The sequence below is a fragment of the Faecalicatena contorta genome (assembly GCF_003149105.1).
In the GTDB taxonomy this organism is placed as follows: Bacteria; Bacillota; Clostridia; order Lachnospirales; family Lachnospiraceae; genus Muricomes; species Muricomes contortus_C.
This window is the reverse complement of sequence record NZ_QGDS01000021.1, coordinates 1-50,663: the sequence shown is the minus strand read 5'-3', so window position 1 is coordinate 50,663 and position 50,663 is coordinate 1. Positions and strand designations below refer to the sequence as shown.

The window sequence follows — 50,663 nt, the reverse complement described above, 5'->3', positions numbered from 1 at the left end:
ACAGGAGCGACGGGAGCAGACGGAGCCACTGGCCCAACAGGAGCAACAGGAGCAGACGGAGCCACTGGTCCAACAGGAGCCACGGGAGCAGACGGAGCCACGGGCCCAACAGGAGCAACAGGGGCAGATGGAGCCACGGGCCCAACAGGAGCTACCGGGACATTTATATTAGGAAAGTAAACTGACTGGAACAAAAGTCTAATTTGCTTACTCTCGCAGCTAAATACTTCGCAGCACAGTTGCCCACCGTTTGTCAGGAGTTTTTTTATTTTATAGAAGCAATACATTTATACTTCAATTTAACAAGGTCTTTCCTATAGAATAACAGTACGACTCCCCTGAACCGCATCTGAAAAGATGTTGACTTCTACATACTCCGCTGCCCGGGGGGGACTCATTGGCAAATTTCAAACTAACGCTGACATTCCCGTTTTGTATATCCTTATTATATCAACAAGTTCAATCAAAGTATTCCCAGTCAATTTGTCGATGTTTTCATACTTCTAAAGAATTTCCCAAAATGAGTTTTCCGTATCAAGTCTATTTTCAAGTTCTACCTTTTCCTGGTACAGGTTGTGTATAACCTCATTTATGGCTTTAATCTGCCGCTCGTAATCTTCTTGCATATTACGTAGCCTTTGTAAAAAATCTTATCATCTTTTCAATCCTGATAAATACTTTGTTTGCAGTATGTAATTTTGGAAAGATCTTTTTTTTGATGCGATCAATTCAGTAAGCCGTATGGACAGGTTTTTCTTTCCGGCGCTGTCCGGGTATCTCTTCTCAAAAGTTCCTACATCTACTATTTCTATGTTTACGCTTATAAAATCCTCCCCTATTTAAATGTAATCAGCAGCATATACCTTCTATTTTTGCATAGTTTAATATATACTTCTTGAACTACTAATGTTCAAGAAGGTGTGGGTTTCTGTGTACCTTATGAGAAAATGTAAATTTCCAGGCTGATACTGCTGAGATAATTGTCTTTTTTGCGTAATAAAACTCCTTTCAAATTTTGTTTTGATTGAATATAGACCTGTGAACTGCTATAATCTATTTATCTCTAAAAATTGAAGTTAACAGATAAATAGATATTTTTTGTAAAAATTTAAGAAATTGGAGGGAAATATTATGAGTAAACAGAACATTGGAATTATCGGGTTGGCTGTTATGGGAAAAAATCTCGCCTTAAATATAGCAGATCATGGTTACACCGTGTCGGTTTTTAATCGAAGCGGAGAGAAAACGGAAGAACTTCTTGCGGAGTGCGGTACTAAAAATTTAAAGGGGTATTTTACCATCGAAGAATTTGTACAATCGCTGGAGCTGCCTAGAAAAATCATTTTGATGGTGAAGGCAGGAAATGCGGTTGATGATACCATCAGACAACTGAAACCACATCTGGTGCAGGGAGATATAATCATTGATGGCGGTAATTCTTATTTTGCCCAAACTATTGGTAGAAGCAAGGAGCTTGAAGCTGACGGATTTTATTATTTTGGTGTCGGTATTTCCGGCGGAGAGGAGGGGGCACGCACGGGACCGGCGATTATGCCAGGCGGCGATGAAAAGGTATATGAATTAATCAAGCCGATTCTAACGGATATTTCTGCAAAGGTAGACGGAGAGCTTTGCTGTCATTATATTGGCAGGGATGGAGCTGGACATTTTATAAAAATGGTTCATAATGGAATCGAATATGCAGATATGCAGCTCATTTGTGAAGCATACCTGATTCTGAAAAGTGTACTGAATATGAGTGCACCCGATCTGCACGAAGTATTCAAAGAATGGAATCAGGGGGAGCTAAATAGTTACCTGATTGGCATCACATCTGATATCTTCGCCAAAAAGGATATAGATTCGAATAATTACCTCGTGGATATGATTTTGGATGTCGCGGGTCAGAAGGGAACAGGTAAATGGACCAGTCAGGTTGCACTCGACTTAGGTGTTTCCATTCCTACGATTACTGGAGCGGTTTTTGAACGTTATCTTTCTTCCGATAAGGATATCCGGGTGGCAGCCAGCCAATTGTATGGTAATGGCGTGAAACCAGAGCAAAAATCGACCGACTTTGTCGAGTCGGTGAGAAAGGCACTTTATGCCAGCAAGATTTGTGCGTATGCGCAGGGATTCAGTCTGATGCTGGAAGCGTCCAGGCATTATGGATGGACGCTAGATCTTTCCAGTATCGCGAAGATATTCCGTGGAGGATGTATTATAAGGGCCCAATTTTTAAACAAAATAGCTGAGGCATATCAGGATGAGCCGGAACTTGCAAATCTGCTTATGAACAGCTATTTTAAAGATGCGATCGAGCAATATGGGCAGGCTTGGAGGGATGTTGTCTCCACTGCAATTATCACTGGTATTTCGGTTCCAGGTTTCTCAAGTGCAATTGCCTATTTTGACAGTTTCAGGACACAGACCCTGCCCATGAATTTATTGCAGGCGCAACGTGACTACTTCGGTTCCCATACCTATCAAAGGATAGATAAAGAGGGCACATATCATACCCAGTGGTAACAAAATATAAGAACGGAGTGTGATAACTTTGAATATGAATATAGAGCATCAAGTGACAGGCTATATGTCGGCGCTTATGGTGATTTTCGGCGGGACAGGTGATCTGACGAGCAGAAAGCTGATTCCCGCATTATATAATCTGATTTACGACCAGCGGTTACCTAAGCACTTTGCAATCGTTGCTGTCGGAAGAAAAGATATGGATCATGAACAATACCGAAAAGAGATTTTTGAACAATTAAAAAAGCATTCGAGAAATAAAATTGATGAAGCGCTCTGGGAAAAGTTGAGCTGTCTTATCTACTATTTTAAATTAAACTTTACGGAACAGGCCGGCTATGAAGAACTTGGTGTATTTCTCCGAGAGTTGGACGACACCTATCAAACACGGGGGAACAGGTTATTTTATCTTGCGGTGTCACCCGAATTTTTTGAAACTATCGTGACGTATCTACGCAAAAGCGGAATGACAGCCGGAACGAAGAATTCATGGAAACGGCTTGTTATTGAGAAACCCTTTGGAAAGGACCTGAAAACCGCCCGGCTTTTAAACGGAAAGCTCCGGGAAGTATTTCAGGAAGATGATATTTACAGGATTGACCATTATCTTGGAAAAGAAATGATTCAAAACATCATGGTGCTAAGGTTCTGCAACTTGGTCTTTGAGTCATTGTGGAGTAATAAGTTTATTGATAATATTCAGATATCGCTTGCAGAAAAGCACGGGGTCGGTACCAGAGGTGGTTATTATGAACATTCGGGGGCTATGCGTGACATGGTTCAGAGCCATCTGCTCCAGATTGTTTCCCTGATTGCAATGGAAGCACCAATCAATTTAACTCCTGATGCGATTAAGATGGAGAAACTGAAGGTGCTCAATTCAATTGAGAGCTTTTCACCTAAATCGTTGAAGAATAACATTGTCTTTGGTCAGTACGGAAAGGGGGTCATTGATGGTCACCCCGTACCCGGTTACCAGGAAGAGGTTTCTGACAATTCCAATACGGAAACCTTCATTGCGATGAAGTTTCATATCAATAATTTCAGGTGGGCCGGGACTCCTTTCTATGTTAGAACCGGAAAGCGCATGGGTGTACACGCGGCTGAAATCGTCATCCAATTTAAATCGCTGCCGGATATATTGTATTTCAGCAATGATACTGAACAGGAGCCAAACTTGCTTGTCATCAAGATCCAACCGAATGTTGGCGTGTTTTTTCAATTTAACACAAGGGATTTTAATACAGATAGGGAGATTATGTCTGCAAATATGGATACTAGCCATACCAGCCATGCACAGGGAAATACGCCAGAAGCCTATGAAAAACTTATTCTGGATGTAATCAAAGGAGAATCAACCCTGTTTGCGAGCTGGGATGAGGTGGAAGCATCATGGATGATAGCCGACAGAATCATTGAATACGGGAGACGGAAAAAAATCAAGCTCCCCAATTATGATGCCGGCTCGATGGGTCCGATTCAGTCCTTCGAGCTTCTGGCACGAGATTGTAGAAAGTGGTGGAATATATGAAAATACTTGATATTTCTATGCCAATTACAGAGAATATGAACGTCTATAAGGACGATCCGGCAAAAAGACCGGTCATTACGGTGGTCAGCGACTTTTCAAACGGTTCGGCGCATGAAACGAAGATTGAGATGAATGTACACACGGGTACGCATATCGATATGCCGCTTCATATGCTGGAAAACGGTCAGACAATAGAAAATATTAATTTAGAAAAGGTATTCACAAAATGCAAGGTATTCGATTTTGTGCATGCAGAGGAGAAGATTTCTGAGGAGCACCTGTCCGGAAAAACGATTTCAGAAGGGGACTTCATTCTATTGAAGACAAAAAACTCATTGGTAGAAAATCCGGGTAAAGATTTTATTTATCTCGACAAATCGGGTGCAGAATATCTTGCCGGTAAAAAGGTGTGCGGAGTAGGGATTGACAGTCTCGGCATAGAGCGGAACCAGCCTGGTCATGAAACCCATAAAATTCTGCTATCTTCAGAGATTGTGATTTTGGAAGGTCTCCTTCTGAAGAATATCGAAGAGGGTGAATACTTCCTTAGTGCGCTGCCGATTAATGTGCCGGGGGCAGACGGTGCTCCAGTGAGAGCAGTACTGTTTGCTTAAAGATTTACTAGTTTTGCAGTTTCCTATTATTAATGTCCCCACCGGAGCAACAGGGCCAACAGGTCCGACTGGCGCCACGGGAGAAGTCGTTTTGGCTTATGGATCATTAAGAGGAGCTAACAACGAAACACCTGGAGCAACATTCACACCCGTCACATTTAGTATTGTTGGACCTTTATCGGGTACAGTCACAGTTAGTGGATCAGGCAATGAATTAGTGGTGGGAGAAAGTGGAATCTATCAAATAACGATATCGATTAATGCTGAAGCTACTACTGATCCAGATCCGGATCAACCATATCTAAATGCTATTATTACTGTAAATGGCGGACCGGTTTTTGGCGATACCACTACTTTTTTCAAGATATCTAACAGAAGCAGTTCAACCTTTGTCGCTCAAGCCGCCCTGACAGCAGGAGATGAGGTAGGAGTAAGTATTAGTACAGATTTTCCAGCTCTAGGTTATGTGAATCGCTCTTTGACTATTGTTCAATTAAGTGATTGACAAATTTTAAATATACAGTGAGATTAATGATTGAATAAGATGCCGCTATTTGCCGAACGCTGCTGGATATTACAGCAGCGTTCAGCTCTTTTGTTTCTGGATTTAATTATCCGAATAGAATAGTCTGCAGTAATTTGAGATTCAAATTGAAAATAACTGTAAAAGGAACGGATATGCGTAATATTCTATAAAATGTCATAGAAATCATGATATTGTGCGAAAAAAAGGCGTCTCTCAATGGGCGTACCTTATCTACATGATAGCACAGAGAAAATAAAAAGTCTATTATTCTTTTGATTTTCTTCTATACTTAGGGTATATTCAAGTAAGAAGAGGAGAGGTAAGAGATTATGGTCAATCCCAAGGAAACAGATGAAAGAAAGTATTTGGATGAAGTTCAGGAGATGTTAGAAACTGCGCTGAACGAAACAAACCGGAAAATAAATAATTATTCAAAAGATATATTAGAGATTAAACGGTATATGTATGAAAATTTGGCTCAGTTTGATGTGGCTGAAAAAGCGGCAAACAGAATTGAAGTTTCTGATAATATTATGTTTGGAGAAAGCGCTATTAAAGTGCGGGAGCAGCTTCAGAAGTTAATTCAGTCCCCGTATTTCGGAAGAATTGACTTTGCCGAGACAAAAGAAGAAGGCGGTGTATTTTATATTGGTGTACATTCTTTTGTTGATCCGGTAACTTCCCGGCACATAATTTTCGACTGGCGTGCTCCTATTTCAAGTATTTTTTATGATTTTGAAATCGGTTCAGCTTTTTATGTGGCTCCTGCCGGAAAAATTGGCGGGTCACTAACGCTAAAGCGTCAATACAAAATTAGACAGGCTCAAATGGAGTATATGATTGAGAGTTCTCTGAATATCGGTGATGAAATTTTGCAAAAGGAATTGAGTCAGAATTCCGATGACAAGATGAAAAACATTGTAGCAACAATTCAAAGAGAACAAAACGCTATTATCAGAAATGAGGATGCGAAAGTACTGATTATACAAGGAGCTGCGGGTTCGGGAAAAACATCAATTGCGCTGCACCGGGTTGCGTTCTTACTGTATCGTTATAAAGAAACGTTAATGTCAAAGAATGTTTTGATTATTTCTCCTAACAAAGTATTCGGCAACTACATTTCAAATGTCCTGCCGGAATTGGGAGAAGAGAATATATCAGAAACGGATTTTGATGATATTGCAACAGATATAATTGGAAAGAAGTATCAATATCAAACATTTTCTGAACAGGTGGAAAGGTTATTGGAGAATGAGGATGCTGAAATGATTGCCAGAATAAAGTTTAAGGCAGCTGCTCTTTTCACAGAACAGCTCCAGACCTATTTAGAATATGCTGATGAAACTTATTTCACTCCAATAGCTTTAAACTTTGGGGACTTCTTTGTATCCCGTCAAGAATTACTTTCCAGCTACCGCACGTTTAAGGGGATGCCAATTAAGATGCGGTTACGGAAAATAGCAGATAATCTGATAGCAAAATATAAAAGAAGTACAAATAAAAAATTAGATGCTCCATCATCAGGACAAATCAGAAACAGTATAAAAAAAATGTTCCGGTTTTCAGATGCACTTTCACTGTATCAAGATTTTTACCGCCATATAAATCAGGATGATATGTTCTGTTTTGCAAGAAAAAATACATTTGAATTCTGTGATGTTTACCCTTTTATTTATACAAAAATGTATTTTGAAGGTGGAAAAAGAGATTACAAAGGGATACAGCATTTGCTGGTTGATGAAATGCAAGATTATACCCCCATACAATATGCAGTCTTAGCTAAGCTTTTTTCCTGTAAAATGACTATTTTGGGCGATAGCCATCAAAGTGTTAACCCTTACAGCTCCTCTACTATGAAAAAAATTCAACCATATTTTATTGGATGTGAATGTATGGAATTGAATAGAAGTTACCGTTCAACCATTGAAATTACCGAATTTGCGCAAAGAATTTTAGAAAACACAAAACTAATTCCTATTGAACGGCATGGTGACGTTCCAACAATAACAATACATCAGACGTCTAAGGAGCAAATTGATAAAATACAGCATTTGATAGAGGAATTCAAGCAATCTGAATATATTTCGTTGGGCATTATATGTAAATCACAGAAACAGGCAAGATTAATATTTGAACAACTTCATGCTATTTATGATAATATGGTTTTATTGGATTTCGAAAGTAAGGAGTTTCGGGATGGTATTGTTATTACCTCTGTTCATATGGCTAAGGGACTTGAGTTTGACCAGGTAATTGTTCCGGAAGTTTCGGAGGAACTTTATAAAACCCAATTAGACAGAAATCTTTTATATATTGCCTGCACAAGAGCTATGCACAGATTGGATTTAACCTGCTGCGGCAGTAAAACGAAGTTTTTGGATTAAAATAAGGAGAGCAAAGATGAAGTATGAACCAAAAGTTGAAAAAGAAATCATGTGCCCTATTGAATACGGGCTTGATATATTCGGAGGTAAATGGAAGTCAAGAATTATTTGTGTCTTATCATCTGCAGAGGTAATGAGGTACAACGAAATTCGAAAAGAACTGGGGAATATTACGGATGCAGTCCTTTCTGCAATGCTGAAGGAATTAATAGCAGGTGAACTTATCAGCCGTACACAATATAATGAAATTCCTCCTAAGGTGGAGGACTCACTTACACAAAAGGGAACGTCGGTACTTCCAATTCTTCAAAGCATTTGTCAGTGGTCCAGAACTCATACATTGGATAATTTAGATAAAAAGCTGCCTCCATGCAGAACTTGTGAACAGCTTCAGTCTTAAGCTATGAAATTTATTAGTAACTTATAAATTTCTTAATATCTTTACTCTGACAAGTCTCTTTGTTATAGTTTGAATACGGTTAAAGTAAATGAATAACAGACAGATTAAATGGAGGTATGGAATATGAATGTAAAAGCTTATCTTGACAGTGACATGTTTAAGAATGACGTTGCTGTTGGTTTAAGTCCTTTATGGAGTGCAGATCCTGATGTAAGAATCTATACGGTTGCTTAGTATTGGCATGATGGGAATACAGGCACTCTCAAGTTTTATCATTTATGCTATTATAAATGCTTTCACTCCCGGACCCGGCAACTTACTTGCGCTAAATACAAGTGTACGTGTAGGATGGAAAAAAGGCAAAAATTTATTATGGGGTATTTTCGCGGGATATTATGCCGTACAGATTTTATGTGCCATATTGATATATGGAATGGATAGATATTTAAATCCCATTATGGAAATTATGAAATATGTTGGGGCCATTTACATCTTATGGCTGGCAATCCATATTGCAAGAAGTGAGCCGGATTCGGGTGAAAATAATCAAAAGCCATCTTTTTGTACTGGGTTTATTCTGCAATTTGTTAATGTAAAAATTTATTTGTTTGGTATTACAGCTTTAACAGGATATATATCAGGCATTTCCGAGTTATTAATCTTATACTTGCAGCAGCATTGCTGGAATGTGTTGTAAGTTTACTGATGATTTAACCCAGAGCAGCTCAACCGGAAAGGGCTAAAGATTTGAAGAATTTGTGAGCGGATAATCCGCTCATTTTTTTGTTGTCATCAGCAATATTCTATGCACTAAAAAATTAAATAAGCTCTATATTGACTGTATAAGATGGGCATAGTATAATCCTTTTCAAAAGAAGGTTAATCTGATAGAAATATAGTTTGTTTTCTGAAACTTAAAGTGACAATAGAAGAAGGGGGATTTAATGAAATATCTGATTATCAATGGAAGTCCACGTAAAGGAAATACATGGAGATTGGTGGAACTGGTCCGCCAGCAGATTATGAGTGCTTCTCCAGCTTCTGAGTTTCAGGAGATCCATCTTGCAAAAGCAAATCTGCCCTTTTGTGTTGGCTGCAGTGCCTGTTTTAGAAAGGGAAATGAACATTGTCCCCACCGCTCTGTTATGGATGAAATTATCGCAGGAATGAATTGGGCAGACGGTATTATTTTCTCAAGCCCAACCTTTAATAGAGCACCTACGGCACTAGTAAAAAATCTATTTGACCATTTGTGCTATATGTTACATAGGCCGCACTTTTTTACCAAGAAGGCCCTGGTTATAACAACAACTGGAGGTGTTGGTGCAAAAGCAGCTGCCAAAAGTCTTGCGGCAGATTTAAAGGGCATTGGTTTTAATCGTGTGTATTTGCTTCCGGTCATCACGCATAGCTGGAATGACTATTCCATAGATGATAAAGCAAAACGGCAGAGCAGTAAGGTTTTCCGGGAGTTTCTCATGGATGTTGAATCTGGGAAAATGCATCCTCCCTCTGCCCTGCTGATGATTCCTTATAACCTGTTTCGCGGCATGTGCTTATCTAATGGGCCGGGTACAGAGTATCCCACTTATGATGGTATATACTGGATGGATCCGGTGCGGGCAAAAAAGTATTATGATTCTGCCATCCCTGTACCTTTTTACAAAAAGCCTGTTGGAGCATTTTTTTATCAGGTCGGCAAATTGGGGGGCAGGATGGTCCCTGTTTCTTACAAAAAGAACAAGTAGCATCTTTGCCGTGCCGCATAACCAATGAGCCGGGCTGTATAGTCTGTTATAATTGAAAACTTTAATATTTTTCCGGGGGAGATACTTTTTCCGCATCTTCCTTCCAGGCTTGCAGCTTAAACCGGTCCACAATGTCATTCAGCCTGGCGCTTTGTGCACTTAACTCCTCCGCGGAGGCGGCGCTTTCCTGTGCTGTAGCACTGTTTGTTTGAACCACCTCTGTAATTTCCACAATACTTTGAGTAATTTCGGCAATCTCAAGATGCTGCTGTTCGGAGGCTGTGCAGATTTTCTGCATGATTACCCCATCTCCTTCGGTGATGGCTCCGGCTGTTTCAATCTCTTTCACTGCCCTTCTGGCTACTTCAACTCCACAGGATACCCCTTGGATACTATTTTCAATTAACTGGGCTGTTTCCCGTGCTGCTTCGGCACTTTTTTCTGCCAGACTGCGTACTTCGTCTGCGACAACGGCGAAGCCTTTGCCTTGTTGTCCTGCACGGGCGGCTTCTACCGCCGCATTCAGTGCAAGAAGGTTCGTTTGAAATGCAATATCATCAATTACCATGATTACTTTGGCAATCTGTTTACTGCTTGCTTCAATATCGGTCATAGCTTTAGCAGTGCTCTGCATGGATATCATACTTTCTTTTACCAGCCTGCCTGCATTATTTACATCATTCATAGCATCAGTGGCCAGCTTTGTATTGGAGTCTGCATGTGCATTGATTTCATTTATGGTTATAGACAAATTTTCCATAGAAGCTGATTGCTGAGAGCTTCCTGAAGCTAGAAGCTGAGCACCTCCGGCCACCTGGGAAGCACCGAAGGATACTTGTTCCGCTACTGTACGCAACTCTCCCATCAACTGGTTATAGTTTTTAACCAGTTGGTTGATTTCTCGGTTTACAATGTCCTTGCTGCCCCGGATAGGAAGAGAGACGGTATAATCTCCCTGGGCAATACAATTGATGGCCCCGGCTTGTTCCCGGACATTTTGAATCATCTTATGAAAGGCTTCCGCCAGAATTCCAGTTTCATCCTGTGACTTTATGAGAATGTTAACATCCACATCTCCCTGGGCAAGGCTATTTGCCGCATCTGCAAGCTGCACAATGGGGCGGGAAATTGACTTGGACAAGAGTGTGCCGGCTATAATGCTAAGTACAGTTACAATACCAAGAACGATAAGGCCATTTATTTTAATTGCATTCACCGTTTGGTATGCTTCATTTTTAGGCTGCGTAACAGCGATAGACCAGGAAGTACCTTCAACGGGCATGTAATGAATCAGTTCCCGTATTTTATGATATACATGTTCACCTTTACCTGACAGTCCCTGGATCATCTTTTTTTCAGACTCTACCAGGCCCTTAAGAGAGGAGTCATTTTTTACTTCGTTAAAATCATTTAGCTGGCTTTGTACCATATCCAGGTCGGTGGAAACGACAGTCGTCCCGTCATTTGTAATGGCAAATACTTCAATATTTTCACCCAGACTCTGTACTGAAAAATTGTGGCTTAAATAAAGAGCATCTGTATCAAGAGTAATGACACCCGCAAAGTTGCCCCCGTTATCATAATAAGGCACAGCATAAACAATCAGTAAATTACCGGTAGCTCTTGAAATAAAAGGGTCTGAGACTATCTTTTTTCCCTGTGCCGCTTCCTGGTAATAGGAGTCGGCTGAAACATCCAGCTCTACACCGGAAGATAGAACTGCCCTCCCTGTGGTATCGGTAATAGCGCAGGCCTGATAACCTTTATCTTCATTTGCCTCCACAAAAGAAGACAGGCCTGCAGCACGTTCTTCGAGGGATAATGATGTATCTTTAATCATAGGCATATTAGAAATTGCTTCCAGTGCCGAAAAATTTTCTTTTAACTTGATTTGAATCTGCTCATGTGCATTCAGCAGGCTGGTTTCCATTGTGGATGGGACCAGCTTAGAGAATGAACGTTGAAGCAGAAGCAGGTTAGCAGTTTGAATTAAAAGAACGCTGGTTAATGCAACAAGAATAATATTTGCAATGAATTTTATACGGATGGATTTAAAATGCATCATCCTTACCTCCTACATTTTTCTCTGATGTAATCATATATTTACCTACAATAAACAGAGTAAAATACTGGGAATTATTTATGGCAGTATACGTTGTGAATTGGCCTTTGTACGTAATTAATATACAATGGAAACACAAAAAGTAAATATTGAAAGACTAAGTTTGAATCTTTCAATATTTTGTTCGGGCTTGACCTTTCTACTTCTTGACATTATGATAGAACCATAAATTTCAGATGATGAAGAGAAAGGGCGAGACGGAATATGCTGAAAATAGCCTTATGTGATGACAATTCAAGAGCAATCAAGCAATATGCAGAGTTAATCTCTCAAATTTCCAAAAAGCATCAAATAAATATGGAGATTTCCTGTTTTGATAACGGAGAAATTTTACTTTTTCATTATTCTGATGTACTAAAGGAAACAGATATTATTTACTTAGATATCATGATGGGAAAGATAGACGGGATGGAAACTGCCCGAAGGCTGCGGGAATGTGGCTGTAAGGCCCAGATCGTCTTTTTAACCAGTTATGAGGATTATGTATATGAGGCATTTGATGTGAATGCTGTTCAGTATTTGTTAAAAGAGAATACAAGTACTGAAAGGTTTGAAGAAGTTTTCCTTAAGGTGGTAGAACTGGCATCGAAAAAAGAAGAGGAACTTTTTACTTTTGAGTTTGATGGAAAAACAAGTGTAATTCCGATTCATCAGATTTCTCATTTTGAAATTTGGCAGAGAATTGTAACGGTTTATTATGATAATGGTAAGTCGGCAAAGTTTTATAGCAGCATGACACAACTGGGAGATAAGCTTTTAGGAAAAGACTTTGTACGGGTGCACCGTTCATATCTGGTACATCTGCCCTATATTGTAACTTTCCGGCAGCAGAATATATTATTAAAAACCGGGCAGTCCATTCCTATTGGGGTCACTCATGCACAGTCCCTTAAAAAAGCATTTTCGGAGTATATTTCCCGTTTTCATGTCTATTATACCAGGAATGTAGATAAGAAAGGAGAGATGTCATGATATATCTTGTCATCTCAGTGGTCATCCTGTATTTTTTCTCCTTCCTATTTTATTACAAAAGGCTTTTTCCTATACAGAAAAGAAGTGTGCTTCCGTTCTTACTGCTCTTGGTAATTATTACTGTATCATACTTATTTATGAATGATTTGACGATACGCTGGTTAAAAATGATAATTATTATGAGCACTATGGTTTTTTGTATTCGTTTTTCTACCAGAATGGACTGGCTGCAGGCATTTTACGGGGGGGCTTGCAGTGTGCTTATCGCTTATTGTTTTCGTGGGATATTTACAGTAATTAGTGTTTTTATTTTGCATAAACGTGATTTTTCCAACGTAAATTCTTATTTAACAAATACAGTCTTAATCCTTCCTTTTGTACTTTTGTTTTGTTTGTTTTTACGCAAAACAATTCTGCCGGATAATAAGCTTAAGCTTTTTTTGTACAACTACAATCAGCTTAAGTTTGTTGTAATTTATGAAATTGCAGCTGTCCTGAATTTAACAGTCATGAATTCGGGATTGTATATATTTTCATATGATGTGTGGTTTTCTGAGAATGGGCTGTCTTCGTGGGGAATATGGTTTGTAATCATGGGCCTGGGGAATTGTTTGCTTTCTCTTGGTATGCTTATCTATGCGATTTACCAGTCAATCCAGGGCACCGAGCTCATAGAATACCAATGGAGGGCGCAAATGCTGGAAGAGCAATATGAACGGCAGATGCGGCACTATAAGTCATATCAGAAATATACGGAGAGCTTTCGTGCGTTCAAGCACGATTATCAATCTATGATGGCATCTTTGAAGTTATTAATCAGGGAGAGTGATAACGAAAAGGCGCTTGAGCTGATTGATGACATGTTTAATGAAATGCAGAAAAAGGTACAGATTCACAAAAGATATTCTGACAGTGTGGTTCTGGATGGTATGATGCAGGACCTTGCAAATATTTGCGAGGAACAGGGGATTCGTTTGTCTTCAAACATTGCTGTCCCCCGGGATACAAAGATGACGATGCTGGATATGATCCGTATTTTTTCGAATTTTACAAATAATGCTGTTGAAGCATGCCAAAACGTTCCCGTGTCAGACAGATTTATTGAGATTATCAGTACTAACCGGCAGCAGTGGGCTACTCTCCAGGTGGTCAACTGCTATGATGGTAATATACATATGAAAAACGGAGAACTTCTTACTACGAAAATGGAAAAGCAAAACCACGGGCTGGGTCTGCTGATTGTAAAGGAAATTGCAGAGAACCTGGGAGGGTTTGTAATATATGAAACGGATAGCGAGAATAAAACTTTCTTAATCCGAATTCATATCCCCCGGACTAAATGATGTGTGGACTGGCTTATTGGGAGGAAAATTATGAATTTATATGAAATGTTAAAGGAGTATAATAATACAGATTATTATGGTTTTCATATGCCCGGGCATAAAAGGAATCAGACCTTGACAGGATTTGATCTTCCTTATACCATAGATATTACGGAAATTGAGGAATTTGATGATCTTCATCATGCTGGGGGAATTCTTAAAGAGGCTGAAAACAGGGCATCCGTATTATATGGTGGGCAGGAAACCTGCTATTTAATAAATGGAAGCACTTCTGGTATTTTAAGTGCAGTTATGGGGTGTACATCCCGCGGTGATAAAATTTTGGTTTCCAGAAATTGCCATAAGTCTGTGTATCATGCTATATATATGAATGGACTGAAGCCGGTCTATATTTACCCCAGGTTTTATGATGAAATAGAACTGAACGGACCTGTGGAGGTGTCTGATATAGAAGCACTTTTGCAGGAGCATTTGGACATTAAAGCTGTTGTGATTACATCACCTACATATGATGGAGTTGTGTCCGATGTGGAAGCAATTGTGAATGCGCTGCATCAGAAGAATATTCCTTTGATTGTAGATGAGGCACATGGAGCTCATTTTGGTTTTCATCCATATTTTCCGGAAAATTCGAATGCATATGGAGCGGATGTAGTAATACACAGTCTTCATAAAACACTTCCCTCATTGACACAGACGGCTTTGATACATATGAACGGCAACTTAGTGAATAGAAATAAAATAAGGCGGTATCTTCACATGCTGCAGACGAGCAGCCCTTCTTATGTTCTCATGGCAGGTATGGATGCCTGTATCGAATTGCTTTCAAAACGGGGGCAGGAGCTTTTTGGAAGTTATGCGGCCATGTTAGAGGAAGCAAGGAGGCAGTTAAAAGGGTTCAGGCATTTAAACCTGCTGGAAACGGAAGTATATGATAAATCTAAGCTTGTTATTTCTGTAAAGGATGCAAATATAAACAGCCGCCAGCTTTATGAGAAATTGCTGAATCAATATCATCTTCAGATGGAGATGACGGCAGGCTCCTACGTGCTTGCCATGACCTCAATCGGGGATACCAGGGAGGGCATAGAACGCCTGACAAATGCGCTGCTGGAAATAGATTCTCAACTGGGTCCGGGAGATGCAGCGAGCCTTCAGCGGGGAATTGAAAATGGGAAAGAATCTCAGATAAACTTTTCACTCCCAAGGTTAAAACAAAAATATACCAGTGCAGAGGTGGATAGCTTATTAAATAATGATTTAAACAATAAAACTGTGAGTGTATCCTGGCAAGAGGCGGTGGGACAAGTTTCTGCAGAATATGCTTACGTATACCCCCCGGGAATTCCTTTGATTGTGCCGGGAGAGGAGATTTCCCAGGAGGCCGCCGGGTTAATGCGAAAATATAAATCTATGGGATTTTCTGTAGAAGGGCCGGAAAAAGAAGGAAGAATTGAGGTTTTAGTAAATGGGTAGGATTTGTTATATTATGGGGAAAAGTTCCTCCGGGAAAGACACAATATTTAAAAAACTTAAAGAAAAAATGCCGGAGCTGAGAATAATTATTCCATATACCACAAGGCCGGTCCGCGCCGAAGAGACGGATGGGGTTGAATATTATTTTGTAGATGAAGAAAAGCTGAAGGCAATGGAAAAAGAGGGCCATGTTATCGAAGTAAGGGAGTATGATACAAAACATGGCATATGGAAGTATTTTACGGCCGATGACGGACAAATTGACTTGGACAGACATAGTTATCTTGTAATCGGGACACTGGAGTCTTATGAGGCCATGTGCCGTTATTTTGGAAAAGACAAGCTGATTCCTGTTTATATTGAAGTGGAGAATGGATTGCGCCTTGAGAGGGCATTGCAGAGGGAACGTGGGCAGAGTGAGCCCAGGTATTCAGAAATGTGCAGACGTTTTCTTGCAGATGAGGCTGATTTTTCAGAAGAAAACCTGAAAAAGGCAGGAATCGGAAGGAGTTTTAGGAATCATAAAATGGAAGACTGTCTGGAAGAGATTCATACTTATTTAAAAGAAAAGTTGAAGTAAGTTAAAAATTATAAATGTGCTAAATGCAGAAGGAGAAGCAGATTACTCTGCTTCTCCTTCTGCAACTATATCCTCAAGTACATGAATTAAGTCATGGATGCTCTTTAACTGAACATTTCTCTCAAGAATACAATTTTTCAAATTGATCGGTAAAGATTCAAATTTATCCCGAAGTTCGGGAGCTATATAAGATGCCATAAAATCACCTCGGTATAGAATGTCCATATTTAGTAAAAAATATGAGCAAAAATCCGAAATTTATAGTCTGTATCTTCATAAAAATTTATGATATACTTAATGAGTAGTTTACAACTTTGTAAGATAGCTGTAGTACAATAGACAAAAAGCAACTTACAGAGGAAAGTGGAGAGGCAGCAGGTGATGTTATGAGCGGTTTTAAAGATGTAGTCGGACACAAGGATATAATACAATATATAGAAAATGCAGTGAAGATGGATAAGGTTTCACATGCATATATACTGAATGGGGAAAAAGGATCCGGTAAGAAGCTGCTTGCCAATTTATTTGCAATGAGTCTGCAATGTCACGAGAGAGAAGAGGACGGGGACGCCTGCGGGAAGTGCAAATCCTGCAAGCAGGCTATAAATTCTAACCAGCCCGATATTATAAAGGTAACCCATGAAAAGCCTAGTACAATAAGTATTGACGATATCAGGGAGCAGGTAAATGGGGATATCGGTATTAAGCCATACAGCAGCAAATATAAGATTTATATTATTGCTGATGCAGATATGATGACGGTGCAGGCACAGAACGCCATACTAAAGACGATTGAGGAGCCGCCGGAATATGCAGTCATTATGCTTCTGACAGAGAATGCGGAAACACTTCTTCCTACCATCCGTTCCAGATGTGTGATGCTGAAGCTCCGCAATACCAGAGATCAGCTTGTGAAGAAGTATCTGATGGAGCAGATGCAGATACCGGATTATAAAGCAGATATTTGTGTAGCATTTGCCCAGGGAAATGTGGGAAGAGCAATCATGCTGGCGTCTTCTGAGCATTTCAATGAGATTAAAGAAGAGGCTGTTCACTTATTAAGAAATATTAATGAGATGGAGCTGAGTGACCTGGCAGAGGCTGTAAAGAGGTGTGCATCTTATAAGCTGGAAATTACTGATTATCTGGATGTGTTAGCAATCTGGTACCGGGATGTTTTGATTTATAAGGCTACTATGAATGTGGACAGGGTTGTTTTTTCAGATCAGTTAAAATATATCAAGACACGTGCAAGCAAGAGTTCCTATGAGGGGATTGAGATTATTTTGGATGCGCTTGAAAAGGCGAAGTCCCGTCTCAAAGCGAATGTAAACTTTGAACTGACAATGGAATTACTTTTATTGACAATAAAGGAGAACTAATAGAATGACAAGGGTAATAGGTGTGAGGTTCCGTACGGCGGGAAAGATTTATTTTTTCGCACCTGGGAAGTTTAACATCAAACAAGGTGATAGTGTAATTGTAGAAACCGCAAGAGGCGTTGAATTTGGACGTGTTGTAAGCGGCCCCAAGGAAGTGAAAGAAGAAGAGGTTGTACAGCCTCTGAAGCCGGTAATCAGAATTGCAACGGAACAGGATAGCCGGGTGGAAGAAAAGAACCGGGAGAAGGAAAAAGAGGCATTTAAGATATGCCTTGAGAAGATACGCAAACACGGCCTGGATATGAAATTGATTGATGCGGAATATACATTTGACAATAACAAGGTTCTGTTTTACTTTACTGCAGACGGAAGGATAGATTTCAGGGAGCTGGTAAAAGATTTGGCAGCAGTTTTCCGCACCAGAATTGAACTTCGCCAGATTGGTGTGCGGGATGAGACGAAGATACGCGGAGGAATCGGAATATGCGGGAGAACTCTGTGTTGTAATACTTATCTTTCAGAGTTTGCAGCAGTATCTATTAAGATGGCAAAGGAACAGAATCTGTCCCTGAATCCTACCAAGATATCAGGGGTGTGCGGCCGCCTGATGTGCTGTCTGACGAATGAAGAAGAGACATATGAGGAATTGAACAGCCATCTGCCATCAGTGGGAGATACGGTAACAACGTCTGAAGGGCTTATGGGAACTGTACATTCATTAAGTGTATTGAGGAAATTGGTAAAGGTTATTGTAGTTCTGGAAAATGATGAAAAGGAAATCCGGGAATATAAGGCAGATGACTTGAAATTCCGTCCAAGACGCAAAAAGACCAAGATTTCCAAAGAGGAAATGAAAAAACTGGCGGAGCTGGAAAAAGGAGAAGGAGCATCGAAATTAGATGACAACTAAATTAAAGCCGGGAGAGCGGCTGGATGATTTGCAGTTAAAAGGATATGAGATTATCCAGGATCCGGGACGATTCTGTTTTGGCATAGATGCAGTAATGCTTTCTGATTTTGCAAAGATAAAAAAAGAAGAGACTGTCCTGGATTTGGGAACCGGGACCGGAATTTTGCCTATTCTGCTCGCTGCAAAAACCCAGGGAAAGCATTTCACAGGTCTGGAAATACAAGAAGAAAGCGCAGATATGGCGTTAAGAAGTGTGGAGCATAACCGGCTTCAAGATAAGATTGACATAGTGACAGGAGATATCAAAGAGGCGGCAGAAATTTTTAAGCCGGCCTTTTTTGATGTGATTATAACGAACCCGCCTTATATGCTGGAGCAGCATGGATTACAGAATTCTCAGGATGCAAAGGCGATTGCCCGGCATGAGGTGTTATGTACGCTGGATGATATATTACGGGAAAGCGGGAAGCTGCTGCAGGAAAGTAAAGGAAGGTTTTATATGATACATAAGCCCTTCCGGCTTGCAGAAATTTTGGTGAAAATGAACAGCTATAAAATAGAGCCTAAGCGCCTGCAGTTTATTCATCCTTATGTAGATAAGGAACCTACAATGGTATTGATAGAGGGGATAAAGGGCGGAAAATCAAGAGTAAAAATAGAGCCGCCGGTAATCATGTATACGGACTAAAAGGAGGGCTTATGCCAGGAACATTATTCTTATGTGCAACCCCCATAGGGAATTTGGAAGATATGACATTACGTGTCATTAGAACTTTAAAAGAAGTTGATTTGATTGCGGCGGAGGATACCCGCAACAGTATAAAGCTGCTGAATCATTTTGATATCCGGACTCCTATGACCAGTTACCATGAATATAATAGGTTTGAAAAGGGCAAGAAGCTTGTGGATAAGCTTTTGGAGGGCCAGAATATTGCGCTGATTACGGATGCGGGAACTCCGGGGATTTCGGATCCGGGGGAAGAACTGGTGAAAATGTGCTATGAAGAGGGGATTAAGGTGACGTCACTTCCCGGGGCAGCAGCATGTATTACAGCTCTTACGTTGTCCGGGCTATCTACCAGGCGTTTTGCCTTTGAAGCATTTCTTCCAACAGATAAAAAAGAGCGGGAGTGGGTGCTGGAGGAGCTGGAGAGAGAGTTTCGGACAATCATTCTCTATGAGGCTCCGCACCGTCTGCTAAAGACTTTAAGGCTGCTGATAGAACGCCTGGGAAACAGGCGGGTTACAGTCTGCCGGGAGTTGACAAAGCGGTATGAGACTGCATTTGCAACAACCCTGGAGGCAGCCATTTATTATTATGAGCAAAATGAACCCAAGGGAGAATGCGTTCTTATTGTTGAGGGCAGAAACCGTGAAGAAGCTGTCCGTGAAGAACAGAGGCAGTGGGAAGAAATGAGTATTGAGGAGCATATGAACTTTTATGTCTCACAAGGGATAGATAAGAAAGAAGCCATGAAGAAAGTTGCCAAGGACCGCGGAGTCCCCAAGCGGGAAATCTATAACTATCTGCAAAAGATATAATAAGAATTTTAAGAATATTCTGAAAACGAAGAGCAAAGGGGTCAGACCCCTTTGCTCTCTCCGTTGTCGTTTCTCCGGATTTCTGTTATCTCTCCATCTTTCATAAATACAACTCTATTCCCCAGCGTCACTGATTCTTCGTAATCATTCGTTACATATAATACCGTAATGTTCCTGTCTTTGTTTATTTTCTGAATATCATGAATCATTTCCTGCCTTCGCGCCTCACTCTGTCTTGCAAAATCTTCATCTACGAGAAGTACTTTGGGATGGCATACAATCGCCCGTCCAAGAGCTACTTTCTGCTTGTCCGTCTCAGAGATGGATTTTATCTTTTTATCAAGTACACGGTCTATACCCAGAAAATCAGCTGCAGTTCTGACGCGGGTCTCAATAACTCCCCGGGGAAGGTTGCGCAGCCTTAGTCCCAGTGACATGTTATCATAAACATTCAGATAGGCATACAGTACATAATTTTGAAATGCCATTGCCAGGCGGCGGTCTCTGGGCAGAATATCGTTGAGTAAATCTGAACCCAGATAAATTTCGCCGGAGGTGATGTCCTCCAAACCGCCAATCATACGGAGAATTGTGGACTTTCCGCAGCCGCTGGGACCGTAGAATGTGACAAATTCTCCATCTTCTATATGGAGCGATACGTCTTTTACAGAGACAAATCCATTTGGATAAGTTTTATTTAAATTTTTAAATGTCACACTTGCCATAGTGATACCTCCGCTGTTTCATATAATGTAATTTTAGCACATCCCCTATGGCAAAACAATCATTTTGACTTTAGTTACCTGTTTGGTTTTACAGCATCATATTTGCAAGGATGACACTTGCTGCCAGCCCGACAAAGGTTGCCATCAAAGCACCGGTTAGTATATATCTTGATTTTTTTATCTTTGCAGTCATAAGGTACACGCTCATTGTGTAAAAGATGGTCTCCGTGCATGCCATTGATATAGAAGAAATCAGTCCAAGCCGGGAGTCTGTACCGTGTTCTTTGAAAATGTCCAGAAGAAGGCCTGTAGCTGCAGAGGAAGAAAACATTTTTACGATAGTAAGTGGTACAAGTTCTCCTGGAAACCCAATATAGGCGGTAAAATGTCCAATCAGGGATGACAGGAAGTCCAGGAAGCCGGAAGCACGCAAAATTCCAACTGCTACCATGAGTCCTATTAATGTAGGCATGATTTTAATTACTGTGAAAAATCCACTTTTGGCCCCTTTGATAAAGTTATCGTATACATTGGTTCCCATTAGGATGCCATAGGCAACGATAGCCAGGATAATGAATGGAACGATAAAGTCCGTAATATACAGGAAAAACTGCATAAAATACCTCAGTAGCAGATTATAATATTGATTTATTTATATGCTTATCCCTTTGAAACCATGAATAAAAATATAGTAGTAACTGTTCATGGTTCTGAACAGATACATATAGGAAATGGATACCTAAAGCATATCAGACTTCATTTTTTCATAAGATGGAACAAAGACTTCAGGGAGTTCTTATGTCATTTCTATTTTCCCAAAGTATAAAAAAACGGCTTCTGTCCGTTTCTCTTACTATCAGTATAGCTGGCACCCTTGTATTGGCAGGATGCAGTCTTAACACAAATACCAACCAAAATAAAGCATTTGAATCATTTACAAGAGAAGTGTTCTGCCAGGAGGTATCATCAAATACCATCAGCCTGCATTACTCATTAAAAAACCCGGAGAAATATGGAATTGAGGAAAGTCCTATATCATTTGGAGATTTTTCTTCAGATTCGAAAGCAGCCTCTGCTGCTGTAGAAAATCTTCAGGCTGCTCTTGGAAGGTTTTCTTATGATATGTTATCCGTGGAAAATCAACTGACTTATGATGTACTAGAATATTATCTACAGACAACAGAAAAAAATACAGAGTATTTACTATATGAAGAACCTCTCGGACTGGTCAGCGGAATACATACTCAGTTGCCTGTTCTCCTCTCAGAATACCAGTTCTATAGTACGGAAGATGTGAATACATATTTAGAACTAATGAAATCAACCCCTCAATATTTTGATTCATTGATTAAATTCGAAAAAGAAAAGTCTGCTGCCGGTTTGTTCATGGCAGATTTTGCGGCAGATACAGTTATTGCACAGTGTACGGCATTTATGGAGATGGGAGAAAGCAACTATCTGATATCTACATTTGTGGAACGCATCGGGCAGCTGGACCTTACAATGGAGGAGCAAAGCCGCTATATAAAAAGAAATGCCCAGATGCTTCAAAGTTATGTACTGCCCGCATATAATCAATTAATTTCTGCTATTCAGGAATTAAAAGGTACGGGAAAAAATGAAGAGGGTCTGTGCCATCTGCCGGCCGGAAAAGCATATTATGAGCAGATAGCAGCGGAATATACAGGCTCTGAACGCTCTGTACATGAACTGGAAGATTTGACAAGAAGACAGATTATTTCAGATCTTGAAGCGATGGAGGAAGTTCTTCAGATAGTGGGAGGTGAAGCAAAGGAAACTGCTGCAATGGAGGAGGCCAACCCGGTTACAATACTCAATGAATTGGAAAAAAAGACGGGAAGTGCATTTCCTGCCCCTCCGGAAACGGTAACCCAGGTGAAGTATGTTCCGGAGGTAATGGAAAAATATTTAAGCCCTGCATTCTATATGATACCGGCCATTGATAATACATCAGAAAATGTAATCTATGTAAATCAGTCCCAGATGACGAATAACCTGACGCTTTATACAACATTGGCTCATGAAGGGTATCCGGGACATTTGTATCAGACCATATATTATGCAGAGAAAAATCCAGACCCTCTGAGAAGTATTTTTCATTTTGGCGGTTATGTGGAAGGATGGGCAACTTATGCAGAAATGTGCAGCTATTATCTTTCTTCCCTGAGTAAGGAACAGGCCACTTTGCTACAGAGAAATAGTTCTATTATACTGGGGCTGTATGCACTTGCGGATATGGGAATCCATTATGAAGGCTGGAGCAGGATTGATACGATAGCATTTTTTAAAACCTATGGAATCAAAGATACAAAAACAATAGACCGGATATATGACCTGATAATTGGATCGCCCGGAAACTATCTGAAGTATTATATCGGGTATGTAGAGTTTCTAGAATTAAAGAAGGATTGGATACAGAAAAAAGGAGAAAACTTCTCACAGAAAGAATTTCATGATGCAGTATTGTCGGTAGGACCGGCTCCATTTACACTTGTAGAAAGGTATATGTGGAAATTGTCTAACCCATAAGCGCGCTTAGTTCATAGTTACAAAATAACAACTTTAATATTAGAAAATATAGGTAATAATAAAGAAAAATAACCCAAAAATACGTTGACATTTTCGGATTATATTGTTAAACTGAAAGCGAATGAAAGATATTGTCAGGAAAATAACGAAATACGGCGCCGCATTTCTCGGATTAATATCTTTTCAGAAAATCAAATATAATATTGGAGGAATGTTCATGAGTGCTGTATTAATTTTGAGGGTAGTTCTTATCGCATATACTGCTGTATTTGCGGTATATTTAATTAAGGATTGTATCGCACACAAGGAAGATTTTACTAAGGACAAAGCAATTACTCTTGGTTTAATCGGCTTTATTGTTAATGTATTTGACACTTTGGGGATTGGTAACTTTGCAACTACTACGACTGGATTTAAGCTTACAAAGTCTTGCCCGGATGATTTGATTCCTGGAACACTGAATGTTGGTCATGCAATTCCTGTCGTAACAGAGGCTGTTTTATTTTTTGGTTTGATTGAGATTGCACCGTTAACTTTGATTGGTATGATTGCTGCGGCTGTATTGGGAGCTGTAATTGGAGCATCTATCGTTTCTAAGTGGTCTATTAAGGTTGTTCGTATAGCACTTGGTATTGCAATGATTGTATTGGCTTTCATATTAGCTTGCAAATTATTAGCAGTAGGACCATTTGGTGTAACAGGAACGGCAACAGCTCTGACAGGTGTTAAACTTGTTATTGGTATTGTAGGAAACTTCTTCCTTGGTGCTCTGATGATGATTGGTGTTGGACTTTATGCACCATGTATGGCTCTTGTTGGTGCTCTTGGAATGAACATTAGTGCCGCATTTCCGATTATGATGGGATCCTGCGCATTCTTAATGCCATCAGGTGGTTTTAAGTTTGTCAGAGAAGGAAAGTATGACAGAAAAGCTGCTATTTTACTTAGTATTTTCGGCGTGTTAGGTGTATTTGTTGCATATGCAGTTATTAAAACATTACCGCTTACAGTATTAACTTGGTTGGTTATCTGTGTTATGCTCTTTACATCAGGAATGTTTTTCAAAGATGCTGCAAAGGCATAATACTTATATTGATGAAACAAAAACAAGGCTGTGCATTTCTTGCACAGCCCTTTTTATATAAGGAAATTACGTCCTATTACACAAAAACCCTCCAAGTGATGCACACTGGGGCGTAAGCGGTAAATGTCGCTATGCGACCAGCCCAGGCGCAAGAGTCTGGCTTGCCAGACTTTTTATTTTAACTTTTTCTTTTTTTCAGCAATACGCTGGTCATGTTGTTCCTCAGCAAATTTCATCTCTGCTCTTACACGCTTTAGCTTTTCTTTCAAAGAAATTTTTAATTCAGTGACCTCTTTGTTTGTTCTTGCTTTCATAAATGCAGCAAATTCGTTTTGGTTACCAAGCTTAAAATCTAAATGAGGAAGTATATGTAATTCTTCGTTATTTACCCCTATATAGTAGTTACGGGTATCTCTGTAAAAGTCTGTAACTTGTGAGTATTTCAATTTCTCCTCAGAAGGAATAGTTTTATTCTCAATTACAAATCCATTCATGCCAAAATTGAATATAATATCAGATTGATTCTGATAATTAAGGTCATTCTTTGCTAATTTGGAAATCGCAATTTCATGTCTGAACAGAGTAAATAGAAAGAGGGCTATTCCTATGGCAGCAAAGATTATCATTTGTGTTGTCAAACCTTTTAATGCAGCGGCCAATACAAAGAAACATCCAGATAAGGTGTAAAGTCTCAAGGAGGCTCTGGGATTCTTCACCTTGTAAGTAAATTTGATAAAATCTTTTAGAACCTGTCTTGTATGTCTTGTTTCAACTTTGTAAAGAGGGACCATTTTATATTCTCCTTTGCACATTTTCGTTACAGGGTGTACGGCAAAACTGTAACATAAGTATTTTTATTATAAGATAGTTCTGTTAAAAATGCTACTATTTTTGGTTCAAAGACTTAGAAAAGGGTGTATTGGACGCATATTGGTTTTTTTGTGCTCATAAGATAAAACAAAGGCTTCAGGAGAAAAGAATGTTAAATTACTTATGGGCAGGAATGATTATTGTAGGTATTATTTTTGGCGCTTTCAATGGGAAAATGCCTGAAATTACAAATGCAGCTCTGGATTCTGCCAGGGAGGCGGTTTCATTGTGTATTACGATGATAGGAGTCATGTCGTTCTGGGTGGGAATGATGGAGATAGCAACCAGAGCAGGGATTATTCAAATGGCATCAAAAAAGATGGGACCAGTTATACACTTCTTATTTCCGAGAATTCCAAAAGGGCATAAAGCAAATGAGTACATAACTACAAATTTTATTGCTAACTTTCTGGGACTTGGATGGGCAGCTACCCCTGCCGGATTACAGGGTATGGCTGCACTGGCAGATTTGGAGAAAGAGCGGAGAAGGCAGGGGATTCAAACTGTGAAACCTGGGACTGCGTCCAATGAAATGTGTACATTTCTGATTATGAATATTTCATCTTTACAATTGATTTCAGTGAATGTGATTGCATATCGGAGCCAGTATGGGAGTGTGAATCCTGCGGCGATTGTAGGGGCAGGGATAGTGGCTACCGCAGCGAGTACGGCAGCAGCAACAATATATTGCAAAGTGATGGATAGAAAGCGGAGCTGAGAGGCTTCGCTTTTGCGTTATGGAGTTTAAGGTGGAAATCATATTATTAAAAATAGGACTAACTGCCCCTTGTCCCGCATAAGATACAATACCAATATTCATTCAGGTATTGTACAAGTGCGGGAGGAGGGATATTTTGTTTGAAGAGAAGTCAATGCGAGAGATATTGGATGCACTGCATACAGATACAGAGAAAGGACTGACAGAAGAAGAGGCGGCAAAAAGGCTTCAGGAAGATGGGCCGAATGTTCTGAAGGAGGGCAAAAAGAAGACTGCGGCGGAATCATTTCTGGAGCAGTTGAATGATCCGCTTATTTGTGTTCTTCTAGTGGCAGCTCTGGTTTCTTTTTTATTAAAGGAGGTTAGTGACGCTGCGATTATTGCAGTTGTTATCATTGTAAATGCTACCGTCGGAGTGATACAGGAGGGAAAGGCACAAAAAGCGCTGGAAGCGCTTAAAAAACTGACAAGCCCCAAAGCTGTCGTGCGCAGGGGCGGAACGATACGGGAACTTCCCGCATCGGAGTTAGTAAAAGGAGATGTAGTAATTCTGGAAACAGGTGCCCAGGTGGCCGCGGATCTGCGCCTTGTGAGGACGTGGAATCTAAAGATTGAAGAATCCGCCCTGACAGGAGAATCTCTTCCTGTAAATAAGGATGCGGCCTTTCAGGCTGCAAAGGCGCTGCCGGTGGGAGATAGAAAGAATGAGGCATTTATGTCCACCCTTGTGACCAGCGGCAGAGGCGAGGGCGTAGTGATAGGGGCGGGCATGGAAACAGAGATTGGGAAAATTGCATCTATTATTAGTGCTGTCCCAAAAGAATTCACACCGCTTCAAAAAAAGTTGGCAGACCTGGGGAAAATACTCAGTATTGTGTCCATTCTCCTGTGTGCTGCCCTATTTGGGATTGCTGTACTTCAGCACCGGAATATTATGGAGATGCTTATTACGGCGATATCATTGGCTGTGGCGGCGGTTCCGGAGGGGCTTCCTGCTATTGTTACAATCGTGCTGGCATTGAGTGTATCTAAAATGGTGAAGGTTCATACCATTGTCCGAAAGCTTCCATCAGTAGAAACACTGGGGGCAGTGAATGTTGTTTGTTCTGATAAGACAGGGACATTGACCCAGAATAAAATGACTGTAATCAGATATTATGTGAATCAGAACATCTACAAAGCCAGTGAGACAGCTCCGAATATGCCGGAAGAGTTTTTGGAAGGTATGGCTCTCTGCAATGACGCGGTGATTACAAATCAGGAAGAACTGGGTGATCCAACAGAACTGGCACTGCTTAGATTTGCGGAAGGAAACCGTTTTAGAAAGGAAGCGCTGGAGACAAGGATGCCGAGGGTAGAAGAAAAGGCATTTGATTCACAGAGGAAGATGATGACTACTGTACACCGCAGTTCCCAGGGATTTATATCATATACAAAGGGTGCGCCGGAAATGCTGCTGGACAGGTGCAGTAAAATTATGGTAAATGGAAAGGTACAGTCACTTACGGAAGTACACAAAAGGCAGATACGGCAGACTGTGGATGTGTTTTCGTCACAGGCTTTGAGAGTTCTTGCTGTTGCGGTGCGCCGGGGAGAAAAAGAGGTCTGTGAGGATGGCCTGACCTTTGTCGGGCTGGCAGGGATGATTGACCCTATCAGGCCGGAGGCAAAGACTGCAGTTGAGCAGTTTAAGCTGGCATCAGTCCGTACAATTATGATAACGGGAGACCACATTGATACTGCATTTGCCATTGCCAGGGAATTGGGAATTGCAAAAAAAATAGATGAGTGTATGACGGGGGAAGAACTAGAAAAGATTTCCGATGTAAAACTGAAAGAAAAGCTGAAGAAAATCAACGTTTTTGCCAGGGTGTCGCCGGAACATAAGGTGCGTATTGTAAAAGCTCTCAAAGAGACCGGAAATATTGCTGCTATGACAGGAGATGGTGTGAATGATGCTCCCTCTCTGCGTATGGCAGATATTGGAATCGCTATGGGGATTACAGGAACAGATGTGGCAAAGAATGCAGCAGATATGATATTAACAGATGATAATTTTGCGACCATTGAGAAGGCAATAGAGGAAGGGCGCAGCATCTATGAGAATATTAGAAAAACGGTGCTGTTTCTTTTATCATCGAATTTTGGTGAAATCATTACAATGTTTATTGCAGTGATTTTGGGAATGGCTTCTCCCCTTAAAGCAAGTCATATTTTATGGATTAATTTAATTACAGATTCCCTTCCGGCGCTGGCGCTGGGAGTTGATAAGAATGATAAAGAGGCTCTAATGAAGCGTCCCCCCAGAAAGGCAAAAGAAGGCCTGTTTTCTAACGGGGGAACCGCCTGCACTATTTTTTACGGCTGTCTGATAGCGGCAATTAGCCTGACAGCTTTTTTAAAACTTCCGTGGGAAGTTCTTGCGGAGCAGCAGAAAGCCTTTACACTGGAAAATATTTCTATGGTATTTCAGTCTTCGGAATTGCTTACGCGGGCGCAGACATATGCATTTACGGTATTGGGGATTTCTCAGTTATTCCATGCACAGGGGATGCAGGATGTACATACATCCATATTTTCCCGTAAAAGAGGATTTAACCCGGTTATGGCCGCTGCATTTGGAGTTGGTTTCCTTTTGCAGGCAGCAGTGACGGAAGTTCCTGCCCTGACTGCCATGTTTGGTACAGCGGCGCTCTCCCTGGAAGAATGGGGAGCTTTGGTTATACTGGCAGCATTCCCGGTTCTTGCACATGAAATATTTGTGCTTTTAGAAACCCTGCGTTCTCAGGATACTAAAGGAAAGGTAATAAATGAAGTAAGGCAGGAGCACAGTTAAATCACATTTCCTGAACTACTAATGTTTAAGAAGATAACAGCTTTTTGCCCAGCATTTCCGGATTGGCAGCATACGTTAAGGCGGTCTCTTTGCTAATGGTACCGGCCTGATACAACTTCAGCAGGCTGGTATCCATGGAGACCATGTCCTCTTTTACAGAAGAATAAATAAGACCGTCAATCTGATGCACCTTGTTATCCCGTATCATATTGCGGATAGCCGGTGTTACCGTCATGATCTCAAATGCGGGAACCACTTTGCCGTCTACGGTAGGCACTAGCTGCTGTGATACAACGGAATTTAAAACCATGGATAGCTGTACGCCAATTTGTTTCTGCTGGTTAGGCGGGAATACATCTATAATTCTGTCAATTGTGTTGGCTGCTCCGATTGTGTGGAGGGTAGAAAAGAGCAGGTGCCCGGTCTCTGCGGCCGTCATGGCAACGTTTATTGTTTCATAGTCTCTCATCTCTCCAAGAAGAATAACATCGGGGCTTTGCCTCAGGGCAGCCCGCAGAGCGTTCACATAGCTGTCCGTGTCTACGTTGATTTCCCGCTGGCTTACGATACTCTGGTCATGTCGGTGAAGGAATTCTAAAGGGTCTTCCAGGGTTATAATATGCCCGCATTTTGTTTTATTTATCTGGTGAATAATACAGGCAAGGGTGGTAGACTTGCCGCTTCCGGCAGGGCCTGTCACAAGAGTCATGCCTTTACTACTGTTCCCAAGCTGTATGATATGGTCCGGGATTCCTAATTCCTTCGGGTCAGGAAGCTGAAAGGTTATAATCCGGATTACCGCAGATAAGGTACCTCTTTGTTTGTAGGCGCTGACACGGAAACGAGATACTCCCTGGATTGCAAAGGAAAAGTCATCATCCCCATGTTGGTAAAGCTTACTGATATCCCGATTTTCTGCCATCTGGTAAATTTCACTTAATAAAGCTTCTGTATCCACAGGAAGTAGCTTATCTTTGTAGAGACGGGCGGTAACTCCATTTTTCCGGCAGGCCACGGGAAGACCTGCTACAATAAATATATCAGATGCTCCGTCAGTGACGGCCTGCTCCAGGATTGCTCTTGCATTCATATAGAATCTCCTTTAAATTATTGGATTAGTTTTAATGTATTGTTTCCTTCCCAATCAGCAGTGGAAACAGCTTTCCACTGTTTAATCTGATAGAATCCCTCCGCTGTATTGTTCACAGGCGCTAATTCAAGCACAACGGATAATGTCTGGTCTTTATTGATAGGTATGGCATAGGATACGGAAGGAGTCTTTGCGGAGAAGTTTGTTTCCAGTACAATGTCCTTCACATCTTCATTCAAAGTCAATTCAGAAAGCCGTTTCTCTGCTTCAGAATAGTAAGGCAGAGCAGAGGCTTCATAAGTTTCTGCAAGGACATTATCAATAGAATCCAGTAAAAGTTCAGCTTTCCGGGAGGCTTCATAATAATCTGTTCTTCTGTCCGCAAGCCTTTGACTGAAATTATAATTACTTTTGGCACTGGATAAGGATAATGTGGCAAAGGTTACCAGGCAAAGTACAAGAAACACAACAAGCAGAGAAGAAGAACCAATATTTACAATAGGAGTTTGTTTCTTTTTATTGTCCATTTCCAGCCCTCCTTTGCAGATGATGGGATATGGTAAGGGAATAGATGATTTTCTCATCCTTTTGTTCTTTCATATTTAACACAGCATCCAGCATGGAACCTTTTTGTATAAAACTTGTTTCCAGGCAGTAGACCGCCTGGGCCTTCCCACAGGGAAGAAAATCTTTGTCATAGTATACAGAAATTTTTGAGACATCAGAAATCTCTGAGTCAGGGTATTCTGTGTGAATCAAATCTATTGCAGACGGGGCGTCCGGAGAAACCTGAATTAATTCTGCCGCACTGGAAACTTCATTGACGGAAATGTTCAATTTCCGTGCATCCTGGCTGAGCAAATGGGATTTCACAAAAAATTGTACGCAAACAGCACTTGCAATAGAAAAAAATAAGATTGCAAGAATCAGTTCTAAGAGGAACAGGCTGGATAAATTTGCCCGGTTTCTGCGTATCATAGTGTTCTCCTTTATGGTGTGCTTCTGACGCTGACAACTGCAGAGACCTCTTGCTCCTTTTCGTCAACGCAGGTAAAACGGAAAGTATGTTCATTAACGGTGTCCATGGTAAAAGATTTCACTGTCAGAATAGGCTTGCCGGAAGCGGCGGTAACCTGCGTGCCATCTTTTACATATAATTCTTTTAATGTATTTCCATCTGTATAAATGTAAGTAAAATATACGGTTTCATTATACTCCTGTTTCAATATAAGAGAATCATGTCCGTCAAAGGTTCCAAGAGAAACATTTCCCTTTTCATCGCTTTGATGTATCTTCTCAGCGATATAGGAAAGAGAAGTTCCGGCGGTATAATTCAAAGAAGAGTTCTCCGTTGCAGAGCGGTAAATGTTTGCAGCAAGCAGGATGACTGTCAGTGCAGAGACGGCAAATACAAAAAGCAGTGCTACAGGAAATAAAAAATCAATCATGTGATTCTTTTGGTTCCGAAAGCGCATAATCAGTCTCCCTCCTCAATTTCAATTACTGTCACATCGGGAAGAACATTTGCCCCGCTGACTCTATAATCCACAAAAAGCCTGTCTTCATTGTAAGTAAGCCCATAATGTTCTTTTAGGTAATCCAGACTTTGGGGGTAGCTTCCTTCCACTGCGTAACAGTAAGTAATACTTCTGCTCAGAGCATTTTCCAGGCTTTCCTTCTGACGCCGGAGAGAGCTTTCAGACAGAGAGCCAATGCCCTGGTAAAAGAAAATCACAATAAGCATGAAAACACAGACGGAGAGAATGAGCCTGCGGTATGTGTACTGACTTTTTTTGTATTGAAAACGTGTCATAATAGCCTCCTGCAATTTAAATGCTGGACATGATTCCCATCAAAGGAAGCATGACAGACAGTAAAATTATTCCTACAATCAAGGATAATGCAATGACTAGAGTAGGCTCCAGTACTGCAAGCCCATTATTCATCCGGGTATCAATATCGTCTTGATAAAGTCCTGCGATTTTATCCATGACCTGGTCCATGGTACCGGTTTTTCCACCAATAGAAACCATATGTGCATACATCCCGGTAAATATTCCCGTCGTGTGCAGTGCCTCCGGCAAAGTGCTGCCCTCATCCAGCAAATGCCGGCAGGAATTAATTTTTTCCTGGAAATGGATGTCTTCATTTAAAGCGCTGACCAGCTCCATACTGCGCTCCGGATTCAGCCCGCTGCTTAATGTAAGAGCCATTCCCCCTGCAAAACGGCAGGCAGCAATTTCCTCATAGATCATACGGGTAAATTTGAATCTATATCCAAAGCTTCTGCAGATCTGCCGGCCTGACGCTGTCCTGGTTCCAAGCAGAATAAGACCTGTAATCAAAATTAATGCTGCAGCAAATACGATGGAGTACCGGTTAATCGTATTGCCAAGATTCATAAGCGTCCTTGAAAACCCGGTCATTTCTGTACCAAGCTGAATAAAAACCTGGTTAAATATAGGCATCACCTTTACAAGGAGAGCAATGATTACAATTACCATCATACCTGACATAATCAAAGGGTAGGTGACGGCATTGCGGATACTTTTGGCAATGGAATCTTCCCTGTCATAATGTAAGTTCAAGGCAGACATTACCTCGTCCAGCGTTCCGGTTTCCTCTCCAATCTGTATCATATGCAGCATATAAGAAGGAAAAAGCTTCGTGTCAGCCAGTGCCTGGTACAAGCTTCCTGTTTCCTGCATATTTTCTAAAATAGCCTGCAGTATTTTCTTTTCCTCTGAAGAAGAAGCATCCTCCAGCATAATGGTAATCCCCTCAATGGATGAAATTCCAGAACGCAAAATCATAGCAACCTGCCCGCAAAAGGAGGAAATCTCCATATTCGAAAATGGTTTTCCCTGCACCTGTTTATCCATAGCCTGTCCTCCGTTATTTTTAATATGAATACTTTACGATATAGTTGTTTCCGTCACCAATATATTTACCTACAGATTTTTTACTGTTGTTTGCGGCTAAAGTTGGATCCATTAAAGACCAGTTTTCCCCATCAAATTCAATAATCTTATCTATCCATCCCTTTTCTTTTAAGTAGACACTGACCCAGGCATGATATGCCGTACCGGAGTATCCTACTTCCAGCTTTGTAGGAATGGACTGAGAGCGCAGCATAGCAGCCATAAGGGAGGCATAGTCGAAGCAGATTCCCTTTTTCTTCTCCAAAGTCTTGTCCAGGTTTGGAAGATAATCGGTGGGGGTATTCTCTGCGATCTCATAATCATATGAAATATTCTCAATCACATAATAATATACATTTTGTACATAATTCAAATCGTCTGTTGATTTATCAGAAAGGTTTTTTCCAAGCGCCACAGCTTTGGAAGTTTCTGTAAACCATACATATTGATTTGGATACAGAAAGGACCTGAATTCATCATGAACAGCAACATCCATATCCTGTGCAAATGAAAGGGCATAAAGGTCATCTCTGACATTTTCCAGAACATCCAGGTGGTACGGACCATTTCCTCCAGTGAGGGGAAATGTCTCATAGGTACCTGAGGATAAAGTGTAAGTATAGACCGTCCCATCAGGTATGGTAATCTGAAGCTTTACTTTCTCTGCCCCGCCATTGTATTGGACCATAACGTATCCTTCGCTTGTATTTGATGCATCAATAGAAACAATTTCATTTCCATAAGTAACAGTGCCTTCTGACTGTGGAAGCAGAACCTGGAGTGCACTCTCTCTCTTTTTAACTTCTGCAGCAGAAGTATTGGAGACATCGCTACTTTTTCCGGAGCAGCCGGAAAAAAAAGAGAGCATGATGAAAATGATAAGAAATACACTTATAAACTGTGTTTTTCTCTTCATCGCATCAGACCCCCTTTCAAAAGTTAAAATTATTGAGTGCGGTGAGCTCACTCCTTGACTGTAAGAATTAAATGAAGAGTGTTTCCGACCTTATCGGGAATATAAATATTTAATGACTTTTCAGGATGCTCAAAGACTACATAATTCTCTGACTCATCATAAGAAGCAGGCTGTATTTCTTTTCCATCAATGTCTATTGCAGAGATTCCCTCATAGTCGACCCCGGAATCCGGGTCTGAGATATATAAGTAAACCAAGTCTCCTTCCATCCGGTCTGATAAAACTATGGGTGAAGATGTATCAGCTCCGGTGACATTAAGGGATTCCGAGGCAAATTGACGGTTTTTCAGTGTTACGGTAACGGTCATAGTTCCATTTGATACCGGTTCAACAGAATAAGTTTTATCACCTACCTCATATACCGGAACATGATTGCCATCAACAGTTGCTGTTATTCTGCTGACAGGTATCAGGGAATTCACAACAAGTTCATAGGAGGGCTTTCCTTTCGGGCTACTGTCCTGAGGATTCAGTTGTATATCAGGCGTTATAAACAGTAAGGGCACCAAACAGAAACATAGCATGATAATAGCGAGAAGGAGCCTTTGCAGCAAAAAACGTTCTCTGCGGTAGTTACTGTAGGAGGTAAGCACAGAAAGCGGAACAGAATTAGGTTCTATCTCACATGCATCAAATATGTTCTCCAGCATTTGCCCCGCCGTTTTTTCATCCAGCACAGGTCCGTTGTCTTTCTTAAATTTGTCTATTAACATAGGTGAGGCACCTCCTTAACGTTCCAGCAGCTGTCCTAATGTTGCCCTTCCACGGTTTAGATAACGTTTTACCGTACTGCCGCTTACTTCCATTACCTGGGCAATTTCTTCCAGTTTCATATTCTCATAATATTTCATAACTATGGCTTGAGACTCCGCCGGGGGAAGATCCAGAATTTTTTTCATAATGTAATTTTTTTCATCTATTTTAACAATTTGGTCTTCCAGGTATTCAACGTCTCCGTGATGCTTTGTATGTCCTTGAGTTCTGCTGTTATCATAATCAGATAATTCTTTGTTATAACGTTTTCTCTTTTGATGCATATTAAAGCAGACCCTGAAGCTAATCTGATTCAGCCAGGGTATAAAAAGCTTAGAATCCTTCAGAGTATATAGGTTTTTGAGAGCAAGTATGTATGTTTCCTGCAGGGCATCCTGTGCCAGATATTCATCTTTCAAATAATTGTATGCGAAGCGGTATACCTTCTGATATGTTGCTGCATATAATTCTGCAAAGGAATCACTGTCCCCGGTTCGCGCATGGATTACCAGGGTTGATATATATTGATAATCTAACTCTGCCATCTAACCACCTACCTTCCCTGCACAGTACTGCAGCACGTGGAATTAATCATTGTAAATCCGTTTGTTTGCAAGTGCAACCAGATCGGTAATTGTGCTGACTTCAGTTCCTTCATGAAAGGCACGTCCATATTTATATTTAATTGGACGGGTGTCAGAGCCTGAATTATGAGAATCTACTTTAAAATAAATGCGTTCAAGGAAAGTTTCTATTTTCTTTTCGCTTCCTTCTTCAAATAGAGCTATAAATTTATTTCCTCCGTTGCGTCCTATAAAACATAAATTAATGGAAGCAGTTTTAAGGATGTTAGAAAAGTCTTTGATAAGGGCATTCCCCTCAATATGACCATACAGGCGGTTAATTTCCCCAATATTGGATAACTCAAACATAATACAGCCAATATCCTCAGGCAAAGGCTGGTCCATGTATTTTTCAATCAAAGCATCGCAGCTAAAACGGTTGGGAATACCGGAAAGAGGGTCCGAATGCACGGCAAAATCTAAATCTCTGTAATCTCTTTTGAAAGAAGAAAAGAAGCTAAAATCAATAAACAAAAATAAGAAGGAAACTCCTAACACCACCCATAAAAGCACACATATCATGCGTATAGAAGAATTCGTTGCAATATAATGATAGACTTCAGAATCCGTCATGACTCTGAAAACGCAGAGACCGGTTAGAATAATGTAAACAATCAGCTGTATAGTTTTGAAAATATCAAGCTTCCTCATAAGTAAACCCTCCCTATTTCTTAGGACAAAATCTAAAGATATTTCGGCTGCCCTATTTATAATATTAAGGCAGAAAATTATTGATAACTGTAGTTAGTATAGCATATTTTGTAAAATGTGCCAACTTGTTAAGACAAAGCCTTTGTGTTATTCTAGATTATATCAAGCAGCAGGCATTCTTGCCATATTCAAGTTGTGAAAATCATTTCAGCATCTCCATATCGGAGCACTATTCATGGATGAACAATTATTACTGTATTAAAAAGCAAGCGTTTTATTCGATGGAAAAGGAGGTATTCTTATAGGAAAAATAACAAAAAAGTCTGTTTTTGCACGACTTGACAATTTTAAAGAGAGCGGGCACAATAAAGCTATAGAAAACTCATATCCACCGTAATAATTAGAAGTGCTTTTATCTTGTGATTTGCAAGAGCCGATGACAAATTTCTTTTTATAGCAGTACAAAGAATAAAAATTAAGAGAACAGAGGAAAGCGAGGTAATTAGAATGGTAGATCATGAATTATTGCAGGCCATATCGAATATGCTTGACAGCCACTTTGGGAGTCTGGAAGCTGGGTTTAATAAGATTGACAGCCGCGTTGAAGGGCTGGAAACGAGGTTTAATAAGCGTCTAAGGAGCACGGAGAATAGTATCTTGCAGCAGTTAGACATTGTACAGGAAAAGTCTAATAATAATTACCACATGCTGGAAGATAAGCTTGAAGGTTTAAGGGTTATAGTTAATGGCATTAAGGTTGACCATGATACAGTGAATCTACTGTCTGATAATGTATCAAATTTACATTACGAGATTTATAAGTTAAAAATTAAGCTCTCATAATTAACTGAATATATGCATAAAAGAGCATGAGTCCGAAAGGTGTTAAGGACCACGCTCTTTCTCTGCACGGCCAGTCAGTGTTTTAAGTAAATCGGGGAACAACCATTGCCGGGCAACACGATTGTAGAGTGGATAGGGCTTACCTTCCTCCGGCGGTCCGCCGGCATCCCACCAAATGCAGGAAATACCGGATTTTCTTGCTTGCCCTAGTATATGGTGTACCCAAACAGAACGTTCGTGCTCATTTTTTTTGTCAACAGCACCAAATTCCGTGATGATGGCCGGAATATTCTTACTAATAAGGAGTCTGTTCAAATCTTTGAATATCTGGTCAACCGCTAAAGTATCATCTGATGAAAAGTATTGTGTCCCGGTTGGATTCAGGGCAAAGTCAAAAGGCACATACAAATGCACCGAAAGAATGAGTCTTTTATCCTGTGGCAGGCGAAAATCCTCCAATGTGGCGGTCTCAATTCGTGCACAGTATGTAGGTAATAGCAAGTACCGTTTTTCATTCATACCGCCGCTTTTACGGACTGTTCTTACAAATATCTCATTTAGTTCATTTACAATCTCCCGTGCTCTCGGCGTTCCAACCGTCCATTCCTCGGCAGTACCAATCAAGCGCGGCTCATTCATGCTTTCAAATAATAATCGTTCATCATAGGCTGCAAACCGTTGGGAAATTTGAGACCATAGTTGACTCATTCTCTTTCTCGCTGAATCAAGGTGAGCGTCATCCGGCGTATACCAACTGTCGTGGTGAGCATTGATGATAACGTACAAATCCTCTGATATTGCATAATCCACCAGTTGTTGTACCCGATCCATCCACTCTTTGTGGACGGCTCCATTCTCGTCTAAATGCTCCTCCCAGCTTACGGGTATGCGCAGCACATCAAAGCCGGCTTCCTTGATATCAGCAATCATCTCCTTCGTGGTAACTGGGTTGCCCCAATAGATTTCAAAATCACTGGGTTGATTCGTATCAAAATGCAGGTCATGTACATCCAGTGTGTTGCCCAAATTAAACCCGACCCCCAGATTGCGTACAAAACGTAAAGATTCTGTGGTCTGCCAACGCCACCACATGAATATTAGCAGAAAGGCGAGCAGAATCACACTACTCCAAAACCAGCGATATCTTGCCATTTGTTTTATCAATGCGATACAACCCCTCCTCTCCTGTTACACCATAGTGCTTGTGGAGCAGATGCCTTGCATTTACATCACTTTCCACCATCACAAAATAGTCATACCCGCTGAGCAAATTATCCATGTTGTCTTCCCAAAACAAACAGATGCCATCTACAGCCGGGGCATAGAGGAAGTACCGCCCCACATACTGCATGTAATAATTGGTTACTTGTGCATCTTTGTCCGATGCATAAAGCAGATAGCGGTGTGTATCTGCTTCTCCGTCTTTGACCCATCGATCCCCCACCACAGACTGCACCTGCTGCGGCAGAGAAGCGCCATAGGCATTTATATTCCATTTCATTCCATTATATTCCGACAGCAGCATGATGATGGCAAGCGCAGTACAGGCCAAAACACCTTTTTGATAGCGGCTTTTGCTGGCAGGACTGTGGAAGGCCTGCTCATCTGGCACCTCACCAATTCTGTAATGAAAGGTGTTTTCAATATCCACTGTGGCACACATTACCAGCGCACCCGCAAACAGAACTACAATGCTGGAAGCATAGCGCTCAAAGCCAGCCAGCCATGATGCCTCATCCCAAGGCATAGAAAACAGATATAGTCCCAAGATACCCGTATAGTATAGAATCAGCACTGCGTTGAGTGCAATTAATCCTTTCCACAGCCTCCACTTTTTCTTCATAACCCGGGCAGCAAAAATCGATGCACCAATTGCAAGCAGGTTAAAACCTAAGATGCCGATAGCAGGGCGAGTGGTTAGGTCGGTGGCGGAGCGCCAAAACAAAGAGATGATTTCGTTCATCTGCCCCGCTGTTTTTTGAATTGGTAATTTCTGCGTATCAAATTTGTTCACCACACCGGAAAACGCGGTTTTCATATGCAGCGACCAGAGCAGATATGGGGTGAACACCCCCAACAGCGCAGTTGGTGACAGCCATGCAAACCTTCCCCAGAAGGGTGCTTCACGGTGTTTGATTAACATATAGAACATATACATGAGCCCAAACGCGGCAAAGATAATGCCAGTGCTCTTGGTCACAGTCAATAACCCTGCAACCGGCGTAAAAAAGAGCAAGGAACGTAAGGGGTCCTTTCGATACTGATAAGCAGCGGCGAAGATAGCCAATGTAAAGATGGGCAGCAGAAAATCGACCAACAGGTTATTAATGCGGATGGTGAGGTTGAAGAAAGACAGAGCCGCAAGCCCCAGACTCATAAACGCATATAGCAAAAACCGTTTCTTCTCTGATATGATGCCAAACATTGCATAGAAGCAGGAAAACACTAGCATTGCCTGTGCTATCAGCATGGTGGACTCACTGTGGCCGGAAAAACGGCAGACATAATAGAGAAAAGATGCAGTGCCCAGCGGATAGTTTTTGAAGTCCACGAGTGCAGATTCCGCCGTGGGAAAAGCATGGGTGCTCAACATCTGTTTCACGACAATGCCCCAATGAGAGAAGTTATCATAGTGCGTCAGTCTGCTGCGAATTAAAACCACAAAGAAAAGCAGGCTTCCTGCCATGAAAAAGCAGTGAAACAGCGTTATGTGTATCTGCAGCCGAATGTACTCCTGCCGAAAAGCAAGCGCAAACCACACAAAGGCCAGCACTCCTGCCGACATCACCACAATCGACCCTTCCGGCAGAACACCTGCCAGCCCGAAAAAAAACACAGCACAGGAAATCGACGAAAACACAAAGACAGGGATAAATTCCCAGCGCAGCATCAGAACTTTACGTGCGAGCAGCATATACCCCAGAAAGGATAGGATGACAAGGGGTAACGTAATTCCAATCATCTGACTCCTCCTTCCTGTAGTTCTTCGAGTAACTTGTCAAGCAACCCGCCTTTTTCGAGGGCTTGAAGGTTCTCTACCTCAAGCAATACTTCCCCTTTGGTGGCAGTGGTGATATCTGCCCGGCGGAGCTGTACCTCGATGCCACTGGGTGATGTAAAGCTTAGCGAACCGTTTGGCACGGTTAAGCCGGTTGCGGAAAAATAGCGGTAGTTGAAGCTATGCAACATACACTGCTGTCCATTGTGAAGTGTTACCGGGTAAGCAATCTGTATACGAGGCAGCTTTCGTTTATCCGAAAATTGTTTTTTAATACGCTTACGAATATTGCGTACCACATCGTCATAGGCCGTAATCCACAAATTCATCTGCTTTGGCAAAGAGTGGATACGATCATAGATAATCTGCATATACTGGCGCTTATCCTCTTCCGATAGCGGTTTTACCGAAACTGCATACCGCCACCGTGATTGATTCTGCGGTTTCTCCTGGCGGACATAGACAATGCTTCCTTCCAGTTGCGCCTTGTAGCGCAGCGTCTGGATGCTCAGTGAAACAATGCTGTCTTCGGGTACATAAATGGGTTTTGCCGAATAAAAGGCCATGCCGGTTTCGGACAGGTCTGCGCTTACCGCATCATAGGTGCGTTCATGAGTTTGTACTGTGACACTTTCTTCGGCCTGTATTCGCTCTGTTTTACGAAATGCGGGCCGTCCCAACATAAAGAAGATAGCATAGCAAAGTGCCACCGTATTGTATGCCAGCCAGAATATAATAATGCTGCTGTACACCAATGCCCAGCCGTATTTACCACCAACAAAACGTATCATTGCTGCAATGGAAAGCGCTAGCAGTAATATATGTGGGAGGGCAAACTTAAAGTTGTGCCAACGGCCTTGGTCATTCTCCTTATTCTTGTTGGTAACCTTGAACTTTGTCTCACGGATATGCAATATTTCCAAAAGTGTGGGCAGAATTAAGTAGGGCATAAGAGTGGTGTCTATTACCTGGCTCCAACGTTGATTTCGGATGTTGCCCGACAAAAATCGCATTGCTGTTGAATACAGCGCATAGGAAGGCAGCCAAAACAAGAGGATGTCCCAAAATCCAGCATTGACGATCTGAAAATCAAACAATGCAAACAAAATGGGAGACAGGATAAAGACCAGCCGGTTAAAGAACGACCACCAATACAGAAAACTGTTCAGGTAGGTAATGTTTGCGGCGAATGGCAGCTTTCGGGAGAAGATGGCACCGGTGTTCTGCAAGCTCTGTATGATGCCCCGTGCCCAACGGACACGTTGCTTCAGCATGCTGGATATAGTTGTGGTGGTGAGACCTGCTGCCTGTACCTCATTAGTCGCATAGGTTAGATAGTTTGCCTGTTGCAGACGGATACTGGTTTCAAAATCCTCCGTGATGGTATGGTAAGGGAAGCCTCCGATTTCCTCCATCGCCTGGCGGGAAATCACGGTGTTGCTGCCGGTGTAAGCAACGGCATTGGAAGCATTGCGTATCCGGTTGATTTCCATCGAAAAGAAGTCCTGCTCATTGGGAATGTTTTGCTCGGCATAAAGATTAAACTGGAACAAATCTGGATTATAGAAGCTCTGCGGGGTTTGTATCAGGCCCAGTTTGCGCTCTTTGTATGGCGGATCCTCTTCACATCGCAGCCTCCATACTTCCCCTTCCTTGATGAACTCCGGCAACAAAAAGTAAGGCACGGTCTTCATCAAAAATGTGTGCTGTGGAATCATGTCTGCATCAAATGTGGCAATTAGCGGGGAGGTCGTGTGTGCAAGCGCATTGTTCAGATTTCCCGATTTGGCATGCTTGTTTTCTGCCAATGGAATATACCCTATATCAAATTGTGCAGCAAGCTCTGCCACCGCCTGGCGGTTGCCATCATCGCATAAATAGATATGAACCTTACTCTTATCAGGATAATCCATATGTGTACAGGCATTCACGGTCTTATAAAGCAGGTCAACCGGTTCGTTGTGTGTGGCAATGAACACATCCACATCTGGATAAAATTCGGTTGGTATTACAGGAAGCTCCAGGCGGTCAACTTTTTTTTGTATTTTTTGAATAAACAATTCAAAGGTCGTAAATACAGTCATAGTTTCGGCAACAATCAATAGTATACCAAAAATTCCGTTCCAAATACCTCTTTGAAATGGAATTGTAAACAGCATGCGCCAGATCAGATAAATTGACATTAAAATCATTGTCGCAATGAAAAGGATGTCTCTCTTTTGTTTTTCCTTTGCTGCCTGCCTGCGCATAGCCTCCAACCCGCGGCTCTCTTTATTCTCCATTTTGGGTTCCTCCTCTCTTTGCAAAAACCCACTTTTGCTGTGCTCTGAAACTAAGCAAAAACAAACATGTATCGCAGATGATTTTTGCGATTTTCTCATCAATTTGCAGCACCGTGTTCAATACATATACACCGCTGCCGGACAGCAGCATCAGCAGCGCAGTCAAAAGCAGATAGCGGGACAGACTTTGCTTCGCTGAAGATTGCACACGGAAAACCATAAAACGGTTGATACAATAATTCACAGAGATTGAAACAACCCGTGCAGCCGCAGTCGCCAGCAGGATACGCAGATAATCATCTGGAATGAGAGGGCGCAAAACATCCAATAATATCCACGCCAATCCAAGATCCACCACTGCCCCCAGCAATGAAGCCAATGCGAACCGTACAAAGCTGCCCAGTATTGTGCCAATAACCTTTGTGCTATCACGTAATGGCCTAAAGTGTGTACCTTTATTCTGATTTTCATAAATGACTTGAATTGGTTGAGTAAGTATGGGTATGTGCATTTGCACGCAGGTAATGAGCATCTGAATTTCATATTCAAAGCGCTCACCACGCACTTCCATCATACAACGCAGCAATTTTGGTGTAAAAGCACGCAATCCTGTCTGGGTGTCCGATAGATATTTTCCGTATAATGCAGCAAACAGCACTGCTGAAATGCGGTTGCCTATCAATGATTTCGGAGGTACATCAGAACCTGAAAAATCACGCACGCCGAGTACCAGCGCATTCGGATGCTGCTTGGATAGCTCCGCCACGGAAAGCACGTCCTCTGGTACATGTTGACCATCTGCGTCTGCTGTAACGACGCAGGCAAAGCCGGGTATTTTCTCCTGAATATAGGTTAATCCGGTTTTCAATGCACAGCCTTTTCCTTGATTTTGTTCGTGATGCAATACGGCGCAACCCTTTGTTTCCAACTCAGAAAAGATGGATTGATAGCTTGGGCCGGACCCATCGTCCACCACCAAAATATGATTCAGGCCTAGTTCACACAACTGATCCACATATATTGGTAACCTTTTATCAGGCTTTAAAGAAGGTATTAAAATTATGACATTATTATACCAATGATGCATGATGTTCAACCTCCAAATGACTTGAGAAGAAGTGCTCCATAATCTCCTTTGTAGTATCCATTCCATTTCCATACATCTAAAAACTCGCCTATCCACAGGAGATGGCGAGCGGCAGAAATCTTATGGTTTTAGACATATTATATCCCGTTAGCGGAATAATATTTTCGGATTTTGGGTTTTAACGGAATGATAGAAGATGAGCTGCAAATAAATCTGCTTAATGATTAAAATTGATTATGGTACAGTAAATCTGCTACCTAAAAATGGATCAGATTTACAAGAAAGGGTTCATAAATTAGAACAAAGTAAAATTTCATAATTAACTGAATATATACATATATAAAGAGAGTGTGAATTCTGAAGATATTAAGGAATCACACTTTTTTATGTTTTTCTGGCAAAAAGTGAAAAAAGTATAAAAAATATGACCCCTTTTACAATCAAGGCCTCTCTTTATATATGTAGCTTGTCAATCTGTAAATCCTTTAAGTTGAGCGTATTCAAGAATATTTTAAGGGTTTTTGATTTTAATAATAGAGCAATGAATTAAAATGGAAGGAGAGAGGACTATGAAGAAGAATTTTAAGCGTTGGCTGGCCCTTCTTTTAGCAGTGGTTATGGTAGCTACGAGTGCTGTATATTCATCTGATACATCTTTGCTGGCTACCAGCGAGGATACAGTTGGACAGGAAGACTTACAAGCCGGACCACCGACTGCTGAGGAAGGAGCCGGCGAGGCAAATGTTGAGACTAATGATTCGGATGCAGGGACCCAGGAAACTGGCGAGACCGGATCAACTGCTACACAGGAGATTGTACTGGATGAGCAGCCAAAGGTTTCTGACGCAGAGGAACAATCAAATCCAAATGATCAGACTGCGGAGGTAACACCAGCTGAAAATGTGGAACAGGAGTACAATATAGTATTCCACAAACCAGCATTTGAAGGTGGTTCTATCAAAATTTGGACAGACGGAAGCGAAAAGAGAGATGTTACATATGACGGTGAAGGTAAGTACGCGGAGAAAGTTACAGAGGACGCTCTGTTAAATGTGGAAATAACTGTAAACGAGAAACATACTGTTGATAAGGTTATGGATCAGAGTGGTAATGTAATTGCTCCAGCGGCTGTAAATGGAAATGTATTCACTTATCAGATAGCAGTTTCTGAGAATAAAGAAATCACCACAGTATACAAGGTAGTTTCTCAGGATGCACCAGAAAAGGATAACAGTGAAACAGCAGTGAGTGAAGAACCATCTGTTCCTATTACAGGCAGTTTTACAAACGGTGGGGTTACTGTAAATGTGAATGCTCCCGAAGGTGCTTTTCCAAACGGTACTACTTTAGATATTAAACCAGTAAACTCTTCTAAAATTGACAATGCAATATCGGATGCAGTCGGAGAAGGAAAAGAGGTAAATGGGACGGCTGCATTTGACATTACCTTTTATGATAAATCTGGCAATGAGATTCAACCGGCAGAAGGGCATCAGGTAGCAGTGGATTTCACTGTTTCAGCAAGTTCTTCCCTTATAAGCGGAGAGGATTCAAAGTTGCAGGTTTTCCATATGGAAGATGAAAGAAGTGCAGCAGACCCGGTTAGCACTACAGTGGCAGGAAATGATTCCTCCGATACCACAGTTTCTGTAAATGCTGATAGTTTTTCTATTTATGTTGTGGGGGCATTGAGCACTCCGTATATAACTACTTATAACTTTTTCGACATAAACGGCAGCCATATTGCAAATGCTACACAGATTGTAAAAAGCAATGAGATTGTATCGGAACCAGAGGTCCCTGCGGTGGCTGGAAAAGTTTTCTCCGGATGGTATACGGCTCAGGCAGGCGGAAATAAATTTACCTTCGGAAACGTTGGCACACTGACAGCAGACAAAACAGTGAATTTGTATGCTCAGTATAAGACAGAATGGCACGTATATTATAAAGATGGCGATGGCAAAATTGTTTATACACAGACTTATGCAAATGGAGATAAGCTGGATTATACAAATGTCCAATTTGCGGTAAGACCGGATGAGGCTATTACCGGCTGGTATGTAACGAATATAAACACTCCGGTAAGCAATGGAATCGCTGTTACAGCGGATATGACATTGAATCCGATTATAAAAAGGGGTTACTGGCTGAAATTTGATACGGACGGCGGGTCTTATATTGATCCTCAGTTTGTAGCAGCAGGTCAGAAAACAGTAAAACCGGAAGACCCGAAAAAACCAGGATACACCTTTAAAAATTGGACATTAAATAGCTCGGCATTTTCATTTGGGAATTCATTATCTGCGGATACAACCATTAAGGCTACATGGACAGCACAAAAGGTTGGTTATACAGTTGTATACTGGAAGCAGAAAATAACAGACAGTAAAACAGCTTCAAACAATCAAAAAACTTATGACTACGACAGTTCAGATAACACAAGAACTGCAAATGTAGGAGCTCCTGTTTCACCAACAAATGCTGATACAAACAAAAGTTGGACCGGATTTACTTATAATTCCTCAAAGTCAGCCGCTGTAACTGTAAAGGCAGATGGAACGACTGTACTGAATGTATACTATGACCGGCAGTTGATGACAATGAACTTTTATAAGTACAGATCAAACAGTACCAGTAAATGGGAGAGTAATCCATCTATAGTCTTTACAGGATTATATGGTTCATCACTGGAAGCAAACGGATATACATGGCCTAATACTTTCGGCTGGAATTATCAGAATGGAAGTTCTACAACCTATATGACGTTCCTGGATGCATTTATTTTCCCTATATCGGGAACGACAATTGATTTTAAACAGGCCAGTCTTAATTCCGGCTCTACTATTTCACATTATAAACAGCAGCTGGATGGAACTTATTCCGCTCAGGCGACAAATAGCACAAGTGCAAGCGGCAGCGGTTCATTTACCTTTACGAATAAATATAATGGCTTTACCATATCAGAGTACAGTACTGACGGTAAGACATGGAAAACCGCAAGTGCTGGTGGTTCTGTTTCATTATCAAATTCTAACCTGAGAGTACGCTATACCAGGAACTCTTATAACTTTGCTTACTACAACTATAATAAGGTAGAAAAGCAGGATAGTGTGAAATATGAAGAACCTCTTAGCTCTAAAGCAGGTTATGTACCGCCTCGTCCGTCAGGGCTGGCAGATTACTATACATTTGACGGGTGGTATGCAGACGTAAGTCTTACGCAAAAGTACGACTTTAGCGGTATTATGCCGGCAGCAGGCGTGACAATATATGCAAAATGGATAGCACCGGAATTTACCGTAGAATTTTACACAGATACAGATACACCGTTCGGTACACAGCAGACCATAAAAGCGGGAGATAAGGTAACAGCTCTTGAGCCGCCGGCAATGGCTGGTAAAATATTTGCGGGCTGGGTAAAAGAAGATGGAACACCTTTCAGCTTTGACCAGCAGATTATATCAAATATGAAGATTTATGCGACATGGGTTGGCGGACCGTCCTATCAGGTTAAATATGATGCGGGCAGAGGAAGTGGAACCGTCCCTGTGGATTCCAACACTTATACAGATGGGGCGAAGGCTCCGGCAGCGCCAAACAATGGACTGACAGCGCCAGCAGGTGAAGTATTTATTGGATGGAAGTCAAGTTCAGATAATAAAGTTTATTATCCGGGAAGTCTGGTTCGGATTTCAAATGCCAATGTGACTTTGACAGCACAATGGGCGAAGAAAGCAGCCACGACAAAGCTGATATATGACTATAATGGAGGAATCGATTTAAATAATAATACACAAAGTCCGGTTATCACCAGTCTGGAAAACAGCAGAATAACAGCAGCAGCAAATGGCAGTACTCGGACAGGATACACCTTTGATAGCTGGAATACAAAGGCTGATGGAACAGGAATGAAGGTTCAGCCAGGCAGCACAATCCAGATTGATAATTTGGAACAATATACTGCGGATACCAATATTCTTTATGCAATATGGGAAGAAAATAAAGTAGATATTCAGTATGTTTCCGAAAATACAGCAGCAGGTACGGTAAGTCCGGCTAAAGACAGTGTTCTGGTAGTTACCGGAAATCTTTCAGGTATACGTTCCACAGCTGCTGCGGCAGATGGCTATTACTTTACCGGATGGACATTACAAGGTTCACAGCAGGTAATATCTACAGACAAGGAACTGAGTGCTTCAGTTATTAATAATTACGCAAAGGTAAATGGCCTTTATGCAGCCGCTACGTTTGTAGCACACTTTAAGAGTAAAACACCTATTACAGTTACAGCAGACAGTGCAGAGAAATATTATGACGGAACAGTACTGACAGCATCTGGCTATAGCGTGAGCCCTGGAAGTGCTTTAGCAGAAGGTGATTCCTTAATAGCAACTATAAGCGGCAGCATTACAAATGCCGGTACATCAGCAAATACCGTCAGCAGCGTGAAGATTATGCGTGATAATGGTGATGGAACTACGACTGATGTAACAGGAAAATATGCCATTAATAAACAGGATGGAACTCTTATTGTAAAAAGAGTAGTTGTTACAATAACTGCAGATAATAAGGCAAAACAATATGGTTTAGATAATCCGCCTCTTTCATATCAGGTGGCAGGTTTAGTAAACAACGAGACACTGGATGGCATTAATGTAGCACCGGAATTAAGCACAACCGCAGGAAAAGTAAGTCCCGCAGGTGATTATCCGATTACATTTAAGCCAGAGTCGGCAGTATCACAGACTACTAACTACGATATTACTTATGTACCGGGTACATTGAAGATTGTTAAAAATACGGCTCCACTTATCATTACAGCAAAAGACGCACAACAGGTTTATAACGGAGAAGCTTTGAAAGCAAGTGGATACAAGAATGTTTCTGGATTGACAGCAGGAGACGCAATCTCAATGATACTTATGAAAGATACTTCTCAAATTACAGATGTGGGAAGTAAGGCAAATGAAATTGCCAGTGTAATGATAATAAATGCAAGCGGTCAGGCTGTTAATGTAACTGACAACTATGAAAATATTATCTACATGCCAGGAACATTGCAAGTAACACCGGCAGTAATAGAGGTTAAGGCAGTTGATAATGGCAAGGGGCTTGGACAGACAGATCCCTCATTGACTTATCAGGTAACAAAAGATAGTGCTGTAAACGGCGAAACAGCTGCATTTACAGGAAACGTAAGCAGGGAGCCTGGTGAGACAGCTAGAACATACGAAATCGGTCAGGGTACGCTTAATCTGACAGATAACGGTTCGTTCAAGGCTTCCAACTACACACTCAACTTCACACCTGGAACCTTTAAAATAGAATCACCTGATTTCAGTATTACGAAGAGCCTAACAAATGAAGGTACCGGAGAGAATGGTGCATTCAAGGCAGGTGAAACCGCGAAGTTTGATATCACAGTCACAAACAACAGCAAATTTGATATCGAAAATGTAACGGTATCTGATATCTTAAATGGCGGAACTGGAGCAGTTCAGATTGTTGCTAATGGAAATGCATATAGCATCAATGAAAATGGAACTGCAGAGATAGCAAAACTTGCAAAAGGAGAAGACGTAGTTGTCAAAGCAGAATATACCGTAACACAGGCAGATGTTGATGCACAGGGGACCATCACCAATACGGCAGCTGTGAAATCTCCGGGCACAGACCCCAAAGAATCAGGGGAAGTTACTGTTCCTGTAGAGAAAGTAAGGCCAGCAGTAACAGTAACTAAGAAGATTACAGAAGGAACCTCCGGGAATGGCGCGGACGGAACTTATAAAGCAGGAGATGTTGCGCACTACACAATTACAGTAACCAATACAGGTAATGTAACACTGGAAAACATTCCGGTGAATGAAACTCTCCCAGGAGCAATCTTTGACACAACTGGAGCAGATACAGCATCTATTGAAAAACTGGCACCACAGGAAAGTGCTTCATTAGCAGCTTCCTACACAGTGACCCAGGCAGATGTGGATAAGGGAGAAGTAATTAATAACGTTGCAACAGCAAAGGCACCAGGAACTGAGGAGCCTACACCAAGTGAGCCGACCCCGATTACCCCGGAAAAGAAAAAACCGGAAGTCACAGTGACAAAGAAAATCACAGAGGGTACAGCCGGAACTGGCTTAAACGGAACTTATAAGGCAGGAGAAGTTGCACATTATACAATTACAGTGACAAATACAGGTAATGTAACACTGGAAGATATTCCGGTGAATGAAACTCTCCCAGGAGCAACCTTTGACACAACTGGAACGGATACAGCATCTATCGCAAAACTGGAGCCCCAGGAAAGTGCTGTATTAGAAGCCTCTTACAAAGTGACGCAGGCAGATGTGGATAAAGGTGAAGTGATTAACAATATTGCAACAGCAACTGCACCAGGAACCGAAGAACCGACTCCAAGTAACCCCACTCCAACTTATCCGGAACCTAAAAATCCGGGAGTTACAGTTAAGAAGGAAATCACACAGGGAACTGGCGGGACCGGTGAAGACGGAACCTATAAAGCAGGAGAAGTTGCGCACTATACAATTACAGTAACCAATAATGGTAACGTAACACTGGAGAACATCCCGGTAGAAGAAACATTGCCAGGAGCAACCTTTGACACAACCGGAACTGCTACAGAAAGTATTGCTAAACTGGAGCCACAGGAAAGTGTGTCATTAGCAGCTTCCTATACCGTAACCCAGGCAGATGTGAATAAGGGTGAAGTTATCAACAACATTGCAACAGCAACAGTACCAGGAACTACCAATCCAGTGCCCAGTAACCCAACTCCTGTAACCCCGGAAACAAAGACCCCGGCATTGACAGTGGAAAAAGCTGTTAAGGCGGGAACGAAAGGAACTGGGGAAAATGGAACTTACAAGGCAGGAGATGTAGCACAGTATACAATTACTGTAACTAACAGTGGTAATGTAACACTGGAAAGCATTCCGGTGAATGAAACCCTTATAGGTGCAACCTTTGATAGTACCAATGCCGCAGAGGCAATTATTGCGAAGCTGGAGCCAAAGGAAAGTACCACATTGGCGGCCTCATACACAGTGACACAGGCAGATGTAGATAAGGGAGACGTGATTAACAATATTGCAACAGCAACTGTACCGGGAACCGAAGAGCCAACACCAAGTACCCCGGCACCTATTACTCCGGAGACACAGGCACCTGCATTTACAGCAGTGAAAGCTATCACCAATTCTGGAAATGGAGAAGAAGGGGCATTTAAAGCGGGAGAAACAGCAGACTTTACCATTACAGTCAAGAATACTGGAAATACAACCTTAAAGAACATTATAATAACTGAACAGCTAAATGGTGCAGTTATTATAGATGGAACAGGATATACGGTAGAAGGAGATGGCAGTGCAGTTATTAGCAGCATCGCACCTGATGCCAGTGTAGTTGTAAAAGCGCAGTATGAAGTAACTCATGCGGATGTAGATAATGGTGGAGTGAAAAATATCGCAACGGTAACTGTACCAGGTGAGAACCAGCCAGAGCCACAGGAGCCGTCAGTAGATGTGCCAACAGATACAAAGAAACCGAAAATGGAAACTTCTAAGGTAATAACAAATGA

44 protein-coding genes are annotated in these 50,663 nt (G+C 41.4%); 24 read left to right on the top strand and 20 right to left on the bottom strand.

Translation table 11 applies throughout. From position 1 onward, the window contains the following. Window positions 1-180, top strand: a 180-nt coding sequence (locus tag A8805_RS20145) for a collagen-like triple helix repeat-containing protein (protein WP_146199465.1), incomplete at its 5' end; no start/stop codon positions are given. Between the two features lie 323 nt (window positions 181-503). Here A8805_RS20145 and A8805_RS22800 read toward each other — a convergent pair. Then, window positions 504-626: a hypothetical protein gene (locus A8805_RS22800; RefSeq protein ID WP_278321261.1), complete on the bottom strand. Its 123-nt coding sequence runs from the start codon at window positions 624-626 to the stop codon at window positions 504-506. Window positions 627-1,131: 505 nt separating this feature from the next. Here A8805_RS22800 and gndA point away from each other — a divergent pair. The 9 genes from gndA (at window position 1,132) to A8805_RS20105 (ending at window position 9,732) form a co-directional block, all read left to right on the top strand. Then, window positions 1,132-2,529 (top strand): NADP-dependent phosphogluconate dehydrogenase, encoded by a 1,398-nt coding sequence (gene gndA / locus A8805_RS20140; protein WP_109714517.1) that lies wholly within the window; start codon window positions 1,132-1,134, stop codon window positions 2,527-2,529. Between the two features lie 34 nt (window positions 2,530-2,563). After that, window positions 2,564-4,060 carry a glucose-6-phosphate dehydrogenase gene (zwf, locus tag A8805_RS20135; protein ID WP_242992514.1) on the top strand — a complete coding sequence of 499 codons (1,497 nt, stop codon included), beginning with the start codon at window positions 2,564-2,566 and terminating at the stop codon, window positions 4,058-4,060. After that, window positions 4,057-4,674 carry a cyclase family protein gene (locus A8805_RS20130; protein WP_109714516.1) on the top strand — a complete coding sequence of 206 codons (618 nt, stop codon included), beginning with the start codon at window positions 4,057-4,059 and terminating at the stop codon, window positions 4,672-4,674. Before zwf ends, A8805_RS20130 begins: the two co-directional genes overlap by 4 nt. Further along, window positions 4,667-5,179: a hypothetical protein gene (locus tag A8805_RS20125; protein WP_242992512.1), complete on the top strand. Its 513-nt coding sequence runs from the start codon at window positions 4,667-4,669 to the stop codon at window positions 5,177-5,179. The genes A8805_RS20130 and A8805_RS20125 overlap by 8 nt, the downstream gene beginning before the upstream one ends. A gap of 350 nt (window positions 5,180-5,529) precedes the next feature. Beyond that, complete coding sequence (locus A8805_RS20120; RefSeq protein WP_109714515.1) at window positions 5,530-7,584, top strand: HelD family protein; 2,055 nt, start codon at window positions 5,530-5,532, stop codon at window positions 7,582-7,584. 16 nt (window positions 7,585-7,600) lie between these two features. Then, entirely contained in the window at window positions 7,601-7,984 is a 384-nt protein-coding gene (locus A8805_RS20115; RefSeq protein WP_109714514.1) for a winged helix-turn-helix transcriptional regulator, read from the top strand. A gap of 108 nt (window positions 7,985-8,092) precedes the next feature. After that, the gene (locus A8805_RS22795; RefSeq protein WP_278321262.1) at window positions 8,093-8,218 is read left to right on the top strand and encodes a hypothetical protein; all 126 of its coding nucleotides are present in this window, start codon (window positions 8,093-8,095) and stop codon (window positions 8,216-8,218) included. Then, window positions 8,211-8,681 (top strand): LysE family transporter, encoded by a 471-nt coding sequence (locus A8805_RS20110; protein WP_242992510.1) that lies wholly within the window; start codon window positions 8,211-8,213, stop codon window positions 8,679-8,681. Before A8805_RS22795 ends, A8805_RS20110 begins: the two co-directional genes overlap by 8 nt. Window positions 8,682-8,928: 247 nt before the next feature. Next, entirely contained in the window at window positions 8,929-9,732 is an 804-nt protein-coding gene (locus A8805_RS20105) for an NAD(P)H-dependent oxidoreductase (protein WP_109714513.1), read from the top strand. 61 nt (window positions 9,733-9,793) lie between these two features. On the opposite strand, the gene A8805_RS20100 is transcribed toward A8805_RS20105, so the two are convergent. Then, window positions 9,794-11,797 (bottom strand): methyl-accepting chemotaxis protein, encoded by a 2,004-nt coding sequence (locus A8805_RS20100; RefSeq protein ID WP_109714512.1) that lies wholly within the window; start codon window positions 11,795-11,797, stop codon window positions 9,794-9,796. A gap of 261 nt (window positions 11,798-12,058) precedes the next feature. Here A8805_RS20100 and A8805_RS20095 point away from each other — a divergent pair, with 261 nt between their 5' ends. The 4 genes from A8805_RS20095 (at window position 12,059) to A8805_RS20080 (ending at window position 16,225) form a co-directional block, all read left to right on the top strand. Further along, window positions 12,059-12,826 (top strand): LytR/AlgR family response regulator transcription factor, encoded by a 768-nt coding sequence (locus tag A8805_RS20095; RefSeq protein ID WP_109714511.1) that lies wholly within the window; start codon window positions 12,059-12,061, stop codon window positions 12,824-12,826. 107 nt (window positions 12,827-12,933) lie between these two features. Then, window positions 12,934-14,169, top strand: coding sequence for a sensor histidine kinase (locus A8805_RS20090; RefSeq protein ID WP_207657737.1), 1,236 nt, complete (start codon window positions 12,934-12,936; stop codon window positions 14,167-14,169). Window positions 14,170-14,199: 30 nt separating this feature from the next. Beyond that, window positions 14,200-15,645 carry an aminotransferase class I/II-fold pyridoxal phosphate-dependent enzyme gene (locus A8805_RS20085; RefSeq protein WP_330406038.1) on the top strand — a complete coding sequence of 482 codons (1,446 nt, stop codon included), beginning with the start codon at window positions 14,200-14,202 and terminating at the stop codon, window positions 15,643-15,645. Beyond that, window positions 15,638-16,225: a guanylate kinase gene (locus A8805_RS20080; RefSeq protein ID WP_109714509.1), complete on the top strand. Its 588-nt coding sequence runs from the start codon at window positions 15,638-15,640 to the stop codon at window positions 16,223-16,225. Before A8805_RS20085 ends, A8805_RS20080 begins: the two co-directional genes overlap by 8 nt. A gap of 42 nt (window positions 16,226-16,267) precedes the next feature. On the opposite strand, the gene A8805_RS22240 is transcribed toward A8805_RS20080, so the two are convergent. Next, window positions 16,268-16,423, bottom strand: coding sequence for a hypothetical protein (locus A8805_RS22240; RefSeq protein ID WP_181392935.1), 156 nt, complete (start codon window positions 16,421-16,423; stop codon window positions 16,268-16,270). A gap of 188 nt (window positions 16,424-16,611) precedes the next feature. Here A8805_RS22240 and A8805_RS20075 point away from each other — a divergent pair, with 188 nt between their 5' ends. The 4 genes from A8805_RS20075 to rsmI are packed head-to-tail and all read left to right on the top strand — an operon-like array spanning window position 16,612 to window position 20,059. Further along, on the top strand, window positions 16,612-17,607 hold the full coding sequence (locus A8805_RS20075; protein WP_109714508.1) for an ATP-binding protein: 996 nt from the start codon (window positions 16,612-16,614) through the stop codon (window positions 17,605-17,607). Window positions 17,608-17,611: 4 nt separating this feature from the next. Next, window positions 17,612-18,517 (top strand): PSP1 domain-containing protein, encoded by a 906-nt coding sequence (locus A8805_RS20070; protein WP_109714507.1) that lies wholly within the window; start codon window positions 17,612-17,614, stop codon window positions 18,515-18,517. After that, window positions 18,507-19,205, top strand: a complete 699-nt coding sequence (locus A8805_RS20065) for a tRNA1(Val) (adenine(37)-N6)-methyltransferase (protein ID WP_109714506.1) — start codon at window positions 18,507-18,509, stop codon at window positions 19,203-19,205. Before A8805_RS20070 ends, A8805_RS20065 begins: the two co-directional genes overlap by 11 nt. Window positions 19,206-19,216: 11 nt before the next feature. Then, on the top strand, window positions 19,217-20,059 hold the full coding sequence (gene rsmI, locus A8805_RS20060) for a 16S rRNA (cytidine(1402)-2'-O)-methyltransferase (protein WP_109714505.1): 843 nt from the start codon (window positions 19,217-19,219) through the stop codon (window positions 20,057-20,059). Window positions 20,060-20,100: 41 nt separating this feature from the next. Here rsmI and A8805_RS20055 read toward each other — a convergent pair whose 3' ends face one another. Next, window positions 20,101-20,784, bottom strand: coding sequence for an ABC transporter ATP-binding protein (locus A8805_RS20055; RefSeq protein WP_109714504.1), 684 nt, complete (start codon window positions 20,782-20,784; stop codon window positions 20,101-20,103). A gap of 88 nt (window positions 20,785-20,872) precedes the next feature. After that, complete coding sequence (locus A8805_RS20050) at window positions 20,873-21,400, bottom strand: spore maturation protein (protein WP_109714503.1); 528 nt, start codon at window positions 21,398-21,400, stop codon at window positions 20,873-20,875. A gap of 182 nt (window positions 21,401-21,582) precedes the next feature. On the opposite strand from A8805_RS20050, the gene A8805_RS20045 reads away from it, so the two are divergent. Together A8805_RS20045 and A8805_RS20040 are read left to right on the top strand one after the other, a co-directional pair. Then, window positions 21,583-23,334 (top strand): DUF885 domain-containing protein, encoded by a 1,752-nt coding sequence (locus A8805_RS20045; protein WP_109714501.1) that lies wholly within the window; start codon window positions 21,583-21,585, stop codon window positions 23,332-23,334. 217 nt (window positions 23,335-23,551) lie between these two features. Continuing rightward, window positions 23,552-24,418 (top strand): sulfite exporter TauE/SafE family protein, encoded by an 867-nt coding sequence (locus tag A8805_RS20040; protein WP_109714499.1) that lies wholly within the window; start codon window positions 23,552-23,554, stop codon window positions 24,416-24,418. A 173-nt stretch (window positions 24,419-24,591) separates the two neighbouring features. Here the strand turns inward: A8805_RS20040 and A8805_RS20035 are convergent, their stop codons facing one another. Beyond that, the gene (locus A8805_RS20035) at window positions 24,592-25,209 is read right to left on the bottom strand and encodes a YcxB family protein (protein WP_181392934.1); all 618 of its coding nucleotides are present in this window, start codon (window positions 25,207-25,209) and stop codon (window positions 24,592-24,594) included. Between the two features lie 188 nt (window positions 25,210-25,397). On the opposite strand from A8805_RS20035, the gene A8805_RS20030 reads away from it, so the two are divergent. Further along, a complete protein-coding gene (locus A8805_RS20030; protein WP_109714495.1) occupies window positions 25,398-26,006 on the top strand; it encodes a nucleoside recognition domain-containing protein in 609 nt (202 codons plus the stop codon). Between the two features lie 136 nt (window positions 26,007-26,142). Further along, a complete protein-coding gene (locus A8805_RS20025; protein ID WP_109714494.1) occupies window positions 26,143-28,842 on the top strand; it encodes a cation-translocating P-type ATPase in 2,700 nt (899 codons plus the stop codon). Window positions 28,843-28,867: 25 nt separating this feature from the next. Here the strand turns inward: A8805_RS20025 and A8805_RS20020 are convergent, their stop codons facing one another. Genes A8805_RS20020 through A8805_RS19975 form a run of 10 tightly spaced genes read right to left on the bottom strand, consistent with a single transcriptional unit; the run spans window position 28,868 to window position 35,856 of the window. Next, window positions 28,868-29,932, bottom strand: coding sequence for a type IV pilus twitching motility protein PilT (locus A8805_RS20020; protein WP_109714492.1), 1,065 nt, complete (start codon window positions 29,930-29,932; stop codon window positions 28,868-28,870). 17 nt (window positions 29,933-29,949) lie between these two features. After that, the gene (locus tag A8805_RS20015; protein ID WP_109714490.1) at window positions 29,950-30,459 is read right to left on the bottom strand and encodes a hypothetical protein; all 510 of its coding nucleotides are present in this window, start codon (window positions 30,457-30,459) and stop codon (window positions 29,950-29,952) included. Beyond that, a complete protein-coding gene (locus tag A8805_RS20010; RefSeq protein ID WP_109714488.1) occupies window positions 30,449-30,910 on the bottom strand; it encodes a type IV pilus modification PilV family protein in 462 nt (153 codons plus the stop codon). The genes A8805_RS20015 and A8805_RS20010 overlap by 11 nt, the downstream gene beginning before the upstream one ends. An 11-nt stretch (window positions 30,911-30,921) precedes the next feature. Beyond that, window positions 30,922-31,407 carry a DUF4860 domain-containing protein gene (locus A8805_RS20005; protein WP_109714487.1) on the bottom strand — a complete coding sequence of 162 codons (486 nt, stop codon included), beginning with the start codon at window positions 31,405-31,407 and terminating at the stop codon, window positions 30,922-30,924. A gap of 2 nt (window positions 31,408-31,409) precedes the next feature. Then, window positions 31,410-31,745, bottom strand: a complete 336-nt coding sequence (locus tag A8805_RS20000; protein ID WP_109714485.1) for a hypothetical protein — start codon at window positions 31,743-31,745, stop codon at window positions 31,410-31,412. Window positions 31,746-31,761: 16 nt separating this feature from the next. Next, entirely contained in the window at window positions 31,762-32,814 is a 1,053-nt protein-coding gene (locus tag A8805_RS19995) for a type II secretion system F family protein (RefSeq protein WP_109714483.1), read from the bottom strand. Window positions 32,815-32,833: 19 nt separating this feature from the next. Beyond that, the gene (locus tag A8805_RS19990; protein WP_109714481.1) at window positions 32,834-33,769 is read right to left on the bottom strand and encodes a transglutaminase-like domain-containing protein; all 936 of its coding nucleotides are present in this window, start codon (window positions 33,767-33,769) and stop codon (window positions 32,834-32,836) included. 47 nt (window positions 33,770-33,816) lie between these two features. Next, window positions 33,817-34,542 (bottom strand): hypothetical protein, encoded by a 726-nt coding sequence (locus A8805_RS19985; protein WP_109714479.1) that lies wholly within the window; start codon window positions 34,540-34,542, stop codon window positions 33,817-33,819. 15 nt (window positions 34,543-34,557) lie between these two features. Then, complete coding sequence (locus tag A8805_RS19980; RefSeq protein WP_109714477.1) at window positions 34,558-35,127, bottom strand: RNA polymerase sigma factor; 570 nt, start codon at window positions 35,125-35,127, stop codon at window positions 34,558-34,560. Window positions 35,128-35,169: 42 nt separating this feature from the next. Then, on the bottom strand, window positions 35,170-35,856 hold the full coding sequence (locus A8805_RS19975; RefSeq protein ID WP_109714475.1) for a diguanylate cyclase domain-containing protein: 687 nt from the start codon (window positions 35,854-35,856) through the stop codon (window positions 35,170-35,172). Window positions 35,857-36,363: 507 nt separating this feature from the next. Here A8805_RS19975 and A8805_RS19970 point away from each other — a divergent pair. Continuing rightward, entirely contained in the window at window positions 36,364-36,699 is a 336-nt protein-coding gene (locus A8805_RS19970; protein WP_109714473.1) for a hypothetical protein, read from the top strand. A 42-nt stretch (window positions 36,700-36,741) separates the two neighbouring features. Here A8805_RS19970 and A8805_RS19965 read toward each other — a convergent pair whose 3' ends face one another. Genes A8805_RS19965 through A8805_RS19950 form a run of 4 tightly spaced genes read right to left on the bottom strand, consistent with a single transcriptional unit; the run spans window position 36,742 to window position 43,066 of the window. Beyond that, complete coding sequence (locus tag A8805_RS19965) at window positions 36,742-37,851, bottom strand: glycoside hydrolase family 5 protein (RefSeq protein ID WP_109714518.1); 1,110 nt, start codon at window positions 37,849-37,851, stop codon at window positions 36,742-36,744. After that, complete coding sequence (locus tag A8805_RS19960; protein WP_109714471.1) at window positions 37,823-39,661, bottom strand: hypothetical protein; 1,839 nt, start codon at window positions 39,659-39,661, stop codon at window positions 37,823-37,825. The genes A8805_RS19965 and A8805_RS19960 overlap by 29 nt, the downstream gene beginning before the upstream one ends. Continuing rightward, window positions 39,658-41,979, bottom strand: a complete 2,322-nt coding sequence (locus tag A8805_RS19955; protein WP_181392933.1) for a glycosyltransferase — start codon at window positions 41,977-41,979, stop codon at window positions 39,658-39,660. The genes A8805_RS19960 and A8805_RS19955 overlap by 4 nt, the downstream gene beginning before the upstream one ends. After that, window positions 41,969-43,066, bottom strand: coding sequence for a bifunctional glycosyltransferase family 2/GtrA family protein (locus tag A8805_RS19950; RefSeq protein WP_181392932.1), 1,098 nt, complete (start codon window positions 43,064-43,066; stop codon window positions 41,969-41,971). The genes A8805_RS19955 and A8805_RS19950 overlap by 11 nt, the downstream gene beginning before the upstream one ends. A gap of 569 nt (window positions 43,067-43,635) precedes the next feature. Between A8805_RS19950 and A8805_RS19945 the strand changes: the two genes are divergently transcribed. Next, window positions 43,636-50,663 (top strand): DUF7507 domain-containing protein (locus tag A8805_RS19945; RefSeq protein ID WP_114985907.1); only part of this gene is annotated, 7,028 nt, incomplete at its 3' end.

Excerpts from the sequence above, each read along its gene's own strand:
- A8805_RS20100 (WP_109714512.1), bottom strand. The coding sequence starts at position 11,797 with ATGATGCATTTTAAATCCATCCGTATAAAATTCATTGCAAATATTATT.
- A8805_RS19970 (WP_109714473.1), top strand. The coding sequence starts at position 36,364 with ATGGTAGATCATGAATTATTGCAGGCCATATCGAATATGCTTGACAGC.
- A8805_RS22800 (WP_278321261.1), bottom strand. The coding sequence starts at position 626 with ATGCAAGAAGATTACGAGCGGCAGATTAAAGCCATAAATGAGGTTATA.
- A8805_RS20020 (WP_109714492.1), bottom strand. The coding sequence starts at position 29,932 with ATGAATGCAAGAGCAATCCTGGAGCAGGCCGTCACTGACGGAGCATCT.
- A8805_RS20050 (WP_109714503.1), bottom strand. The coding sequence starts at position 21,400 with ATGCAGTTTTTCCTGTATATTACGGACTTTATCGTTCCATTCATTATC.
- A8805_RS20030 (WP_109714495.1), top strand. The coding sequence starts at position 25,398 with ATGTTAAATTACTTATGGGCAGGAATGATTATTGTAGGTATTATTTTT.
- A8805_RS20000 (WP_109714485.1), bottom strand. The coding sequence starts at position 31,745 with ATGACACGTTTTCAATACAAAAAAAGTCAGTACACATACCGCAGGCTC.
- A8805_RS20105 (WP_109714513.1), top strand. The coding sequence starts at position 8,929 with ATGAAATATCTGATTATCAATGGAAGTCCACGTAAAGGAAATACATGG.
- A8805_RS20055 (WP_109714504.1), bottom strand. The coding sequence starts at position 20,784 with ATGGCAAGTGTGACATTTAAAAATTTAAATAAAACTTATCCAAATGGA.
- A8805_RS20075 (WP_109714508.1), top strand. The coding sequence starts at position 16,612 with ATGAGCGGTTTTAAAGATGTAGTCGGACACAAGGATATAATACAATAT.
- A8805_RS20035 (WP_181392934.1), bottom strand. The coding sequence starts at position 25,209 with ATGGTCCCTCTTTACAAAGTTGAAACAAGACATACAAGACAGGTTCTA.
- A8805_RS20015 (WP_109714490.1), bottom strand. The coding sequence starts at position 30,459 with ATGGACAATAAAAAGAAACAAACTCCTATTGTAAATATTGGTTCTTCT.
- A8805_RS20120 (WP_109714515.1), top strand. The coding sequence starts at position 5,530 with ATGGTCAATCCCAAGGAAACAGATGAAAGAAAGTATTTGGATGAAGTT.
- A8805_RS19950 (WP_181392932.1), bottom strand. The coding sequence starts at position 43,066 with ATGCATCATTGGTATAATAATGTCATAATTTTAATACCTTCTTTAAAG.
- A8805_RS20095 (WP_109714511.1), top strand. The coding sequence starts at position 12,059 with ATGCTGAAAATAGCCTTATGTGATGACAATTCAAGAGCAATCAAGCAA.
- A8805_RS20010 (WP_109714488.1), bottom strand. The coding sequence starts at position 30,910 with ATGATACGCAGAAACCGGGCAAATTTATCCAGCCTGTTCCTCTTAGAA.
- A8805_RS20115 (WP_109714514.1), top strand. The coding sequence starts at position 7,601 with ATGAAGTATGAACCAAAAGTTGAAAAAGAAATCATGTGCCCTATTGAA.
- A8805_RS20040 (WP_109714499.1), top strand. The coding sequence starts at position 23,552 with ATGAGTGCTGTATTAATTTTGAGGGTAGTTCTTATCGCATATACTGCT.
- A8805_RS19985 (WP_109714479.1), bottom strand. The coding sequence starts at position 34,542 with ATGTTAATAGACAAATTTAAGAAAGACAACGGACCTGTGCTGGATGAA.
- A8805_RS19960 (WP_109714471.1), bottom strand. The coding sequence starts at position 39,661 with ATGATTGGAATTACGTTACCCCTTGTCATCCTATCCTTTCTGGGGTAT.
- A8805_RS19975 (WP_109714475.1), bottom strand. The coding sequence starts at position 35,856 with ATGAGGAAGCTTGATATTTTCAAAACTATACAGCTGATTGTTTACATT.
- A8805_RS19955 (WP_181392933.1), bottom strand. The coding sequence starts at position 41,979 with ATGGAGAATAAAGAGAGCCGCGGGTTGGAGGCTATGCGCAGGCAGGCA.
- A8805_RS19990 (WP_109714481.1), bottom strand. The coding sequence starts at position 33,769 with ATGAAGAGAAAAACACAGTTTATAAGTGTATTTCTTATCATTTTCATC.
- rsmI (WP_109714505.1), top strand. The coding sequence starts at position 19,217 with ATGCCAGGAACATTATTCTTATGTGCAACCCCCATAGGGAATTTGGAA.
- A8805_RS20070 (WP_109714507.1), top strand. The coding sequence starts at position 17,612 with ATGACAAGGGTAATAGGTGTGAGGTTCCGTACGGCGGGAAAGATTTAT.
- zwf (WP_242992514.1), top strand. The coding sequence starts at position 2,564 with ATGAATATAGAGCATCAAGTGACAGGCTATATGTCGGCGCTTATGGTG.
- A8805_RS20005 (WP_109714487.1), bottom strand. The coding sequence starts at position 31,407 with ATGCGCTTTCGGAACCAAAAGAATCACATGATTGATTTTTTATTTCCT.
- A8805_RS20065 (WP_109714506.1), top strand. The coding sequence starts at position 18,507 with ATGACAACTAAATTAAAGCCGGGAGAGCGGCTGGATGATTTGCAGTTA.
- A8805_RS20045 (WP_109714501.1), top strand. The coding sequence starts at position 21,583 with ATGTCATTTCTATTTTCCCAAAGTATAAAAAAACGGCTTCTGTCCGTT.
- A8805_RS20130 (WP_109714516.1), top strand. The coding sequence starts at position 4,057 with ATGAAAATACTTGATATTTCTATGCCAATTACAGAGAATATGAACGTC.
- A8805_RS20085 (WP_330406038.1), top strand. The coding sequence starts at position 14,200 with ATGAATTTATATGAAATGTTAAAGGAGTATAATAATACAGATTATTAT.
- A8805_RS19980 (WP_109714477.1), bottom strand. The coding sequence starts at position 35,127 with ATGGCAGAGTTAGATTATCAATATATATCAACCCTGGTAATCCATGCG.
- A8805_RS20080 (WP_109714509.1), top strand. The coding sequence starts at position 15,638 with ATGGGTAGGATTTGTTATATTATGGGGAAAAGTTCCTCCGGGAAAGAC.
- A8805_RS22240 (WP_181392935.1), bottom strand. The coding sequence starts at position 16,423 with ATGGCATCTTATATAGCTCCCGAACTTCGGGATAAATTTGAATCTTTA.
- A8805_RS19965 (WP_109714518.1), bottom strand. The coding sequence starts at position 37,851 with ATGGCAAGATATCGCTGGTTTTGGAGTAGTGTGATTCTGCTCGCCTTT.
- gndA (WP_109714517.1), top strand. The coding sequence starts at position 1,132 with ATGAGTAAACAGAACATTGGAATTATCGGGTTGGCTGTTATGGGAAAA.
- A8805_RS22795 (WP_278321262.1), top strand. The coding sequence starts at position 8,093 with ATGGAGGTATGGAATATGAATGTAAAAGCTTATCTTGACAGTGACATG.
- A8805_RS19995 (WP_109714483.1), bottom strand. The coding sequence starts at position 32,814 with ATGGATAAACAGGTGCAGGGAAAACCATTTTCGAATATGGAGATTTCC.